Below are 57,671 nucleotides of genomic sequence, written 5' to 3'. Positions count from 1 at the left end.
TCAGAGAGGCAACAGCTTGTGCTCTTGGATATATATAGTCACGCAGGTCCTCATAAAGGTTATGGGCAAATTATGCGCAAACTTAGAATTGACTCTCACATGCTTAATCAAACTATAGAACAACTGATTGAACTAGGCTATTTGGTGATGGCTGGTCGCTTCGGGCAAAATTATCCCGTACTTTCAAAGTATGGCAGAGATGTTATCATCCAGTTTGTAGAAAACCAGCATCAGTCCAATTAACGACAAACAGCAGCTAAAAAATGCAAGTAAACAGGTACTTCATCCTTATCACCTTTTTGCAAAGGTGAGCAAAACACTACCTATCCAAATTGCTATAAACGTTACCACGTATCCGATTACCATCCTTTATCCAATCAAAGGCTCATGAGTTAGAGTCTAAATTATCACTCATTTTTGTTTAGAATAGTTTTAACAAATAAAGCTAAAATCGAAGAGGTAATCACCTCAAAACCAGATCAGGTGTAAACGCGGCTGTGACATTCAGAAACAAGGAGGCCATGCCTGAACCCACTTGGACTGTACTCGCAGCTTGTCACAAAATGTTTACATATTAGGCAATCTGCAAGCTATAGACTAAATTGAAGCTAAGCCGTTCGAAAAATATACCAACACCAAATCAGTGATCCTAAAGTAATACTTTAAAAGTAGTTATTCGACAAGCGAACGAGAGTACCTAATAAAGAGCAAGAAGATATCCCTTCTTGCTCTTTTAGTTCATTAATTTCTAATCTCAGCTCTGTCTTGAACTCGAGACTCGAAGCTCGGAACTTCTCAGCCTTATCCCAACTTTCTTCTCAACACCTTAGTCGCTTGAACTAAGTTCTTAAGGGCTGGCTCTACTTCATCCCATGTTCTCGTCTTCAAGCCACAATCCGGGTTAACCCAAAGCTGGCGTACGGCAATCTTGTCGGCCGCTTTCTCGATAAGCTCAACCATCTCATCGACCGTTGGCGTGTTTGGTGTGTGAATATCATAAACACCTGGACCTATCTCATTCGGGTATGCGAAATCTTCGAAGGCCGTGAGTAACTCCATGCGAGAACGCGAGGTCTCGATAGTGATCACATCGGCGTCCATGGCCGCGATGGCCGCTATAGTTTCATTGAATTCGCTGTAACACATATGAGTGTGGATCTGCGTCTCATCTGTGACACCTGCGGCGCTCAACTTAAATGAATCAACCGCCCACTTAAGGTAGGCTTGCCAATCACTCTTCTTCAAAGGCAAACCTTCCCGGAAAGCTGGCTCATCTATCTGAATGATGCCTATCCCCGCATTTTGCAAGTCGACGACTTCATCACGAATGGCCAAACCAATTTGAGTCGCTATCTCCTCACGGCTGATGTCTTCACGGGCAAATGACCAATGCAGAATAGTAACCGGCCCCGTTAGCATGCCTTTAACTGGCTTGTCAGTCAGAGACTGAGCATACTGCGCCCACTCGACTGTCATAGCCTCAGGGCGTGACACATCACCATAGATAAGTGGCGGCTTAACACAACGTGAGCCATAACTCTGGACCCAACCAAATTTAGTGAAGGCGAAACCTTGAAGCTGCTCGCCGAAATACTCGACCATGTCGTTACGCTCGGCCTCACCGTGAACCAGTACGTCAATACCTAACTTAAGCTGACGCTCAACCGTATCTCTGGTCACCTGGCGTAGTTGGTCGTTATAAAACTCTTGGGTGATCTCACCTTTACGCCAGCGACTACGCAGGCCGCGAATTGCCGGAGTCTGTGGGAACGAGCCTATGGTTGTCGTAGGTAACAGGGGTAAATTAAACTTCTGTTGTTGTATGGCTTGGCGGTTAGCAAACACGGTATCACGCTCATAATCATCCGCATTAAGAGCCGCAACTCTGTCGATAACTTGCTGATCGGCGGCGGCTTCTCGAGCCTCTCTGCGCGCCACACAAGTTGCCACTATGGTGTCTATTTCAACTTTAGCGGCACTGTCCGCAGGAGTGCTGAGTAGCGCTTTCAGTTGAGTCAACTCAGAGAGCTTCTGTTTCGCAAATGAGAGTTGTTGCTTCAGGGCCGGAGCCAGCTCAGTTTCAACATCGAGATCCACCGGGCTATGAAGCAGTGAACAAGAAGGAGAGATCCAGACTCGTCCCTTAAGGTCGTTCACCACAGGAGCGATACGCTCGGCAATCAAGTCAATATCTGCCGCCCATACGTTACGACCATTAATAACACCTAAAGAGAGCACCTGCTCAGGTTGTAAGTTTGCCGCAAATTCTGCAAGCTGTTCGGGAGCCGTGACAAGATCCAAATGCAGACCGGCAACAGGCAAGGCTGAAACCAATGCTTGATGATGAGCAATGGTGCCATAGTAACTCGCCAGTAATACCTTGACCTCAGATGACTTCAGTTCCTCATAGGCAGAAGAAATAGCTGCTTGCCAATCGGCATCAAGCTCAAGGGCTAAAACAGGTTCTTCGAGTTGCACCCAGTCTACACCTTGCTCACTGAAACGAGCCAAGATATCTGCATAGGTCTTAATGAGCTTAGGCAGTAGTGAAAGTTTATCGAAATCGCTGCCAACAGCCTTAGATAAAAACAGATAAGAAACCGGACCTAACAGTACAGGTTTAGCGGCATATCCCAGTACTTTTGCTTCTTCAACTTCTTCAAAAAACTGCTCATACGCTACACTGAATTCTTGATCTACAGTTAACTCAGGCACTATGTAGTGATAGTTAGTATTGAAATACTTAGTCATTTCACCAGCGGGGGCATCTTTACCCGATGGTGCACGGCCTCGTGCGACTCGAAACAAGGTATCGAGATCAACATGAGCATCATCTTGGTTTCTGTGACGCTCAGGGATGGCATTCAATGTCGCACTCAGAGTCAGCACCTGATCATAGAAGGCGAAATCGCCCACGGGCAACAAGGAAACCCCGGCCTGTGCCTGCCACTCCCAATGAGTACGACGTAACTCCTTAGCCACTTTTTTTAGCTCAGCCTGACTAGTCTCGCCACGCCAATATTTCTCTTGAGCAAACTTCAGCTCACGTTGACGACCAATTCTTGGAAACCCTAGGTTAGCTATCTGTATCTCTTTCGAAGTTTGCATATTGTATACCTTTTTGCTTTAATATGAGCAGAATTCAAAGTAAACGCGCCAGAGTCTTATCAGTGACTCCTGGTGATGTAACATCTTTCGATGTAAAAACACATTTGGGCGTCTGGACGTCTAGAAGTTTATTGTGATAGTCTATCTTCTGACAAACGAATTGATTTCAAGCGCAACATGAGTAAAATTCACGTTGAACAAAAGTAGGTATTATATGATTGAGCTTAGACACTTACGAACACTAGTAGCCTTAAAAGAGACGGGAAGTCTCGCTGGTGCAGCCAAGAAACGCTTCGTCACTCAATCTGCGCTTTCTCATCAGATAAAAGAGTTAGAGACCCGGATTAACTCCTCAATCTTTATCAGAAAGAGTAAACCTCTCTCTTTTACGCAAGAAGGCGCTCGGCTACTCAATCTGGCCGAAGAGATCTTACCTAAGGTCGTCGAAACCGAATATGACCTCAAGCAGGGACTCAATGACGAACTTAATCAACTTGCGGTAGGCATCGAATGCCATAGCTGCTTTCGATGGTTGATGCCAGTGATGGAGCAGTTTAGGACGGCATATCCAAATGTGAATTTAAACCTTTCCAGCCGACACCTGTTTGATTCACTCAATGCGCTGGAGATTGGCGAACTCGATGTGGTACTCACATCAGATCCTGTTCCGGGACAATCCATTGCCTATCAGCATCTGTTCGATTTTGAAGTTCAGCTCGTGGTTGCCAACGATCACCCTCTGGCCAAGCTGGAATATGTGACGCCTAAGCAACTCGAGAAACTTGCTATTATCAGCTATCCAGTGCCGCTGCAACGTCTGGATCTTTACCGTCATTTCCTGGAGCCTGCGGGAGTGGAAGCCGGTGAGCAGATCAGCTGCGATCTCACCATGATGCTACTGCAAAGGATCGCCTGCAAAGATGGTGTGGCAGCCCTACCAACCTGGTCAATCAGCGAGTCTTATGGTTTGAACTTAACCGCAATCAAGCTAGGACCTGAGGGATTGAAGCGTCCGCTGTTTGGGGCATATCGCAAAGATAGCTCTAGCGCACGAGTGGCGCAGCAGTGGTTAAAGCTAGTAGCCAAAGAAGGACTAGCAAAACAGCATAAGTTCAATTGAATTAAATGAAAGAACGAGATCCTAGGCTCTAACGGTGAGTTCCTAGGATCTTGCTATAAAGACAGGGCTATCGCGAGCTACAGCCAGATGCTCGAGCCTTCTTTTACAACGGCTTCAGCAGCTGATTTCTCATCGAAAGCACGCGTCTGAGCACTAGACCTGGCGAGTTTGCATTGCGAGTCTGTCTGAGATTATGGGCAATCATAAACTCATCTTTAAGCTCTTCATCTAAACCCAAAGATTCAAATGCTTCTATGGTCAAAGTCTGCTTCTGGTTATCGATAAGCGACTTGATGATGCTCAGGGGAAACGACTCTTCCGACTCGGCATTTAAGAAGGCAAATGCAGTCAAGGCAATAATCTCACCGAATACACTAAACAAGGCTAAGGTCTGCACTTCATCCGGGTTGATATCCACCCCTTCCATTTGATGCAAACTATCGACGGCATCGGTAGCGATACTTTCAGTCAATGACCAATACCCGTGCACTAACTTCTTATATGGCTGGGGCAATTCATCGAGGCGCTCTTTCAAATAGAAGGTAAAGGCATAACGATATATGTTCACCTGACCTAATCGAACCAAGGCATCTTTCAATGAGCGGTTCTTAGTGGTAATACCTGCACCGCTAATCGCCGAATTGCTGCGCCAAAGCATATGAGCTGCTAAAGCAGGATCTGAAGAGACTATATCGATGACATTTCGAATATCACCATCGGCGATAATCGCCTTCTTTAATGGAATCAATATTCCGCGGCGACCAATCACCTGCTCTTCATTACTAATAATTGCGCGTACTTGAGTGAATACCTTATGCTCAAGATCTGTCATGGGAAGTTTTAACCTACATTTATTATTTTGGCACAACACCAATTGTTATCAGGGAATTTACCCATAAAAAGGCCACTTGGGTCAAGTTGATTTCGTCTAAATGAATACTTTAACTCTATTTCTCTGCCAAAGGTCAAATCACCGGACGAAAACCCCGAAATTAAGACTAAATAAGAGCGTTATCAACCATTCCATAAATTAGCGGCATTCAACCTAAAGTCTGAAGATATCGGCACTATATTTCACATTTGGTATCTTCAATACCTTAATAGCACATATTAATAGCACATATTCGATGAATTATATCGCGCCTGCATCTTCGAGTCCTTGATAAATCGTCTCAGCTAGCGCGCGGTAACCTGCATCATTAAGGTGAATCGTATCAGATTTCATTGACCGGGTTTTGAGCAAGTCCGTTAACGCCTCTTCTAGAAGCATAACATTATACGTATCAGCTAGCTCTGAATAGAGCGCCGCCGATGATAAAAAAATACTCTTCTGAGGGACGGCAATCAAGACTACCGGAATCGACTTAGCATGAGCCAGTTCGATCATCTGCGCCAGATTAGTTTTGGTCTTGGCTATATCGTGATTACGCAGAAAATCATTGCCACCTTCGAGTAAAATCAACAAGTCAGGCGTCTCTCGAACAAGTAGTTCAGCTAGCCTGGTCAAGCCTTGTGAGGTTGTCTCACCTGAAACACCAGCATTGATCACCCTGAGGCCAGTCAATTCAGCCAAAACCGCTGGATAGTCACCGCCTTCACTCGCCCCCTTGCCATAAGTAAGACTATCGCCAAAGGCCATGATTTCGGCACTCGCCGAAAGCGGTTCAAGTTTAGGGCCGGAACATGCAGAAATGAACACACATAAAACGAATACAATAAACCGAATTTTCATGCGTTTACCTGTGCCAAAGAGAGTTAAAAATTTATCACGTTAACATGGGCCATAACAAAGCCAGGCACAAGGGGAGCAATACCAATTCCAGAAACGTTTAAAGCAGCTTCAAAATGAGACTGCCAAATGTCTAGGGTTCTGGGGGCTGTCCAGTTCTAGCAAGCCTAACCCAAAAAAACACCTGTTTGCAGATGCAAACCAGGTGTTTTTTATTTCTTCCAGCTTATAGCTCGTAGCATATTAGAACCTATAGCGGAGGCAGCGAGTCTAGGGACCAGCGTGGCATACCTTTGACGCCTAAATCCTCTGTCTGACCGGCCTTCAGTCTCTGCAAACCGGCATAAGCGATCATGGCGCCGTTATCGGTACAGAATTCGCCTCTGGGATAGAAAACTTCTCCGCCTAAATTTTGCATCATCTCGGCTAGCGAGCTGCGCAGGCGCGAATTTGCACTCACTCCTCCGGCAATGACTAAGCGGCTATAACCGGTTTGTTTTAGTGCGCGACGACACTTAATAGAAAGTGTATCGACCACAGCTTCTTCGAACGCTAGTGCGATATTGGCACGGGTCTGCTCATCATCGGGCTCTCTGGCAATCGTATTGGCGGCAAAGGTCTTCAAACCAGAAAAACTGAAATTTAATCCTGGCTTATCCGTCATAGGACGAGGAAAACGGTAATGGCCAGTCTCACCTTTCTCTGCCAGCTTAGCTAACCTTGGCCCACCTGGGTAATCTAGCCCCATGAGTTTCGCGGTTTTATCGAATGCTTCACCTGCGGCATCGTCAACAGACTCGCCAAGCACTTCATATTGTCCAATACCTTCAACGGCCACCATCATAGAGTGTCCGCCGGATACTAACAGCGCGAGAAAAGGAAACTCAGGCACATTATCCTCTAGCATAGGGGCTAAGAGATGACCTTCCATATGGTGCACGCCAACGGCAGGCTTACCCCATGAATAGGCTAATGAGCGCCCCACACAGGCACCGACTAATAAAGCGCCAACCAAACCAGGACCTGTGGTATAAGCGACTCCATCTATGTCATCCATTGTGCTGTTAGCATCGGCAAGCGCCTTCTTAATCAAGGGCACCACTTTTCTCACATGATCGCGAGATGCCAGCTCGGGTACAACCCCACCGTAATCGGCATGTAGCTTTACTTGGCTATATAATGTGTGAGATAACAAGCCTAGCTCGTCGTCATAAACGGCTATTCCTGTTTCATCGCAAGATGTTTCAATACCTAAAACCCGCATCGTATCCCGTCAAAGTGTCATAAAAGGCTGCTAATTCTACCTGCTGTGCTTTAATTATACCAATAGACTTGTTGCTGATTTTGGTCCTCCTAATAATGGTATCAATTACAGTGATTATTAGCGGGTACACGCGAAATATCCCAAACATGACTTAACCGAGATCTAAAATAGGATCGCGACGGTGAAAGGATCTAGGATATGATCGCGAAATATACTTTACAAACACGCTCAATTCGGTATAGAATTCCGCACCATTTTTAAATTAACTTGAGTCAAAAATTGACTCATTACAAACTACACCTAAGGGGTGATGGCGTATGCCAATAATTAAAGTACGCGAAAATGAACCATTTGACGTAGCTCTACGTCGTTTTAAGCGCTCTTGTGAAAAAGCCGGTATCTTAGCTGATGTTCGCGCTCGTGAGTTCTACGAGAAGCCAACGACTTGCCGTAAGCGTGCTAAAGCCGCTGCAGTTAAGCGTCTTGCTAAGAAGCTTTCTCGCGAAAACGCTCGTCGCGTACGTTTATACTAATCTATTATGAGCCTAGTAGATCAGCTAAAAAGCCAAATGAAAGACGCCATGCGTGCCAAAGCTAAGGTACGCTTGGGGACTATCCGTATGGCGCTAGCCGCCGTCAAACAGATTGAAGTGGATACCCGCGAAACTCTGACTGATGACCAAGCTATAGCTGTCTTAACCAAAATGGTTAAACAGCGTCGTGATTCGATTACACAATATAGTGCAGCCGGACGTGACGAACTAGCAGCAATTGAAGCAGAAGAGATCAAGATTCTTGAAGTCTTCCTGCCTCAGCCTCTTACTGAAGAGGAAATTGCCGTGCTAGTTGATGCAAGCATCGAAGAGATGGGCGCATCCTCCATGGCGGATATGGGCAAAGTAATGGGCGCATTAAAACCTAAAGTCTTAGGCAGAGCTGATATGGCGGCAATAGGCGCTATGATCAGAGCTAAACTTAAGTAACTTAAGAATAATGCGTAAATAAGCCGTGCTCTTGCGCGGCTTGTTTGTTTGTACTGTTTCAGTTTTTCATTTCGCGATAATAGCGAAAGGCGGCATTTACCAAACTAATGGCGATACCTCGTGATTTTATCAATGAGCTAGTAGCTCGCATCGATATTGTCGACTTAATCGACGTTAAGGTGCCCCTTAAGAAGGCGGGTAAAAACCACTCTGCCTGTTGTCCGTTTCATAGTGAAAAATCACCTTCTTTTACCGTCAGTAGAGATAAACAGTTCTACCATTGTTTCGGCTGTGGTGCCCATGGCAATGTCATCGACTTCGTCATGGAATATGACCGTCTCGATTTTATCGACGCGATAGAAGAGCTAGCTGGCCAACTGGGTCTAGAAGTGCCCAGAGAGCAAGGTACAGGTAAGAGACGCGATGAAGGATTGAGCCGCGACCTGTATCAATTAATGGAAGAAGCTAGCCGACACTTTCAGAGCCAGCTTAGACAACATAAAGACAAACAAAAAGTTCTCGATTATCTGGATCATCGAGGCCTATCCGAGAAAGTAATAGAACACTTCAATATCGGATTTGCACCAGAGGGCTGGGATGGTTTACTCAGTCGCTACCGCCAGAGTCAGGATTCTCAAGATAAACTACTCACCGCGGGAATGGTGATAGAAAACGATAACGGTAGACGTTACGACCGATTTCGCGACCGGTTAATGTTCCCGATTCGTGACAGACGAGGCCGGGTTATTGGCTTCGGCGGAAGAGTTTTAGGTGATGGTACACCCAAATACTTGAATTCTCCGGAAACGCCCATATTTCATAAGGGCAATGAGCTGTACGGACTCTATGAGCTTAAGCAGCGTCACAGAGATCCACAGCGAGTACTCATAGTCGAAGGCTATATGGACGTGGTCGCACTGGCACAGTTTGATGTCGACTATGCAGTCGCCTCTCTCGGTACGGCAACCACGGCAGAGCAGTTTCAACTCCTGTTGCGTAGTGCCAAGGAGGTCATCTGTTGTTATGACGGTGACAGAGCCGGGGTCGAAGCCGCATGGCGTGCATTAGAAACCGCATTGCCGCTGCTCAAACCCGGTAACCAAGTTAGATTTATGTTCCTGCCTCAAGGTGAAGATCCAGATACTATGGTGCGCCAGGTAGGAAAAGAAGCATTCGAAAGTCAGATTGATGATGCTAAAGCACTCCCTGAGTTTCTTTTTGAAACGTTAGCCCAACGCCATGGCGCCGATAAAGGGACATTAGCTAAGCAAGCCATTGGTTTAATTGAGAAAGTACAAGACACCGTTCTACAGAGTCTACTGCTGGAAAATCTAGCCTATAAACTCGGAATGAACGGTGCCGATGAGTTAAGAAGAAAGTTGGGTTTCAGCTCTAAACATCAGGGCCAAACTCTTCAGAATAAAGCGTTAAAAGGACGAGGAACCCCATTGCGACTAGCCATCGCACTGCTAGTACAACATCCTATGTTAGGTGAAGGACTGCCGGTGCAGCCGGCACTGAAACACATCAAGATGGCCGGCGTAGATTTGCTGATCCACTTGCTAGACATTACTCGTAAACAAGTTAAAAACAGCGCACAACTACTTGAACAGTACAGGGATGCTCCACAATTAGGCACCCTAAAAAAACTGACCCAATGGGACCATCAAGTGGCGGATGAAAACTTGCAGCAAGAGTTTAGAAAAACCCTGATCTGGCTCAATAATCAATATATTGAGCAGCGATATCAGGAATTGAGTCTAAAACAGAACCATACTAAAGAAGAAAGGATTCAGCTAAGCAAGCTGATCGCAGTCATACAAGGGCAAAATTAAGACACTTTATGTCTTAAAACTAAGCACTTGGACTAGCACACGGAAGCGCACAAGGCTATAATTGACGATTTGCGTGGCGATAAATTATTGCCCGTCGTTTTAACCGATACCCAACTTGGATGATATCTATGGAGCACACTCCTCAGTCGCAACTTAAATTGTTGCTAGCTAAAGGTAAAGAGCAAGGCTACTTAACCTATGCAGAAGTGAATGATCACTTGCCTGCTGATATGGTCGATGCAGACCAGATCGAAGATATTGTCCAGATGATTAATGACATGGGTATTCGCGTCTATGAACAGGCGCCGGATGCTGATGAAATCATGATGACAGAAGACAGCACAGATGATGATGCTGCAGAAGAAGCTGCCGCTGCACTTGCAACGGTAGAGGCCGAGCTTGGTCGTACAACAGATCCAGTCCGTATGTATATGCGTGAAATGGGGACTGTTGAACTTCTTACCCGTGAAGGCGAGATCGTTATCGCTAAACGTATCGAAGAAGGAATTTATACCGTTCAAGCATCGGTCGCCGAGTACCCTCCAGCGATTGCCTCGATCCTCGATCAGTTCGATCGCTATGAAGCCGAAGAAGTTCGTCTATCCGATATCATCTCAGGTTTTATCGACCCTAATGCCGCTGATATAGCCCCAACGGCCACTCACATTGGTTCAGATTTGTCACAAAGTGAGCTCGACAAAGATGACTCAAAGGATGACTCGAAGGATGATGATGAAGATGAAGAAGAGGAAGGTCCAAAAGGACCAGATCCTGAAGAATCTAAAGAGCGCTTCACTCAGCTAAGAGAAGTACATGAGAATACGCTGAGGATCATCGCAGACAAAGGTCGTGGCCATCCTGAAGCAACCGTTGCCCTGTTTGAGATTGGTGAATTATTTAAAGAATTCCGTCTCATGCCTAAGCAGTTCGACCGCTTAGTCAAGAACATGCGTGCCACCATGGATAAGGTCCGTGTTCAAGAACGTTTGATCATGAAGCTCTGTGTCGAACAAGCTAAGATGCCTAAGAAAAACTTCGTTAAGGGCTATACCGCCGACGAAAGCAGCATAGCCTGGTTTGACGCCGAACTCGCCTCTAAGAAACCTTATGCTGAAGGTTTAAAGATGATCGAGCCTGACGTTCGTCGTTGTCGCTTCAAGCTCGATATTATCGAGAAAGAAACCGGACTCGCGATTGCGTCTATCAAAGACATCAATCGTCGTATGTCGATCGGTGAAGCTAAGGCTCGCCGCGCTAAGAAAGAGATGGTAGAAGCTAACTTGCGTCTGGTTATCTCTATAGCTAAAAAGTACACCAACCGTGGTCTACAGTTCCTGGATCTTATTCAGGAAGGTAACATTGGCCTGATGAAAGCGGTTGATAAGTTCGAATATCGTCGTGGTTATAAGTTCTCAACCTACGCAACTTGGTGGATCCGTCAGGCGATCACTCGCTCTATTGCCGATCAGGCAAGAACGATCCGTATCCCGGTGCACATGATTGAGACAATCAACAAGCTGAACCGTATTTCTCGTCAGATGCTACAGGAAATGGGCCGCGAGCCGACTCCTGAAGAGCTGGCTGAGCGTATGCTGATGCCTGAAGATAAGATCCGTAAGGTACTTAAGATTGCCAAAGAGCCTATCTCAATGGAAACACCTATCGGTGATGACGAAGATTCGCACTTAGGTGATTTCATCGAGGATACCACTCTCGAGCTACCTTTGGATTCTGCCACAGGCGAAAGCCTGCGAAACGCGACTCACGAAGTATTAGCAGGTCTAACGGCCCGTGAAGCTAAGGTGTTGCGTATGCGTTTCGGTATCGACATGAACACTGACCATACGCTCGAAGAGGTTGGTAAGCAGTTCGACGTGACCCGTGAGCGTATTCGTCAGATTGAAGCTAAGGCGCTGCGTAAGCTACGTCACCCTTCTCGCTCTGAGATCCTCAAGTCTTTCCTTGACGAGTAAGTCTACTCGCTAAGCATTAGCTCGTTGAGACTCGAAAGCCCTGCCATTTTGGCGGGGCTTTTTGTTTCCTTCATCACTTCCTAAATTCCCCCTCCCTCAAAAACGCGCCCCTCCCCTTACTCCCATTAAATTCAATCTTCCAAGATAAACGGGTAAAAAAGCAATCAGCGCAGAATCCCCACGACTACACCACAAACTAACAGCCCATAAAAATAGCAGAAACAGATAAATTTCCCGCGGATTGATTAACAGATAAGCAGTTGAATTTAAAGTTAGCATTTCTCTTCAAAACACGGGTGACAAGCGCATTTAAACCTCGTATACTTCTCGTCGCTTCAGGTAGTGACGACTTCCTTTAGTAGGCCCCTTAGCTCAGTTGGTTAGAGCATACGACTCATAATCGTCAGGTCCCCAGTTCGAGTCTGGGAGGGGCCACCAATTTAAAACAAAAAAGCCTGCACCTAGTGCGGGCTTTTTTGTGTCTGGAATTTAGAAGACAATTCATAATCGTCATCATATGCCCTAACAGTTCGACTCTGGTCGGGGGCTGATAGAAGACCAGATATTATTCAAACAAAAAAGCCTGCATGGCTGCAGGCTCTTTCTCAAAATTAACTCTCTTTTCTCTTTCTCTATGCCAGACTTTTCTATGCCAGACTTTCTATGGCAGGACTAGATGCCTAACTTGTCCCTCATGGTGTAGTACCAGGCACCAATTGCGCTAAACGGTACTTGCATTATATGCCCCCCGGGGAAAGGGTAATGTGGCAAGCTGGCGAACGCATCGAAGCGGGTCGCCTGTCCGTGGATCACATCGGCGAGTATCTTGCCCGCCAGATGAGTGTAGGTCACCCCATGACCGCTACAGCCTTGTGAGTAATAGATGTTATCGCCGATACGGCCGACTTGAGGCAGACGGGACAGAGTCAACAGAAAGTTTCCCGTCCAGGTATATTCAATTTTTACATCTTTGAGCTGCGGGAAGGTCTCCAGCATCTTGGGCCGTATGATGGCCGCGATATCGGCTGGATCTCGTGCACCGTACACCACACCGCCGCCATAGATGAGTCGTTTATCGCCGGATAGCCTGAAGTAATCCAGCAGATAGTTACAGTCTTCGACGCAGTAATCTTGTGGTAACAGGCTAGCGGCGAGCTCGTCACTCAATGGCTCGGTAGTGATGACCTGAGTGCCGCAGGGCATAGACTTGGCCTGTAATTCTGGGATAAGTCCATTGAGATAGGCATTACCCGCAACGATGACAAACTTGGCTTTGACCGAACCTTGTGCCGTATGAATAGTCGGGTTATCGCCCTGCTCAACCTTAATAACGGCCGAGTTTTCATAGATCTTTCCACCTTGACCCTCTACCGCCTGGGCCTCCCCCAAGGCTAGATTGAGCGGATGGATATGACCGCCACTTTTATCTAATAAACCACCAATATAGCGTTCTGAGCCGACCACAGAACCTATGCCTTGCTCATCTAATAGCTCTAGATGTCCAAGGTGGCCATGCTTCTCCCAGAGTGCTTTTTGATGCTCTAAATGTCCCATCTGTTTCTTGTTCATCGCGGCAAATACGCCACCATCTTTAAGGTCACACTGTATCTCGTGCTTGGCGATCAACTGCTTGATGATCCGCCCACCTTCGAAGGCCATTTCACCAAATAACTGACCAGTCTCTTTGCCGACTGTGCGTTCTATGGAGTCTATATCCCGGCTGAAGCTGTTGACTATCTGGCCGCCGTTACGACCCGACGCCCCCCAACCGACTCGAGCCGCTTCCAGTACTGTGACGCTGTAACCTAGCTCTAGCAGATGTAGCGCCGACGATAGGCCGGTATAACCGGCACCTATGATACAGACATCGGTTTCTATATTGTCGTTAAGCTGAGCACGTTCGACCTTGTCATTGGCCGACGCCGCATAATAAGATTCTGTGTGAGGTACGCTGGGCATATCATTCCCCTAATTTAAATTCAGTAAAAGTGGCTTACTCCTCCTAGATCAAAAGTAAGCCAGAGTATGTCAGATAACTACATGGCCGGTGGCAGGTTCTTGCGCTCGCTTCTACGCGCCAGATACCAACAGATAAATGCGATCAAAGAAACCGTCAGAATGATCAGGGTAGCTAAGGCATTGATCTTGGGAGAAACGCCCATACGCACCGACGAGAACACCACCATGGGCAAGGTGGTCGCCCCTGGTCCCGATGTGAAGCTGGCTATCACTAAGTCATCCAAAGACAAGCTGAATGACAGTAGCCAGCCCGCCGCCAATGAAGGCGAGATCATGGGGACTGTGATATGGAAGAAAGTCTTCAATGGCGTCGCCCCAAGATCCTGAGCCGCCTCCTCGATTGAGAGGTCCAATTCACGCAGGCGAGCCGAAACCACCACGGCCACATAGGATGCACAGAAGGTCGAGTGAGCAATCCACACCGTCATCATGCCGCGCTCCTTGGGCCAGCCCAAGAGATCTGCCATATGAATAAACAGCAGCAACAGCGACAGACCCGTGATCACTTCCGGCATCACTAAAGGCGCTGTGATCATGTTCGACAGTGTTATCTTGCCCCATGAACGTTTGAAACGTGTCATCACGAACGCCGCCATTGTGCCTAATACCACAGCCATGGTGGAGGCGAAGAAGGCCACTTTCAAACTGGTCCATACCGCATCTAAGATCTGCTGATCGCGAAACAGTTCACCGTACCACTTAGGCGAGAATCCGCCCCACACCGTCACCAGCTTGGACTCGTTGAACGAGTAGATGACTAAGATAAGCATGGGAGCATAGAGGAAAAACATCCCCGCCCACAGCATGATGGTAGAGAAACTCAACTTGCTTAATCTGCTCATAGGTCACTCTCCATACTCTTGGCCTGATAGCGATGGAACAAGGTGATAGGAATGATTAACAGACCTAACATGATGATTGCCAGCGCCGATGCCACGGGCCAGTCCCGGTTATTGAAGAACTCCTGCCACAACACCTTACCTATCATCAAGGAATCGGGGCCACCCAAGAGTTCAGGAATAACGAACTCACCAACGACGGGAATAAACACCAGCATGGAGCCCGCTATAACCCCGCCCTTAGACAGAGGTAAGGTGACTCTCCAGAAAGTATTCAGGCTACGGGAGCCCAGATCCGACGCCGCCTCTAACAAGCTACCATCGAGCTGAGACAGAGTCGCATACAGGGGGAGTATCATAAACGGCAGATAGGTGTAGATGATGCCGATATAAACAGCAAAGTTAGTGTTGAGCATCTGAATAGGCTCTGAGATCACCCCAAGCCACATTAAGAAATTATTGATCACCCCGTTATTGCTTAACAGTCCCATCCAGGCATAAACCCGAATGAGGAATGAGGTCCAAGATGGCAACATCACCAATAAAATCAATAGCCCTTGATTTTTCTTCGGGGCTCTGGCAATGGCGTAAGCCATGGGGTAACCGATCAACAAGCAGCCTAGAGTGGTGATAAAGGCCATCTTGATTGACCCCAGATAAGCCTGAACATACAGGGAGTCTTCGAAGATCAGCAGGTAATTCCCCAGATTGAGCATGATCTGCAATGACTCATCGGCATAACTGGCCAGAGACTCATAGGGAGGGATCGAGATGGCTGCCGTCGACAGGCTAATTTTCAGTACGATGGCGAACGGGAGGGCGAAAAATAGGAGTAACCAGAAATAAGGCAAGCCTATGGTCCAGTATTTTCCCTTGGGTAATCTAAACTTTAATGATCTTTTCATGATGCCACCTTAAGATCTGAGAACCACTCCACTGGTGGCCTCCCAGCTGATGAATACCTTGTCTTGCCATGTCGGCGGATCCGAGCGACGCTCTCTGTTAGTCATCATGGACTGGATCACTTGCTTATTGCTCAGTCGAATATAGTAGACAGAGATCCCCCCAAGGTAGGCGATATCTTCAACCTCACCTCGGCACCAGTTATATTCACCGTCCGGTTGTTCGCGGCTGATACGCGCCTTCTCTGGCCTTACTGCTAACCAGACGCGTTTATCATCGACATTGGTCGAGACGCCGTGACTGATATAGAATTGTTGCGTTAAATCGGGAGATTGTATGATGGCATGATCCGGCTTATCGACGATGATTTCACCCTCGAACAGGTTCACAGAACCGATAAATTCCGCCACCATACGGCAGGTGGGGCTCTCATAGATATCCATGGGCGAGCCAGTCTGCACTATCTTGCCCTCATGCATGATGGCGATACGCTCCGCCATAGTCATGGCTTCCTCCTGATCGTGAGTCACCATCACACAGGTCACCCCGACCTCTTCGAGAATATCGACCACTTCCAGCTGCATCTCGGTTCTAAGCTTCTTATCCAATGCGCCCATTGGCTCATCGAGTAAGAGTAACTTAGGTCGCTTAGCCAGAGAGCGAGCGAGGGCGACTCGTTGACGTTGACCGCCAGAGAGCTGATTGGGTTTACGTTTGGCATAATCTTCCATATGCACGAGCTTGAGCATCTCCTTGACCCTTTGCGCTATCTCCTCTTTCGGCAGCTTGTCCTGCTGCAGACCGAAGGCGATATTTTTTTCCACCGTCATATGAGGAAACAGGGCATAGGATTGGAACATCATGTTGATGGGCCGCTCATGGGGCGGCATATCAGTAATGTCGACTCCGTCGAGGATAATGCGCCCCTCGGAGGGCTTCTCGAAACCCGCCAACATACGCAGCAAGGTGGACTTGCCTGAGCCTGAGCCACCCAAAAGGGCGAAGATCTCTCCCTTATATATATTCAGTGACACATCATCGACGGCTCGGACCTCATCGAATAATTTGCTGACCCGCTCAACCTTAAGCAGTAGCTCACCTTGCGTCTTTGTTGTTGGTTTAATGACGACGCCTGCGTTGCTAACCATATTACTTCTCCACAACAGGCACTGTGACAGTGCCTACGGTAATATCAAATTGAATAACAAAAGAGATTTAGACAAAAAAGAGCAAACCCACAGGCTTGCCCTTACCTTCTAATAACCTGACTTAACCTTGGTCCAGACGCGAGTCATCACTCGCTGGGCCTTCAACGGACGAACCTCACCCACATAAAGGCGCTTGAGGATCTCTTCATTGGGATAGATGGAGGTATCGTTTAAGATCTCTTTATCTACAAACTCTTGAGCGGCTACGTTAGGATTGGCATAGGCCACATAGTTAGTAATAGGGGCTATCACTTCAGGACGAAGCAGGTAGTTGATGAAGGTATGTGCATTCTGAACATTTTTAGCATCGGCAGGGATCGCCAGCATATCGAACCAAAGATTAGCCCCCTCTTTCGGAATGGCATAACTAATCACTTGACCATTATCGGCCTCTTCGGCACGAGCCGCCGCCTGGAAAATATCTCCCGAATAACCGAATGCGACACAGATATCGCCATTAGCAAGATCGGTAATATAACGAGAAGAGTGGAAGTAAGTGATATAGGGACGAACTTTAGCCAAGACTTCACCGGCTTTCTTAAAATCCTCAGACTTAGTGCTGTTGGGATCTAAACCAAGATAGAGCATAGCCATTGGAACCATCTCATCGGCTGAGTCCAACAATGCTAAGCCACATGAGGTTAATTTTTCTGCATACTTAGGATTAAAAATCAGCTCAAGAGAGTCCAGCGGCGCATCGTCACCTAATACAGCTTTGACCTTAGCTTCGTTATAGCCTATACCATTGGTTCCCCATAGATATGGCACCGAATACTGATTACCTGGATCAGCCGTTTCCAGCTGTTTCATCAGCTCAGGATTTAAGTTCTTATGGTTTGGCAGTTGATTAGAATCTAGTTTTTGAAATGCTCCGGCCTTGATCTGTTTAGCCAGGAAGCTATTCGATGGCACCACAATATCGTAACCCGAACTGCCAGAGAGCAATTTAGCTTCGACCACTTCATTACTGTCGAACACATCATAGATGACACGGATCCCAGTCTCTTTCTCGAAATTAGCTAAAGTGTCTTCGGCAATATAATCAGACCAGTTATAGACGCGAACAACCTCTTCGGCCATGGCTCCTGTACTGGCAAATACACCCGCTCCCAAAAGCGCAAGTGTGGTCATCTTCTTTAATAGCTTCATGGTATCTCCTTGATTTAGCGTAGCAGCAGGCCTAAGCCTGCTGTCTGTCATTGTTTCCGGTCATGCCGGTTTTAGTTTTTATTTTTGACCAATGCTACAGCTTAAAACTGCATCGGCAGTGCCCTGCTAATCGTTTCAAATCCTTTAAAAAATGTGTTAACTAATGAATAAGTTCCTCTTTTCTCTGTTAATAACCTGACTTGGCTTTAGTCCAGGCTCGGGTCATCTTGCGCTGTATCTTCAAAGGTCTAACTTCGCGGATATACAAGTTGTTGATCACTTCCTGACTGGGATAGATCCCCGGATTACTCAAGATAGCTTCATCTACCATGGGCTGTGCCTTATCGTTGGGATTGGCATAGGCCACATAATTAGAGATCTCAGCAATCACTTCAGGGCGCAGCAGATAGTTAATAAACTGGTGGGCATTATCGACATTCTCAGCATCCGATGGGATGGCCAGCATATCGAACCAAAGATTCGCACCCTCTTTTGCTATCGAGTAACTAATCTTCTGACCATTACCCGCCTCATCGGCTCTCGCCGCCGCCTGAAATACGTCGCCAGAGAAGCCAAAGGCCACACAGATATCGCCATTAGCCAGATCGGTAATATAACGAGATGAATGGAAGTAAGTCACATAGGGACGAACCTTAGCTATCGCTTCACCAGCCAGCTTATAATCATCAGGATTAGTGCTGTTAGGATCGAGTTTGAGGTAAGTGAGCGCTTGAGAAATCATCTCATCGGCAGAATCCATCATGGAGAAACCACAGCTGGATATCTTCTCGGCATACTTGGGGTTAAAGAGAAGCTCCAGAGAATCAAATGGTGGCTCTTGCCCTAACACAGCCTTGACCTTTTCCAGGTTGTAACCTATCCCAGTGGTTCCCCACAAATAAGGCACAGCAAACTTATTTTGCGGATCGGCTTTCTCAAGCTGCTGCATAAGATCTGAGTTTAAATTGCCTAAGTTAGTCAGCTTACTCTTATCTAAAGGCAGAAAAGCGCCCATCTTAATCTGCTTAGCTAAGAAGTCATTGGACGGCACCACTATGTCATAGCCAGAATGGCCTGAAAGCAGTTTAGCCTCCACCACCTCCATGCTATCGAACACATCATATATGACCCGAATCCCGGTCTCTTTCTGAAAGTTTGCTAAGGTGTCCTTAGCAATATAATCGTTCCAGTTGTAAACCTTCAGCACCTCTTCGGCATGAACTCCAGCAGCGGCTAAAGTACAGAAGAGGACCAAAAATGATGTTTTCAGCATTTTAAAAAGATCCATTTATCTCTCCATTCTAGCGTGTTACAGATAGCCATAAACTAACTGTTAGTCATTGTGTTACCGATAAAAATCGATTTTATTATTTTCCAATGCTACACCTAAAAACCGCACCGACCGCTTGCCATGTAAACCTGCTAACATGGCATTACTGCACATCAAGCCCAATTGACTGCTTGACGCTTATTTCATTTTCTCTAATGGGTTAACTCACTTTAAAATTCAAACTTAAGGGAGCCCCAACGGCTCCCTATTCGATTAAACAGTTAACAGTAGGAACTCACGTTCCCAGGAGCTGATCACTCGTTTATAACTGGCAAGGTCCGCCTGTTTCACCGCGATATAACCTGTGGTAAACGCCTCTCCAAGGTATTCACGACACGCGGCACTTTCAGCCATAACCCCTAGGGCTTCCTCTAGTGTCAGAGGCAAGCTGATACTTTGACGGCTCTCATTGGCGCGCCCTTGAACTGGCGTAGATGGCTTAACATCCTCAATCATGCCTATATAGCCGGCTAACAAGCTGGCGGCGATAGACAGATAACTGTTGGCATCGGCTCCAGCGATGCGATTCTCAACTCTCAGGTTTTGCGGAGAAGACTCGGGAATACGCAGACCGCAGGTTCTGTTCTCTTCCCCCCATTCGAGGTTGATAGGCGCAGAAGTACCGGGAAGGAAGCGTCTGAATGAGTTCACATTAGGGGCGAGTAAGGGCAATAACTCGGGTATAAATTTCTGCAGACCACCGATATAGCTATAGAACAGCGGGCCCTTGGTACCATCATTCAGTGAGAAGATATTCTTACCGGTTTTGGCATCCACTATGCTCTGGTGGAGATGCATGGCACTGCCAGGCTCATCGGCTACAGGCTTGGCCATAAAAGTGGCGCAGACATTGTGTTTAAGTGCCGCCTCACGCAAGGTGCGTTTAAATACAAACACCTGATCGGCAAGAGACAGGGCATCACCATGACTGAAGTTAATCTCCATCTGGGCCGTGCCCTCTTCATGGATCAGGGTATCGATATCTAAACCTTGGATCTCACACCAGTCATACATATCTTCAAATAGGGGATCGTACTCATTAGCCGCATCGATAGAGAAAGATTGTCTACCTGACTCCTGACGACCACTGCGTCCCACGGGGGGGATCAACGGCTGATCGGGATCTTCATTACGACGAGTCAGATAAAACTCCATCTCTGGTGCAACCACCGGCTTCCAGCCTTTATCTTCATAGAGCTTGAGCACCTTCTTCAACACGTTTCGCGGAGACAACTCTATAGGATTGCCCATCTTGTCATAGGTATCATGAATAACCTGGGCCGTAGCCTCTATGGTCCAAGGTAACTTGAACACGGCATTCTCGTCGGGCACACAGATAAAATCGATATCGGCCTTATCTAACAGGGCATCATAGGGCTCATCTTCGACATAATCCCCGGTCACCGTCTGCAGCAGTACACTCTCGGGCATACGCATGCCCTTCTCATCGATAAACTTATCCACCGGCGCAATCTTGCCTCTGGCGATTCCTGTCATATCACAGATGACACATTCAACTTCTGTTATTTTTTGTTCTTTTAAATAAGCTGTTAATTTTTTCATTTTTTATCTCGTTCGGCTGTTTGCACGACGTTCACAGGCAACACTGAAAGCGTTAAAAATTGAGGTATAAAACGGATTGTCTAACACCTTCCATTCAGGATGCCACTGCACGCCCAGTGCAAAATTCTTTGCATCTTTAATAGAGAATGCCTCTACTAAACCATCTGGGGCATATGCTTCTGGCCGTAACCCAATACCCAGACGATCGACGCCTTGGGTATGCACAGAGTTCACCTCTGCGGAGCTACGGCCCCATGCCTCATGGAGCAATCCTCCAGGTTCAATGTGCACCTCGTGAGAGATGCCATACTGCACTTCGACTGGCTCTTGCTTATCTTCTCTGTGTTCGATAAAGCCACCCACTTGATGTAATTTCTGGTGCAAACTGCCACCGAAGACCACATTCATCTCCTGAAAACCACGACAAATCGCCAACACAGGAATACCGGCATCGATTGCCGCCTTGAGTAAGGGCATAGTTGTAGCGTCGCGTTTAGGATCGTGGTGAGTACCCGCCTCGCTTGGCTGGCCCTGAAAGTGATGGGGCTCGATATTTGAAGGAGAACCGGTAAAGAGAATGCCGTCCAGACGAGGTAAGATTAGCTCCGCCGGACAATGACCTAATGCAGGAATGACTAATGGCCAAGCCTTAGTCGCGTCCGCGATACTAAGCAGGTACTTTTCACCGACTATATTGAATGGATGTAAGCCTAAATCCTGATTGCACGCCGTCACCCCAATGACAGCAAGCCCTGCATCCGACATAAATCACCTTTATTGTTATATTTTTTATTTTATCTTTCACACTTGCTCAAGTATGTGAACACACATTAAGCAACTGTTCAGTTTTTCAAACACTACACTGAAAATAGCAAACAGGCAAGAGGCTAATTGAATACAATTTGAAATGATAACAACAAATACAACAAACAACTTAATAACAACCACTTAGTCAAAATGAGATATTGAATGAGTACTAGATACAAGCAATTTATCAGTTTTAAATGGAAATCTACTGAGTTAACTTTAGCGATATAGATCACGGTAACCGCTTGACATTGACCAATATTATTTACATCGAATATTCAATTAATTGATTATTTACTAAGCTGTAAATCACTATTTATACTGAATGTTTTATAAATAACAGCATAAAAGTCTAGATGCTAACGGCAGTAAACTTTGAATCTGCTAGAAAGTAGCCATAAGACAGAATGGATCACGCCAAGGCGAAAGGGATAAAACAGGGAGGAAATAAGCAGGAAGCAAGGAATAAGGCTAAAATAGGTGAAAAGTGCGGAAAACCGCACCCAGATACCATCGAGTTTATTGTATCTAAAAGCAAATCACTCAACTGAACAAATTAGTATTAGAAATTGGCAGGAGTCGTGGCACTCACCAGCCTACACTCTTCATCGAATGGATTTCTGAATCTATGGGGAGACTCACTGTTAAAGTAATAACTATCACCGGCTTCGAGAATAAAAACCTCATCCCCTACCGTGAGCTCGAGTTTGCCTTCGAGCACCATGGCCGCTTCTTCACCCTCATGCTTGAGCATCTCTGCACCTGTGTCGGAACCGGGAGGATAAGTCTCACTCATTACCGACATGGCGCGATTAGGGTAATCTCGTCCGATTAACTTATAGTCTAAGTTGCCGTCACCTATGTCCAATAGCTCGTCACTTCGGTACACCACCTTGGCCTCGCTTTCACCGTTCCCCTCCATAGAGAAGAAATCAACCAGAGACAGAGGCAGACCGGACAGCACCTTCTTCAATGAGCTCACCGAAGGACTGACACTATTTTTCTCAATCATAGAGATGGTGCTATTGGTCACTCCAGCTCTCTTAGCAAGTTCTCGTTGCGACAGACCTTTCTGTTTACGGATAACTTTCAGGCTAGCTCCAATATCCAAATGCATATCTCCTGTAAGAATGCTTAATTATTCTTTATTACTATTAATCTAGGATAAAAAATGTGCAGATTATTCTTCATACTAATTTGTATCAAACAAAAAAGCATGTTAAATATAAACAACACCCGTGAATTATATATGACTCTAGCTTAATTGCAAAAACATACTGTGCTAAGTCAGGTTAATTCTCAATGGCTAATAGATAATAAGTAATAACAAATCAGTGCTGATCAAACAGTAATAAAGCCGTACTAAACAAGAATAGCCAAGCCCAATAGTCATCAACGAATAACAAGATCTAATAACAAAAAATCTGGAGATATGATGCTAGTTAAGCGCCCGGTTCACAGCGACCAATACCCCTCGTCATACTATTTCGATACTGCCAAGGAGCTATATGAGCACCCGCAACTGCAAGAATCTATCAAGGTAGATGTCTGTGTCGTCGGTGGTGGTTTCAGTGGCATCAACACAGCCATAGAATTAGCCCAGAAAGGATTTTCGGTGGCCCTGTTAGAGGCGAAACGCATAGGCTGGGGAGCATCGGGACGCAATGGCGGAGAGCTGATACGTGGCATTGGCCATAATATTGAACAGTTCCGAGACATCATAGGCGAAGAAGGCGTTCAAGCCATCAACCAGATGGGCTTCGAAGCCGTCGACATCGTCAGGCAGAGAGTCAAAGAACACAAGATAGACTGCAATCTGCAGATGGGATATTGCGACTTAGCCACCAAACCCAGGCACATGAAAGAGCTTTATGAAGACTATGAAGACCTAGTATCCCAAGGCAGAGGAGAGGGGTTTAAAATCCTCGAGAAGCAAGACATCAGTCAGGTCATAGGCTCAGATTGTTATGAGGGGGCTCTGGTCGATATGAACAGCGGTCACCTTCATCCACTCAATCTGGCACTGGGCGAAGCTAGGGTCGCTCGTATGCTTGGGGTGAAGATGTATGAATACAGCGCCGCAGAAAAAATTATCAAGGGCGATAAGCCCAAGGTGCTCACTGCCAAAGGTGAAGTGAACTGTCAGTACTTAGTCCTGGCGGGGAACGCCTATATTGGCCACAAGCTCGACAGCTATGTCGGTGGCAAGGTGCTACCGGCCGGGAGCTACCTGCTCGCCACAGAGCCATTAACCGACGAACAGTGCAAAACAATCATCCCGCAGAATATGGCCTTCGCCGATATGCGTATCGATCTGGATTACTTCCATCTATCAGAAGATAACCGCCTGCTTTTCGGTGGTCTGTGCACTTACTCAGGCAAAGATCCTAAAGATATCGAAGCGGCTCTCAGGCCGAACTTAGAAAAGGTCTTCCCGCAACTCAAAGGAATTAGAATCGATTTCGAGTGGGGCGGCATGATAGGCATAGGCGCGAACCGCCTGCCCCAGATTGGCCGACTACCTGATTGCCCTAATATCCTCTACGCCCAGGCCTATGCGGGTCACGGCGTTAACGCCACCCATATGGCAGCGAGACTCATCAGTGAAGCCCTGACAGCCCAAGCCGGACGCTTCGATATCTTCGACAAGGTGCAACATATGACCTTCCCCGGCGGGCCAACATTCAGATCGCCCATGCTGGCGGCAGGCATGCTCTACCATAGAATGTTGGATATTTTTTAGAAAAATATCTTTAAATTTGTCACCAAGGTAGGGACTTGTCGGATAACAAGTTTCAAGTCTCTTTTTAGTTTGGTTTCATTGGGCTGGTATGGTACTTGGCAGTATTCTGCATACCAATATTGCATTGTTATCTACCGCCTGTCCGGCGAGGAATGTGCCAACACTTCTGTGACACGCTGTGAATATGTCCCTATACGCTCTGCGGTTTCATCCCTGAAACCGAAGGTCACAGCCGCGTTCACACCTGAGTATTTACCTCTTCGATTTTAGTTTTATTGGCTGAGCGTCTAATTTAAAACATATTGATTAAAAAATAACTTACTCAGCAGAGCTAAAAATCACGCAGCATTTTTTAGTCCCATGACAGTACTTTGTTAAATGACATTTTTACGCAATACCTTAATTTCCTGATTGTACCCACTTTGATCATAATTTTCAGAGTGCTGATTCATGAAACCATGAAGAAAAGGGACTTGTCTGATTGATACATTATCGGTACCAGTGAGGTTTGCGATAAGTTCATTTACTGAAAAGTGAGATTCAGATGCTAGAAAAATCAGATCTATCGGAAATCTTGGTTCCACATACCTGTTACTGCGAATTTGTGAACCATACGTTTTTCCAAAAATATCAGAAACTATGAGTGTTTTCATCATACCCCTCGTGTAATTTAACGCATTCGCTGCTGCCATGTTAATTAATAGGCCTGTTACTAATATATCGACCATTTTCTAGCTCTGAAAAATACTGTTTAAGCATTGGATGGCTAATAGGTTCCAAAATATCATCAGGCGCTAAGTTTTGTTCGGCCACATAAGTTGAATGTGAACTCTCATGAACTAAGACACTATACCAAGGCTTATTTTTTGGAGGTCGAGACTTAGCAACTTGTTCATACCAACTATCAGTTAGTTGAAAGTTCAAATCAACATCGACAATAACTCCACGATAGCCAAAAAGCCGGTGGTGAATTAAGTCGCCAACGGAAAACTTTGCATTGGTTATATTTGTTACCGTTCCCATACAATCTTCTCCATTTTCAAGCTGATTAGACTAATAATAGCTGTACAGTGCGCGTGCACAATTAATAAAGCTATTATTTCGCATGCGCGCATAGTATCTAGCTGAATTTATAGCTATTAACAGTTATTTTCAAAGATTGAAAATTAAAAGTATGCAGAGAATAAGATCAGATGTACTCGTATGAAATCAAGGGTTCGCGGCGCATCGCAGATGCCTTCTCAAAGTGAAAGTGCACATCTCCCGTAGGGAAGTAATAGATAACCTTAAAGGTAAACGTTAACACTCACTAGCCAACATCCACTCAGCTAGAAGTTAAACCAGAAAATGTCCTCAAGCTTCATTCGAAGCAAACTCACTGTATGAGGAAAAACAACCTAGATTTTCGGACAAATAAGCAGCGGTAGATGCAGATATCAAAAAAAGCCTTGCTGAAACTCAACCTATATTAACAATAAGCGAATTTTACCTATCCTTTTTCAACGATAATACAATGAAAGGTGCTTTTATTTATATAAGGATGAGTTAATCCCCTAGTTAAGTGCTGTTTCACAGTGTCAGATACACTGGTGTGATAGCTTTACGTCCCTTAAAAAAAGCTTTACAGATCAGTTTAACAACGGGGTTAGCGTGGCAATTCGAGATAAAAAATTAATCAATAACATAGGTATTCAGGTGGTTATCGCCATGATAATTGGTGCCTTAGTGGGCCTCTACATGGGAGAGGATGCCGTCATATTTGGGCCTCTGGGTACCATTTTCATCCACCTGATTAAGATGCTGGTCATTCCCTTAGTCGTAGTATCCATTATCGCCGGCGCCGCCAGCTTAGGTGATAGCCCTTCTGCGGGTAAGATAGGTATCGGCACTTTTGCCTTCTTCATTATCACCTCAGGCGTTGCCGTCACGCTGGCACTGGTCATGGGAAATATTTTTAAACCCGGAGCTGGCATAGACTTTAGCGCACACGGTCAATCACTAGCTCAAGTCACTGCCGAGCAAGGCACGCTTCCTAGTGCCATAGATACTCTGATAGGCATGATCCCGACCAATGTGTTTGAGTCTATGACCTCGGGAAATATTCTGCAGATCTTGGTCTTCTGTATCTTTTTCGGTATCGCATTAAGTAAAGTGAAAGGCGATGGTGCTAAGCCGATTATCAAGGGCCTCAATACTGTAGTAGAAGCCTTCGTATGGATGATCAATTGCGTGATGATCATTGCGCCTCTGGGCGTATTTGGTTTGATGGCTGAATCAGTGGGTTCATTCGGGTTTCAGGCTCTAGAAGTCGTATTGAAGCTATTCCTTGTATTCGTGGTGGCGATTCTCATCTATGCCTTCATCTTCTTTCCGTTAGTAGTGAAGCTTTTCTCTAACGTCCCTGTGATGAAGTTTGTCTCGGCGATGAAGAAGCCTCAGGCGATGGCACTATCTACCGCGTCATCTATGGCGACATTGCCAGTCACCATGGAAACCTGTGAAGAGGAGCTCAATGTCTCCAAGGCAACCACAGCCTTCGTATTACCACTGGGCGCGACCATCAACATGACGGGGAACGCTATCTACTATGGCTTGGTCGCCATGTTCTTCGCTCAGATGTATCACGTCGATCTGACCATGACAGCCTATGCTGCCATTATCTTCACTTCGACACTGGGCGCCATAGGTCAAGCCGGCGTGCCAGGGCCCTCCTTCCTCGTTGTCGCCGTACTACTTGCTGCCGGGATCCCGATTGACGGCCTACCACTCTTGTTCGCTCTGGATCGTATATTTGACATGATCCGTACCTCTCTGAACATTACAGGCGACGCAGTTTGCGCAGTAGTAATGGATAGATTCAGTCCAGAAAATAAATAGTCTGGATCACGAATATTAGTCATAAATATTGGCGATAAAAAAGCCCCTTTACCAAAACGTAGAGGGGCTTTTTTGGGAAGTTAAGGTTCTAGATCCTAGCTCCTCGAACCTTAAGCCTTCAATCCAACATAATCCAAGTCGCTTTTATTTCAGTGTACTTATCGAAAGCATGCAGTGACTTGTCGCGGCCGTTGCCAGACTGTTTATAGCCACCAAACGGTGCCGTCATGTCGCCGCCATCATAATGGTTAATCCACACCATACCGCTACGCAGCGCCTTGGCGGTCTTATGAGCCTTGCTGATATCCGAAGTCCAGACACCTGCGGCCAGGCCGTAAATACTGTCGTTACCGATTGATATGGCTTGCTCCATGCCATCGAAGGTGATCACAGATAGCACGGGACCGAAGATCTCCTCTTTAGCGATAGTCATCTGGTTATTCACGTCACTGAATATGGTCGGCTGTACATAGACGCCGCCACATTCTGCCATCACCTGCTCGCCACCTTGTATGAGTTTTGCGCCTTCATCGAGCCCAGATTTTATATAGCCTAAGACATTATCCAACTGTTGTTTATCCACCACGGCGCCACAAGTGGTGGCAGGATCCAGCGGATGTCCCGGCTGCCAGGCTTGCATCTCCTCGGCTATCAATGTCAGCAACTCGTCTTTAACGCCAGCTTCCACCAACAGCCGAGAACCCGCGGTACAGACCTCGCCCTGATTAAAGGCTATGGCGGCTGCGGCGGCTTCGGCGGCCTTCTTAAGATTTGGCGCATCGTTGAAAACGATATTCGGGCTCTTGCCACCCGCCTCGAGCCAGACACGCTTCATGTTTGATTCACCGGCATAGATCATCAGCTGCTTGGCTATCTTAGTCGAACCAGTGAAGACCAAGGTATCGACATCCATATGCAGCGCTAAGGCCTTACCTACCGTATGACCGAAACCGGGTAGGACATTGAGCACACCTTTTGGAATGCCCGCCTCTATGGCTATTTGCGCCATGCGAATCGCGGTAAGTGGAGACTTTTCAGAAGGTTTCAGTACCACAGAGTTCCCAGTTGCCAAGGCAGGGCCTAGTTTCCAGCACGCCATCAAGATGGGGAAGTTCCAGGGCACTATGGCCGCGACGACACCGACCGGCTCGCGGGTGATCATGCCTATCTCATTGTGAGCCGTAGGCGCGAGTTCATCATAAATCTTATCGATAGCTTCACCGGACCAACGAATAGCTCGAGCGGCGCCGTCAACATCGACCGCACCCGAGTAGCGAATTGGCTTACCCATGTCTAAGGTCTCTAGCAAGGCGAGCTCGTCTCGGCTTTGCTCCAGCAAGTCGGCAAAACGTATCATGACCTGTTTACGCTTTACCGGAGCGAGTTCAGACCACACTCCTGAGTCGAAAGTGTCTCTGGCATTGGCCACGGCTATGTTGGCATCTTCTAAGTCGCAACTGGCAACCTGACACAGCACTCGGCCATCGACGGGGCTGACACAATCGAATCGCTCACCGGACACTGACGCTAAATACTCCCCCCCGATAAAGGCATCGGCCTTGATCTCTCCTTGGCTGATAAGTCTATCGGCTAGGTTTTGCCATTGTTCGCGACTGCTTGGTGTACTCATGATGACCTCTTGACGGGTGATTAATAGATCCTCAGATTACGCTTTTATCTGGCTAGGTTTCAATAAAAATTCAATATTTTTTACAAAATCGTCATTTTTGCTATAAATAAATGCACAAAAAGCTTTCATGTTCGTTATTTCTGACATAGCATGCAAAATATCAATCGCTCACAAAAACAACTAATACTGAATCAGGGTAGATGATATGACAGATATTCAGAATCACAACGAAAGCGAAGCTCAGTCTCTGGAACATTACTGGATGCCTTTCACGGCAAACAGACAGTTTAAAGCTAATCCCCGAATGCTCGCCGAAGCCGATGGTATGTATTACAAAGATACCTCGGGTCGAGCCATTCTCGATGGTACCGCTGGTTTATGGTGCTGCAATGCAGGCCATGGCCGCAAGGAGATCTCCGAAGCGGTAAGTCATCAGATTAAACAGATGGATTACGCCCCTTCATTTCAGATGGGTCATCCGCTGGCATTCGAGCTCGCCGAGCGCCTGGCTCAGATGAGTCCCCAGGGCCTGAACAAGGTATTCTTCACCAACTCTGGCTCAGAGTCCGTCGACAGTGCCCTCAAGATAGCCATCAACTATCACAGAGCCAATGGGGAGCCTACTCGTACTCGCTTTATTGGCCGTGAACTTGGCTATCATGGCGTAGGTTTCGGCGGTATTTCGGTGGGCGGCATAGGCGGCAATCGCAAGGCGTTTAGCCAGCAGCTACTGCCCGGTGTCGACCATCTCCCCCATACTTTAGATATTCAGGGCAATGCCTTTACCCGTGGCATGCCCACAACGGGCGCAGAAAAAGCCGATGTGCTCGAGCAGTTAGTCGCGCTTCATGGGGCAGAAAATATTGCTGCCGTGATTGTCGAGCCTATGTCAGGCTCGGCCGGCGTCATCTTGCCACCGCAAGGTTACCTTAAGCGTCTGCGCGAAATCACTCAGAAACATGGCATCTTGCTGATCTTCGATGAGGTGATCACAGCCTTTGGCCGTGTGGGCGATGCCTTTGCCAGCCAACGTTGGGGGGTGACTCCGGATCTTATCACCACAGCCAAGGCACTCAATAATGGCGCGATCCCTATGGGAGCCGTGCTTATTGATGACAAAATTTATGATGCCTGCATGCAGGGTCCCGATGGGATTGAGCTCTTCCATGGATACACTTATTCGGGTCACCCGGTTGCGGCCGCTGCTGCACTGGCGACCCTGAATATCTATGAAAATGACAAGCTGTTTGAACGCAGCAGAGAGCTCGAAGGCTATTTCGAAGATGCCATGCATAGCTTAAAGGATCTGCCAAACGTCATAGATATCCGCAATATAGGTCTGGTCGGTGCGATTCAGTTCTCCCCCAGTAATCAGGGCGTAGGCAAACGAGGCTTCGATGTTTTCGAGCGCTGTTTTGCCAACGGCACTCTGGTGAGAGCCACCGCGGATATTATCGCCATCTCCCCTCCATTGATTATCGATAAGCAAGAGATAGATCAGATAGTCAACACCTTAGCCGATGCCATTCGGGCGACCGATTAACAGGCTTATTGAGCTAAACACTTAACCCAGCAAGTAACAGATGACATATGCCTCCGGCCGCGCCGGGGGCTCTATTAATAGGATCGAATCTATGCAAGAGATCAATCATTACATCAACGGCAGACACACAGCACCGAGTCAGCGCACCAGTTCAGTATTTGAACCCGCTACGGGGGAGCACAGGGCCACAGTATCCTTAGCCAGTGCCGCCGAAGTCGACGGCGCTATCGAGCTAGCCAAAAAAGCCCATAAGACCTGGTCTCAAGTGTCTCCACTCAACCGCGCCCGTGTACTGTTTAAATTCAAGGCGCTAGTAGAAGCCAATATGAACGAGATGGCCGAGCTTATTACCCGTGAGCATGGCAAGGTCATCGATGATGCTAAGGGTGAGATCATCCGCGGTCTGGAAGTCGTCGAGTTCGCCTGTGGTATTCCGCACCTGCTAAAAGGTGAGCATACCGAGCAGGTTGGTGGTGGTGTCGATGCCTGGACAGTCAATCAGTCCCTAGGTGTGGTCGCCGGGATTGCGCCATTTAATTTTCCCATCATGGTCCCTATGTGGATGTTCCCTATCGCGATTGCAGCGGGTAACACCTTTATCATGAAGCCATCGGAGAAAGATCCAAGCTCGGTGATGCGTATCGCCGAGCTACTCACCGAAGCGGGACTGCCTGACGGTGTCTTCAATGTCGTCAACGGCGACAAGGAAGCTGTCGATACCCTGTTGAGCCACAAAGATATTCAGGCCGTGAGTTTTGTCGGCTCGACCCCAATCGCCGAATATATCTATGAGACAGCATCGAAACATGGCAAGCGAGTGCAGGCCTTGGGCGGCGCGAAGAACCACATGCTCTTGATGCCAGATGCAGATATGGACCAGGCCGTCAGCTCCTTGATGGGGGCGGCATTTGGCTCGGCTGGAGAACGCTGCATGGCGATATCTGTCGTTCTGGCCGTGGGTGATTCGGGTGATGCCTTAGTCGAGAAGCTGCTACCTCAGATAAAGGCGCTCAGGATAGGTAATGGAGTCACGCCGGAAATGGATATGGGGCCGCTCATCTCGGCTCAACATCTTGCGAAGGTGAAAGGTTACGTGGATGCGGGGGTTGCCGAAGGCGCCACCTTACTTGCCGATGGCCGCGACTTAAGTGTGACCGACCATGAACAAGGATTCTTCCTCGGAGGCTGTCTGTTCGACAATGTCACCCCTGATATGACCATCTACAAGGAAGAGATCTTCGGTCCTGTATTAGCCATCGTCAGAGTAAAAGATTATGCCGAAGCACTCGCGCTTATCAATGAACATGAATTCGGCAATGGCACGGCCATCTTCACCCAGAGCGGTGAAGCGGCCAGACACTTCTGTCATCACGTCCAGGTGGGCATGGTCGGCGTTAACGTGCCAATTCCTGTGCCTATGGCATTCCATAGCTTCGGTGGCTGGAAGCGTTCCTTGTTTGGACCGCTACACATGCATGGTCCCGATGGCGTTCGTTTCTACACTAAGCGTAAGGCTATTACCGCCCGTTGGCCCAAGGCGAAAGATGCTAAAGCCGAGTTTGTCATGCCGACAATGAAATAGCACAAATCCAACAAGCGCAGCCTGTCTGCGCTTTACTATTTTTCAGCATTCTTACCAGTATTTTTACCAGATTAGTTAAGCCAATCCTGGAGCTCAGAACGTGAATATCGATGACATTATCAACTTTAATACCAGTACGCCGGACATTGAACGCTATAGCTTAGCCGATGAGAAAGTCTTATCTGGCAAGCCATCCCAGGAACTAAGCAATCACTACTCCAGCCCCTGCGGTCAATTTCATACCGGTGTCTGGCAGGGAGATAAAGGCCGGTGGAAGGTTGAGTACACAGAGCACGAATATTGCGAGATCCTATCAGGAACCAGTGTGATCAGATGTGATGATGGCAAGGAGATGCGAGTAACTGAGGGCGATAGGTTCGTCATTCCTGCGGGCTTTAGTGGCACTTGGGAGGTCATAGATACCTGCAAGAAGGTCTACGTCATCTTCGAAGCAAACGAGGGCTAGCACTCGTTCCATTAGTCAGGTTAAAAGGCTCGAATAAAAATTAAATAAAATTGAAGCTTAGGTTTCAAAACATAAGCCATGAGGTCTCAGCATTGATGCTGATGTTTGGCAAATAATAGATGCTCTTGTTAAAGACATTTATGTCAATAAAGTAAAATGGAGAAACTACCGTGTATAAAAAATTGAATAATAAACGGATTGCCCAACTTACCGGCCTCACCTTAGCTGCCGCGCTAATCACTCCCCTTGCCCAAGCCGAAGTCACTGGCGAAGTCAGTGTCACTAACGACTATCGCTTTCGCGGTGTATCCCAAACAGCAGGAGACTTCGCCCTTCAAGGGAGTATCGATTACAGTGCCGATAATGGCTTCTTCGCCGGAGTCTGGGGAAGTAACGTTGACGATGAGAGCTATGACTCAGATGTAGAAGTCGACCTTTATGTGGGCTATTGGGGAGCACTCGGAGAAGATGAAGAGTTCGAGTACGATGTCACACTCACTTACTATACCTATCCAGGACAGGATGAGAGCACCAAATATTTAGAGGCCAATGTCGGATTCTATTATGCAGGGTTCCACTTCGCACAATGGTACACCAACGATTACGCCAATGCTGACGTGTCATTGCACTACTCTGAGCTGAACTATTCCTATGAAATTAGTGATAACTGGAGCATAGATGCTCATCTAGGTTACAGCTATGGTGATGGCGCCGATCTCGACTGGGGTGAAGACTATCTTGATTACTCAATCGGAGTCTCGACAGAATTGGCTGGTTTCGGACTATCCCTGGCCTGGCTGGAAACCAACCTAAGTGATGACAACATCATAAAGGATGGTCCATGGCAAAATGATGGCACGGTACTATTCACAGCCAGCTATGGCTTCTAACTATTTATTGATTTATTAGTAAGGAAAAACCGCCATCTTGGCGGTTTTCTATTTAACTTATTCAGTAGAGCGATCCCATAGCGGTTTATCGCATTTACTTATTCAATACATCTAATGTTTCCAGAGATTGGCCCCTACTCACCTGATCACCCAAACGACGCCAGCTGATCCCTAAATCGCTGTGATGCTCTTTGCGTTCGGGAAAGGCATCGGAAAGATTCTCTATGATCTCGGCTTGACGCTCACAAATTTGAGCCCAGCGTTGTGCATTAGATAAAAACATATGACCATCCTTGATTAACTGCTGTCCTGAGAATTAATAGTAGTCCAATAAGGTCATATAACAAGTAAACTTACTTTTATACAAATATAAACTCTCTATACAAAGTGTGCACTACAACACTTTATAAATCTCAGCCACAGGAGTATTGTTATTTATATTAAGTAACGAGATAAATAAGGACAGGATGACGACATGACACCAACAGTATTGAAAGTGCTATTTATTGCAATAGGGATTTTTCTCGCTTATAAGCTCATCTTTAGCGGCAAGAAGGGACTGACACTCTTCGAGATGCACTTTAAAGATGGAAGACTTAAATCTCACAAGGGCAAGATCCCGGAGAAGTTTCAGAAAGACTGCCGAGCCTTGGCCAAATCCGAGAAGCTCACCTGCACCGTCAGATGTGAAAAGCTATCGGGTGCGATAAGACTGCATATTTCGGCCAATGTGAACGACGCCATCACACAGAGAATTAGAAACCTGTTTCCCTTCGAATACTATGATAAGAAAAGGGTCGACAATAGTCGCCAGGCGGGTTAATAAACCCTAGGACAGATCCTATTAGGATCTGTCTACCAGCTTCACCCTTCTCGGCTAATCGCGCTCCATCCTGCCGTCTCTTCTGGCATCCTCAATCATACGTTCATTATTTTCGATCATAGGATCTTGCATCGCTTCCACAGCATCTTGCTTCGCACCGTCTTCGCTGTCGAGATCGAAATCAATATTGGTTGCGCAGGCTGAAATACCCAACATGGCCGTGATAATAAGTACTCGTTTCATTAGATTAACTCTCTTTATTAAGCTTTGGCTTATCTGTGTCTGAACCGGCATTACACTCGGCTATCTTCTCCATGCCCCATACGAGTAGTATGCCTGCAATCAAGGCAGCTACGGCCCAGGAAATGTGCGCTGCTTGCCCGGTGACTTGTTCGAAATGCATAGGTGAAAGGTTCTGCTCCAACAGAGGAACCTGTTCACCGGCAGAGTTTTCACGCCAGGAGATCACCTCTTTCCAAGGCCAGATCTTCCCCAGAGTTCCCAACATCAAGCCCGTTAAGAAGATGAGAGTCGCATCGTGAAACTTGCGAAGCAGTGCCGACAGAAGATGGCTGAATGTCAGCAGTCCGAAAATACATCCAGTGGCAAAGACGGCAAGCACGGCGATGTCGAAATTTTTTGCCGCGGCGAGTACGGGTGGATACAAGCCTAATAACAACAAGATGAAGCTGCCCGAAATCCCTGGAAGTAACATGGCGCAGATGGCGATACTGCCACCTATGAATATATTAAGGTAGGTCATCTCCAATGAGATGGGATTGAGCATAGTGATCCCCCAGGCAAACAGCACGCCCAAAGCAAATAACATAATTCGGATCACAGAGAAGCTTTTTACCTGCTTGAGCATATGCACTACCGAGATCAAGATAAGGCCAAAGAAAAAGGACCACACAGGTATCGGATGATTGATCAAAAGATAAGAGATCAACTTAGAGAGACTAAAAATACTGGTTAATATGCCACCGAAGACACACACCAAGAACGGCCCGTTGATATGATTGAATGCGCCTTTGACACCTTGCTCCCTCACAACCTTGATTAAACTTGGGTTGATACGGCGAATGCTGTCTAACAAGGTATCAAGAATACCTGTGATAAAAGCAATGGTTCCACCGGAAACGCCGGGGACCACATCGGCAGCGCCCATCGCCATGCCTTTTAGGTAGGTAAGCAGGTATTTCAATTTTCAGCCTTATTTTAGTTAAATGGTACAAAATTTTTCTGCAGGGGGATTATACGGTTCATGATCCGCTAAAGGGAAATGAACTTTGTTTCATTTAGGCTAAATTGGCTCGCTGAGGCTAAATTAGTCTCCGAAAAGACCACTATCCTTGGACCAAACCGGTATTGACCAAAAATCAGCTTGTTAGTTTTTTGTTATCCATATAATCTAAACTCATCCGACCAGGGGCCAAAGCTCCAGTACCCTATAACAATAAGGCCAGATAAAGATGACACAGCAAAGACCCACTAAGGTGATGGCACTCTACAACAAGGTCACCCGATTCCCCTTCGGCAACAAGATATTCTCAGTCATGGTGTCTAGAATGGCCCCCTACTTCGGTACCATCAAGCCTCTGATCACTAACCTCAGGCCCCATTACTGTGAATGCTTCATCAAGAAACGTAATGCCGTGCATAATCATATTAAGACCGTCCATGTCATCGCCATCTGTAATGGGCTAGAGATGGCGATGGGCGTGATGGCTGAAGCATCGATTCCTCATCACTTAAGGTGGATACCTAAAGGCATGAGCCTAGACTACACGGCTAAGGCAGGTAGTGACATCCGCTGTGTCGCGGAGGTAAAGCCCGAGCAGTGGGTCGAGGGAGACCTGCTGGTTCCGGTTACCGCCTATGATGAAAACGACATCATAGTCGTCCAGGGCCACATTAAACTTTGGATCTCGGCTAAACCACCAAAATAGTTCTAATCCCCTTATGACTCTTCAAAATGAGTAACGAGTTTAGTGATCACTCTTAAAGTGATTGCTAGCTCCTGCTCGGTAATATCTTGCAGTGCCGCTTCACTCCACTGAGGGAGAAGCCCGCCGAGTTGCTCAAACATATGTGTCCCTTTCGATGTGCATGCGATCAATTTTGCCGTCTTATGATGCGGGTTGTCATCGAAGCTGACTATGCCTAGCTTGTCTAGTTCATTAGCGATACGTTGCACACTCTGGCGCGTCTGCCCCATGATCCGCGCAATTTGAGAAGCTGTCTGCGGACCATGCTCTATCGCCCCCAGCACTTTCCAACGAGCACTGGTTAGCCCCACAGGGTGACTCAGCATGTCCCCTTCGTTGATCAATAAACCATTGAGTCTAAATATACTCAGTACCAATTGAGTAAAACCTTCATCTTCTGCCATCGGCTCCCCCTGATTTTTAGTAAACACATCGGCTCATCTGAACACTTAAGTTCACTCGATTTGAGCCATCTCATCACTATAGCAAAACACGGCAACAACGACAACACACTGTCAAACTTGACAGCGTGTTGTCGCATGCGGTAGGATTCAAATATTGACAACGCACTGTCAAATAACAACACCCACACAGGACAACACCATGAAACTTAAAATCCATCTTATCGCTGCTATTTTAGCTAGTCTGTGTATCGCAACTTTCTTTAGTGCCAGCCTGTTGAGTGAACTCTTTGCCAGCCAAGCTTTTATCGCTCAGATAAAAGCGAGTATTCTTTTTCCTGGGCTATTTATATTGATCCCGGCTATGGCATTCACAGGAATAACCGGCAGCCTACTGGCTAAAGGGAATAAAAATAAGCTGGTAAGACAGAAACAGCTAAGGATGAAAATCGCCGCAGCCAACGGACTCGTCATATTACTTCCCGCCGCCATAATACTGAACAGTTGGGCCCAGGCGGGACAATTTGATACTCAGTTCTATATTGTACAAGCCATTGAGCTTATTGCCGGCGCATGTAATCTGGTTCTGCTGGGCAAAAATGCCATTGCGGGTCGAAAATTGTCGCGAAAAACAGGCAGATCATTGAATGCTAAACAAAACGTTTAAAGCTTGATTCACACCACAGAATCATAATGATTAAACAAGTATTCTTTATGCATATTAACGACTTTATCTAGTGGGAAAGTATCTCCATGGAAAAACATGATTATTTCGTTATCGCCCGCGCTATCCATGTCTTAGGAGTTGTATTATGGATAGGTGGCGTGGCATTTGTCACCACTGTCCTTATCCCGGCCGTGAAACAACTCGCCTCCCCCGAAGAGCGACTCCAGCTATTTGAACAGTTGGAGAGTAAGTTTTCATTTCAGGCCAAGTTTGTCACCTTAGCCACAGGCATCTCCGGTTATGTGATGCTGGATATCATCAATGGCTGGGATCGTTATCTGCACCCACAATTTTGGTGGATGCACCTGATGACTCTCGTCTGGGCACTCTTCACCTTAGTGCTATTTGTGCTGGAACCCCTCTTCCTCCACAGATGGTTCCATGAGAGGGCGGCGCAAGATAGCGAGAAGACTTTTGCGTTAGTCCATAAGATGCACATCTTCCTCTTGTCCTTAAGTTTAATCGCTGTGGCGGGTGCGGTGGCGGGGTCTCACGGATATACTTTTTAACTTTAATCGATATGAATTCAATGATGAAGAACCTGAGTTCTACGAGCTAGAAATAGCGTATTTCTGCTACACTCACTCTCTTTTCATATAGCTCTCAATGACAGAAAGTCCATGACCCGAAAAAAACAAACAGGCGGTACTAAGATTATCGCCCTATCCTTCCTAGTGCTTGTTGCTGCTAGTGTCTTTTTTGAAAGGCTTCCACTGGCCGTATTCGTCATCTACCTTGTCTGCAGTGTCATTACCTTCGCTGCCTATGCCAGAGACAAGTCTGCCGCCCGAGATGGACGGTGGCGAATCAAGGAGAGCACCTTGCAACTACTGGCCCTCTGCGGCGGTTGGCCCGGGGCTATCATAGCTCAGCAAAGCTTGAGGCATAAGTCTCAGAAATTAAGCTTTAGAATAAGGCTGTGGTGCATGATAGCGCTAAACAGTGCAGGCTTTATTTGGCTTATGTCCCCACAAGGACAAGCATTGATCCCAATATTTTAGATGGTAAAGTTTTAAAAAAATGCATTTTAGAAACTATCTTTTATAAAAAAGAAAGGCGCCCGAGGCGCCTTTACGTAATCACTCTCAATATTACTGAAAGTAATTAATTCACCGTGACATTGGCCGTACCGGACACACCATCGAAAGTTGCCGTAAGCACAGCAGAGCCAACTTGGTGGCCGCTGATTATATCTTCTCGCCCCGTAGCTACATCGGAATCGCTACTAGTCCAGTCCACATAATCAGCATAATTCATTGAAGTTCCATCGGCAAAGGTCACCCATACTTCAACTGTCTTATAACTTCCAGCAGATAAACTCATATCAGCAGGTTTAACCTCAACTGAGACGGTATAGTTATCCTCTACTGATAATAAACGAGAGTCACTCTTATCTTGATATGTCGCACTTATCGTCGCCGACGCACCTACAGTCAAGCCTACCCCTTCCCCAGGAATTGAGTTAAACATCTCGACATTCTGTGGATTATCACTCTTCCAACTCGCATCTAAAGTTACATCGACACTAGTATTATCAGAAAAATAGCCAGTAGCAGTGAACTGAACAGGTGCTTGAGCGTAAACGACATCTATTTTAGGTGTGATTTCGATCCACTCGAGTACTGCGGGGGTTACAGTTGTCGTAACCGTACTACTCGACTTTTCGTACTCAGCCGTGATTTGACTACTGCCTATCTCATTAGCAGTACCTGTGCCACCATCAAAGCCGGTTGTGACCATATGGATCACATCAGGCTCACTCGAAGACCAAGTCGCCTTGTCGGTCACATCGATTTCTGACAAGTTAAACATAGTCGCCGTAGCCGTATAGCGTCCCTTAGTGCCTAGTGGAACCTCTAAATTATTGGGTGTGACCTTTATACTGGTAACTTCACTGTCGAGGACAATTAGCCGCCCCTCACCGCGAAATTCCTGATAATCAGCATAAACAGCAGAGTTGCCTACCTTAATCCCAGTGACTAGTCCTGTGCCATTGATAGATATTATTGAGTGATTAGCCACAGACCAAACGCTCTGATTTGTGACATCTTTCCGAATAATACTCCCACCACTGTCCATGTAAGCCGCTAGTGCTTGCATCTGAAGAGTATCATTAACAATCACATGATCGTTGGCAGGTTCAACATCAACCCCCAGATACTCGAGATAGGTTACCACGACTTCGGCGTTACCAGTCTCACCTATCCACTCCGCGGTCACACCAGTGCTTCCATGGACATCACCAGTCACCAAACCTGCAGTTGAACCTGTAGGATTAACATGAGCTACATCCCCATTGACAACTGTCCAGGTTGAATCTTTAGTCACATCACTAATGTAGCCATCACTAAAGATGGCAGACGCTTTATATTGCTGAACCTCATTGATATTCACCTTAGCCGTAGCAGGTGTGACCTGAATCTCTACCAGTACTGACTCACCGACATAGAGGTTAGTTTCAGCAGCTAAGCCTTTATATGTGGCCTTAATGACAGTTTTACCGCCTGTAGTGGTTTGCGCCAATCCATCCATGTCTATGGTCGCCGCATCCAGATTCGAGCTCTGCCAGCTAGACTCTAAGGTCACCTCTTTACTGGTGCCATCGGAAAAACGAGCAAACGATTGATAGGCTTGACTCAAGCCTAAGGGCACCGTCTTATTCTCAGGAGAGATAGTCAGCTCAATGGCTTCTGCGGCGGTCACTTCGACATTGGCCGTTGCACTCATGCCGTTAAATTGCGCCTTAACTTGGGTGCTTCCCACCTCAAGTGCACTGGCAAAACCGCCGTTCAGTCTACCAGTGCCGATATGAACGATATCATTATCTGTGCTTGTCCAACTGGCGACTTTAGTGATGTCTTCCGAGTGATTATCGGTATAAAAAGCCCAAGCTTCAAATTGTCCCTCAGTCCCGGCTGGTACTTTGACATTGGCCGGTGTCACTTGAATAAAGCTTAACTCGGCATCGATTACCGTTAACTTTGCAGTAGCGGTAAAGCCAATATACCTCGCCGTCACTGTCACTTCGCCAGGGCTATAACTGGTTGCAACTCCCTTCCTATCAAGCGTGGCAATACTAGCCTCAGAGCTCTGCCAATAAGAAGTTTTCGTTAAATCCTTACTAGTACCATCGGAGAAGATACCAGTAGCCTCAAAGTCTTGTTCTAAGCCTGCAGCGACGGTCGCTATCACAGGACTCATAACAAACTTCTCTAATATCACGTCGGTAACTGATACATCGACCGAATCAGCTTGCGTCTCAAATCTGGCTTGAACTTGAGTTCCCCCGACCCCAATCGCCTCGGCAAAACCTCCCTTACTGCCGGTAGCAGTGATATTCACTATCGAACCATTGACGGCGATCCAGCTCGCCAACTGAGTGACGTCACTGCTATGACCATCTGAGTAGAATGCCGTGGCAACATACTGGCCACTGGTGCCTAATGGTACAGATTCATTCGCCGGAGTCACTTGTAACCTAGTCAGGCTTGCATCTGTCACATCGAGCGCCGCAGTTGCGCTAAACCCTATGTAGCTGGCCTGAATCTGAGTTGAGCCGCTAATATATGACTGCGCCAAACCATGGCGATCCACACTGGCCACTGAGCCTTCGCTCGATTGCCAGCTGGACACATTAGTCAGGTTCTGGTTGCTACCATCAGAAAATAGTCCAATAAATTGATATTGCTGGGTGTTACCCGCAGCAATAGATGCTGTGATAGGAGAAAGCGACACTGAATCCAAAATAGCATCTGTGACCACGAAAGCAGAGCTCGATTGCATAGCATCGAAATTCGCAGTGATAGTGGCATTACCTACGCTCAGAGCGTGAGCAGAGCCTGCATCTGTACCTAGAGATACCACCTCAACGATACTCGAGTCACCAGATGACCAAGTCGCTAATTGAGTGACATCACTTGAGTGGCCATCTGAGTAGAAAGCGGTTGCGGTAAGTTGCTGCTTCTGGCCCTTAGGAAGTTGATTCTGCACCGGAGTCACTTGCAGACTTTCAATGACTGCGTCAGTCACTATCAGTTCTGCCTTAACCGACATTCCACGATAGTATGCAATGATCTCGGTCTTCCCAGAGGCAATACTTATCGCTTCTCCCTGTTCTACATGAGCTACATGAGGATCGAATGCCTGCCAATGGGCAGCTTGAGTCAAGTCCTTACTGCTTGAATCAGAGAAGATACCTGTCAGCACATACTCTTGGCTATTGCCCACGGCTACTGTGGCCGTGATCGGAGAGATGACCAGTTGTTTTAAAACAGCATCGGTAACTGTGGCATTGGTGGTGTCCTTCACGCTTTGACCTTGCTCTGAAATGGGGCTGGTTGCCGAGGGTGTTGCCCCCGCTTTGGAGAATAAGCCTCTATAGCTAGCACTGATACTCGTTTCGCCAATTGCATTGGCATGTGCAAAACCGGCTCTTGGCCCAGAAGTGTTAATTCTGACAAGATTTCGGTCATCAGACAGCCAAGTGGCTTCTTGGGTTACATCTTGGCTATGACCATCGGTGTAATAAGCTGTTGCTTTGTACTGACCTTCAGTTCCAATAGGGTCCTGCAAGTCTTTAGGTGTGACTTGTAAGGAGGTTATGCTGGCATCCGTAACGGTCAAGGTAGTCGACTGAGTCATGCCCATGTAATCGATTGAGATCTCTGTTTCACCAGCGATTAGCGTACTCGCTTTACCGGCCAAGCCGCCGGTTAACCCTATGGTCGCGATATTGGTGTCACCGCTCTGCCAATAACCGAGCAAGGTAATATCATGCACGCTCATATCAGAAAATCGGGCCCGGGCAGAATACCCTACATTGGTGCCAGCTGGAGTTGTGATATCCAGAGGTGAGATCTCTATACTCTCGATAACCGCATCTGTCACCTCGGCGCTTGCTGCGCCAGATACCTCTTGAAATCTAGCCGTAACCACCACATTGCCAGATTCGAGGGCCGTAGCATGGCCTCCCATCTCACCAGACTCGACAATAACGGCAACGGCCTTATCATCTACAGACCAAATCGCATCATGGGTTACATCTAAGGTAGTACCATCCGAATAATAGGCTGTCGCACTATAATTACCTTGAGTGCCTACAGGTTTAACTAGCCTATCCGGACTAACCACAACTTGGGTCACCACACCTTGAGTTATTGTCGCTGCAGTAGTGTCTGAGACATTAACATCGGCAAAATTTAAACTGGCTGACACTTGGGTTTCACCGGCTATCAGGCCATTCAGACGCCCACCTGGATCGATAGTTGCTACGGAAATCGTGTTACTTTGCCAGCTTGACTGTGAAGTCACATCCATGCTCAAGCCATTTTCAAACACTAGATCCGCTCGATATTGCTGACTGCTACCAACTGGGAACGAAATATCTATAGGACTAATAATGAGCTTATCGACAGCCGAGTTGAGCACGATAAGTGAAGCATCTGCATCCATTCCTCCATACTTGGCCATCACTTTAGTCTCACCTGCAACAAGGCCTATCGCAATACCTCTGCTCTGTTCATCACTGGTAATTGAGGCAACGCTTGGCTCTGATACACTCCAATCGGTATAACTCGTCACATCTTGTTTATGAGAATCGGCAAACAGGGCAACGGCTTTAAATACTTGGGTTAATCCCACCAAGGTCTCAGCTTGTCCAGGTTCGATTATCAGTAATGTCAGCGCCGCATCAGTCACATTCAGAATAGCACTGTCGCTAACTTCTGGACCCGCCTGACTCGCGGCTAATATCGCCATGATATTTGTAGTACCAGACGTCTGTGCAACAGCAATCCCTCCCGCTGCTATTTCAGCTATTTCCGGGACACTGCTCGACCAGATAACATCAGAGGTGACATCCTTTCGCGTGCCATCACTATAGAGTGCCAATGCAGAATATTGCTCATCGGTTCCCACCGCTAAGGTACTCAGCTGGGGGGACACGGTTAATTCAACCGCAAAAGCCGGACAAGGATCACCTTCACCCCCACATCCGCCAGTAGGGAAACCGTCGTTGTCACCGCCACAGGCCGATAATAGAAAAAGTAGGGAAAATAGAAAAAAGTAGTGCAGAGATTTGACGCTTGTCATCATTATCAATTCCAATCTAAGCTGGTTAGTACATAACGTACGTCCAGAAAACACAAGTGGAGTTATCAATCACTCACATCCTTGTCATGTTAAGTGCAGGTCTCAATTTTCGAGTTAACACCCTTAATAACCAACACCACACCAACTAATCCAATTAAAACTATTGCAACTGCCGAGATGTTGCAACTGATTTACATCAAACTGCCACTCACCCATCAAATATAGAAATCAAAGTGAAACACAAGAAAAACAAGGTGCTAGAATTTTTATCTTATTTTCTTAATTATTAACAGCTTAGAGTAAAGTGTATCATAACCTCAATTTAGCTGCACAATAAGCGCTAAATCTGAGTATATCTAAACTCAAAGTTTCTTTACCCAATACCCGCCAATCAGTACCATTGGGTTAATTCAATCAAGAGATCCATTTCATGAAAATGCTTTTAGCCATTGTCGTCATTGCCGGCGTCATTTTTTATTTCTTTACCTCAATGAACAATCAGAAAGTGTCTAAGGAAAATATCGAACTAGGCAAGGCTTTCTTAGCAGAAAATGAGGCCAAAGAAGGTGTGGTCGAGACCTTGTCAGGTCTTCAATATAAAGTATTGAATAAGGGAGATGGCGAAATCCACCCTAAAGCCAGCGATACCGTTACCGTCCATTATCACGGTACATTGCTCGATGGAACGGTATTCGACAGCTCAGTGGAACGCGGTGAACCTATTGCCTTTCCCCTTAATCGTGTGATCAAAGGGTGGACAGAAGGCGTGCAACTTATGGTAACCGGAGAGAAGGTTCGCTTCTTTGTTCCAAGTACCTTGGCCTATGGCAATCGCTCAACGGGTAAGATTTCTGGAGGCTCGGTACTCATTTTCGATGTGGAGCTTATCAGCATAGATTGATCACCTACGCGACCTCTACAAAATGAAAAACGCGCCTCAAAGGCGCGTTTTTCATTTCATTATTCAACATCTAATTAAAGTCAGCTATCTGCTATCTGGCTAGCCAGGCATCTTGCCAGGCTGCACCGACTCCCGGCTCGTATGCCCATGCTGCACCCGCGCACCAAGCTGTATAAGGGAAAGGCTTACACTCATATAGACCACTAGCATTACTGACAATGTCTCCCGCAGCATAAGCATGCCCAGCCTGATAGGGACTTGCTCCATCGGGTGGAATCTCGCCAGCCACCTTAACTAAGACGCTATGAGCCTTAACCGAAGTCGCCCCCGCCTCATCGGTAACCGTGAGCATCACAGAGACACTCTCACTACTACTTGGTATAGGTAGGCTCAACTCAAGGTTCACTAGATTAAGTGCAGGCGCAGTACCGCCCACAGGTAATTGCCATAGATAACTCAAAGCGCCTCCCTCGGGATCATTGGACTGAGCAGCTGAGAGTGAGATAGCAGCACCGGCCTCCCCCTCTGATGGACCTTGGATCTGAGCCTCCGGCGGCTGATTGATCGGATCTGTAGGCGCTGTCGGAGTGCCTGAGTCATCAATCATAACCTCAGGGAAGAAATGCTGCAGACAACGCACATAATCCCCCTCCTTGAAAGCACTATAGCGAGTCTGGTAACCCACCAGCTTACAGGCGTAACTCTTACCCCCATTTGGATTACCCGGAATATAGGACCAGTCTTGCTCCCAGTATATTTGCATGGCACCGGCACCTTGAGTATCGAAGGGCTTCATATCTTTACAACCCAGTTCCTCATTAGGCTCTATGGGCACCCCCATATACTGCGCCAACGCCTGATAGTATTCGATACGATTCTGGGACTGGGGCTTTTCGCTGCCACTGCCACACTCGATGCCGCCATTGATGATATGAGTGGTGATACCAAACCCGGCTTTCAAACCATTTTGTGCATCTCTGGCATTGGGCTGCCAGGTACCATCGATAACATGCAGCATAGAGGCTTTAGGTGGCTGAGGATAAGTGAAGAAGAACACTGCACTGGCCAAGTTTAACCAGGTATCGGCAACTTGCTGAGGGTTATTGAGCAAGGTACGAACGTCACCAAACATGGCATCCGAAAACGGCCCATAGTTATAGTTATAGGAAAGCTGCTTAGCACCGCGGCCAAAATAACTCTTATAGCTGCCATCAGCAAATGTGCCACAGGGCCACTCCTGTCCTTGCCATGTATCAGGGTTACATTCCATGTTATAGCCACCGCGCTTAGTCTCATCCCAACCGACCTCGCGCACCCAATACAGACCTTGTCGCCATTGAGGCTCAGTCATCCACTTATCATGGGCGCCTGTCTCCTGGGCGAAATGAGCAAACATGGTCGCCAAGGATTTTCGACAGATGGCAAGACTGTCTCGGCCATCAGAGTATTCACCACATAAGGCTGGAAACTTAGCCGCGGATTGCAACAAGCCAAGATAAGTGTATTCAGGGGCCCGAACGGGAAACAAAAACTCAAATTGCGCTCCACTCAATACAGACTCGAGACGTCTCACATTATCCGGATTATTCGGGTTAGCGACAGAGACAGCTTCAACAGCAGAGTTATCTCGTGTCGCAATGGATGATTTTACCGCTCGCATCAGAGGGAAACCGGTTAATTGTGCCTCCGTGGCATCAATCTCGGTTTGAGTAAAATGTACCGGTTCGACGGCTAGTAGGGGAAATGCCATAACTGAAGTCAGCATAGAGATGGCTAATTGATGATGTTTCATTAGAAGCTCTCTTAGCACCTAAATATAGACACAAGAGCAAGCTAACCAGCACTAGGCTGAATAAGGCTCTTTTAATACTATTATTTGATGCTTAGGTAGATTGAATAGGAAAAGTAGGGGGATCTCTCCCCCTCATGATGACGAATACTGCTGATTAGTTGGCTGTAACACCAAGATCATTCCAGACATCGGCAACGCCAGGTTCTTCACCTTTAGTCCACCATTTTGCCTGCCAGGTATGTCCATTGTGTGTGGTCTGCTCGCTACCGTTATAGGCCACTCCTGCATTCCATCCCATCTCAACATTACTCTGCAGCGCCCATTGATCTGCCGTCACCGTTGGCTCATTACCTTGAGTCCAGTACTTAGCTTTCCAAACTAAGCAGTTATGGCTTACGGTCTCGCCGCCATTATAGATAGTGCCAGTTTTCCATGCAGGATGATTACCTGCATCGGGATCGCTTGAATCACAGCCGCCAGTTGTAGGCGCCTTCACCGTCAATACAGTCTGAGCCGAGGCGTCCAGTGCACCATCGGATACCAAGACGCTCAAGGTATAAACTGTGTCTTCAGTCACTGCCAGCGCAGTCACAACTAAGGTATCGCTTGATTGCCCGGTCGCAGCTAAGCCCGCAGGGACAGTCCAGCTGTAGGTTAAGCTGTCGCCGTCGGCATCGCTGGCACTTGCTGCAACACTCACCTGCTTATTTGAGTCGACTGATACTGCCCCATCCAGTGATACCTCTGGTGCTCGGTTAGCTTGAGGGGCCATATTAGTGACTGAAGTCGTCGCCGTTGCCGATAAACCTTCAGGGTCTGTGACCGTGAGTGAGAAAGCATAGATAAGGTCGGCATCGGTTGCGTTCAAGCTGAAACTCGCTTGGGCCATATCGGCATTGACTAAGGTTAAAGCCGGGCCTGATGTTTGTGTCCAGGCATAGGTAATAGCTTGTCCTTCTGGGTCTCGTGACAAACCAGCATCGAGCACGATATCGCTCGGGCCAGTGACGCTTTGTGCACTGCCCGCATTCGCGATAGGCGCCTTGTTAACAGGGGGTGTCGTACCTTCGCCATGACCGAGTCCTTCATGCATAGCATTGAGAATGTCACCATTATCTGAGTCAATTTCCCATGCAAACAGACCACCTAGCTGATTCGCCATAACATACTGGCCTTTAGCTGTTACGGAGCGAGCATCATCGAAAGTGATCAAGTCACCGGTAGAAGGCTTGAATACATAAGCAGCCTCGGCAACCTCATCATATTCGTACTGCCATTCGCCAGACATGTATTCATTCACAATTTGACGATAATCGACCACGCCATCTTCCCAGGTTCCCTTAACCTTGCCAGTTGCCGTTCCAGTAAATGGATTACCACCTTGGTATCCAGTTACACCAGTCCAGCCTCGACCATACATGGCGGCACCAACGACAATCTTCTCGGGAGTGACCCCTTGAGCGAGCAGCGCATTCACGCCAATTTGAGTAGTGTTCTTGGTATCTGGCTTCCAGCTCGCGGCATAAAGCGCGGCTTGATGGTTAAGATCTGTGTTTGACCATGCGCCGTAAAAGTCATAGCTCATCAGGAAGATGTTATCCATATACTGCTGAGCTTCTTGATAATCCACCAGGGCAATCTTCTCGGCGCCAGCACTGATAGCAGACGTGAGTTCATAGCTTCTGCCGGTTTGAGCACTCAGTTCATCGAGCATGGCCCTAAGCTCTTTCATCAAGAGCACATAGGTTTGACCATCGGTAGCGGGATCGCCAAGATTTGGATTTGCGCCATTACCACCAGGAAATTCCCAATCGATATCCACACCGTCGAAAAACTTCCAGGTCTGTAAAAACTCTTTCACCGACGCGACGAAACGGTCACGCTTGACCTTGTCGCCCAGAAAGTAGAAAGGATCTGACAGGGTCCAGCCACCGACAGAAGGCAGTATTTTAAGATCTGGCTGAGCTTGTTTCAGCGCCATCAATTGACCGAAATTACCCTTGTATGGGTCAGAGAACTCACTGACTCCGGCTTGCGGCATCTGCACAGCCGCCCAAGGATCGTGTATCGCCACCTTGAAATCTTCACGGCCACTACAGGCGCGTTGCAGAGCCTGGAAACTGCCCTCGATCTCTTTCAAGCTGTCATTGATACCGTCACCACCACAGATGGGGGTAAAGCCATAAAGAATATGAGTGAGATTTTGTGCCGGCATCTTATCGACGGGAAACTTACGACCGTAAACGCCCCACTCGACAAAATAACTGCCCACCACCTTGCCAGACTTGTTGACGTAGGGCTTATTATTTTCCCCAAGCTGAGTCTCTAACGGCAACAGGTGGCTACCATCGGTATCGGCGATTATGATCTCTTTAACATCACTGAGAGTACAAGCTTCAGCGTTACAAAGCTGAACCTGCATCTGGTAGCGACCACCTTGATTGATACTGAATGTCGCAGATCCTGACGCCGTGGAAGTGCCCGACCAGACCTCTACCCCGTCAAATAACACCTTAGCCGTCTCACCCAACTCACCTGACCACAAGTTCCAGCTAACAGAGACTTCTGCGGCATCTTTAACGGTAACGAGTTGATTGTAAGCGGTGGCAGATTGGTTAACTTCAATAATTGAAAAATTGGTTTCGCCCCAACCTATCGTTGGCTTACCAGGAACAGCTGCATAAGCCGATGAGGCGAGTACGCTAGCCACGACGAGCGCAGCGGATGAGAGTTTAGTGTTAAACATAGGGTGTCCTTATTGTTTTTTATTTTTTATAAAATAATCAATAAGGCAAACAAAGCTGAACAGGATAACAACCTATTCTTAATACCATGGATATAATGGTAGCGACCTTTGCGGTTCTTTGTACCATCACATCACACGAAGAAATTCCTGAAACATCCCCGCGATCATAGGTACCGCGATAGTACTGAGAGAACGACCTTCTCAACACTATCCCCTTAGACCGGAGGCTTTGCGTCCCAACCTTTCGATTGGTTTGCCTTTCATTCAAAATTCGCACATTAAATGACAACGCTGTCATCACTTGTTTAGCATAATCTTAAATTGAACATAAATGCAACACCTAGTTTTACATTATCACAAGCCAATGATTGTTAATGGTTTAAATAATCATAAAAGCAATGTTTAGCAAAGTATTCTGAAGATAAATACACTTAGAGAGGAAGATTACACTAAACGGGGTTTGAGGAAGTACTGATTAAATCTGCAAAATACCTTGTAAAAAAGGACTAGAAAGCAGAGCTAATAAAAGCAAGATTTGAGTTAACAAGTCTAATGCAAGGAGATTAAAAATGAAAAAGAGCAGGACTACTCATACCTGCTCTCTACTTTTCTCTTTTAGCAATTCGAAACTTAAAGTACAAGTTTAAAGTTGCAGCTTAAAATCAAGCTTCATATCCAAAAGGATCATCGATGGAATGCATTGGCTTGGTGAACCACACAGCGCCTTCCTTTGTCATATAGAAGTGATCTTCATGACGCACACCAAACTCGCCAGGGACACATAACATGGGCTCATTACTAAAACACATACCCGCAGCCAGAGGCGTCTGGTCATTAAGCACCAGATAAGGCCACTCATGAATGTCTAAGCCGATACCGTGACCGGTTCTATGAGGCAAGCCAGGCACCGCATAGCCTGGACCAAAGCCAGCGGCTTCAAGCACATCACGGGCTGCCCTATCGACACTGGCACAGGGGACACCAATCTTAGCCGCCTCAAATGCCGCAATCTGAGCATCTTGCTCATGCTGCCAAATCTCACGTTGGCGATCACTCGGTTTACCGAACACAAAGGTGCGGGTGATATCTGAGTTATAACCTTGCAGCTGACAACCTGTGTCGATAAGAACCGTGTCGTTTTGCTCAAGCGCTTTAGGCGACTTAACCCCATGAGGATAAGCACTGTCTTCACCAAATAACACGATACAGAAGTAAGAACCGGCAGGAGCACCCACGGCCTTGTGAGCATCATTGATAAAGGCTTCAATTTCACCGACTGTGATGCCTTCTCTCAAGATACGAGCCACCGCTTTATGTACCTCAAGAGTCATGTCCTTAGCACGTTGCAACAAGCTAAGCTCGGTATCAGATTTGATCATGCGACAACTCGCAGTCACAGGCTTAGCATTAACATAATCGAACTGACCATGAGCCAGGCGGACACCATCGAAGATGAAGAAGGCTGCAGACTCATCGATACCAACTTTGCCGCTATTGATGTCCATCTGCTTGAGCACTTCACCGAACAGGGCGTACGGGCTCTCATCCTCATGCCAGGTATTCACCTTACCTTCGATAACCATATAGCCTAAAAGTGTATCGACTTCGAATGCCGGAGCGATATATTCCAACTCACCAGCGGCAGGAATGATGGCGCCAACCATACGCTCACTGGCATACCAACGAGTACCCGTATAGTAATACAGGTTAGTCCCGGCGTTGATGTAGATAGCTTCGATTCCCTGAGCTTTCATCAGCTCCTGGGCCTTCTCGATACGTGCAGTATATTCACTCTTAGAGACAGGCTTAGTGCCCTTGGTCATATCACTCAGTTTTGCCAACTCTTGCATTGCGGTCGAACCGCCCACACCTAAGGTCATAGGGTTACCCTTTTATATATTTTTCTAAAATTCAAAGCCTGATGCCTTGCCAGATATTATGTCTTATTCGGCTCAATACTTGCCTCTAAGCGAGGCAATAAGCCGATACAGAAAGTAGAGGTACTTTCTAGCATAAAATATACAAAGGGTCAGTAGAAATATTTTCAGAATAAGAAAAAAACTATGCCTTCTGGTCGAGTAACACCTTTAATCCGCGGCAGACTAAGGTTTCCATATCATCGACACGGGCTATTTTCACCTCTGCAAAATGAATGGAGCCGTTAACTAAGTTTCAACGAGCGAAGAAACACTTTTAATGAAAAAACTATGCCTTCTGATCGAGTAACACCTTTAATCCGCGGCAGACTAAGGTTTCCATATCATCGACACGGGCTATTTTCACCTCTGAGAGCGGAGCCGTTAACGCCATATCTTTGAGTGAACTGACACATCCAAGATAGTAATCTGAACTGTTCATCATGCCACCAGCGAGCCAGATGCGATTAGGATTAAACAGGTTTATCGCCCAGGCGATCCCCATGCCCAGGTATCTGCCGGCGCGATTAAGCTCTTGCGCCTTCTTGAGTCCCCGAACGCGAATCGAGTCACCGCTGGCGAGTTGCTCTACGCTAAACTCTCCGGATTCGGTCATCACCCGACAATGGCCCAGCTCACCGGCAAAGCCACTCGCACCGGAGAAGATTTTCCCATTGATAGATATCGCCATCCCGATCCCAGTGCCACACATGATCAATAACTCACAATCATGCTTAGGATTTAAAACAGCCTGCATACCTGCATCTATATCGTTGCTCAACAAGATAGTCTTAGCCTGGGTATGTAAATCTTCTCGTGATAAGCCATTCAAGCGAGGCAGTGACTTACTCGATATCAGCTGATTGTTTTTTACTAAGCCGGGCACTGCGATGGCAAGTCGATAATCCACCAGTCCATAATCGGACTCCAACTCATACAATTGCTTATTCAAGCTCTCGATACCAAAGCCTTCGCCAGTCGGGATCTTATACTGCTCGGTTCTGTCTCCCAGATGCATCTCAAATAATGCCTTAGTGCCACCTATATCGACCGTAATCGTTTGCATCTTTTACTCCACTGAAACTCGTATAACTTGAATTTTTTATGAGTAAAACATTAACACATTTTAACCCGATATGAGACTAGGTTATTCACTCACCTTAGTGCCTAAGAGTTTGCTTTGGTTGAATTTCCACCAAGATATCAAGATCAACTGAATCCCGATAAACGGAATACAGATAATGAGTAACGCTTGCCAGCCAAGTTGATGTATGACCCAACCGGCACTGAGAGAAGCTATAGCCTGGGAGCCAAATACTAAGGTGTCATTAAACGCCTGAACCTTAAAACGCTCATTGGGGCGATAACAACGGGGCAGCAATACCGTTCCGCCCACGAATAGCAGGTTCCAGCCTAAACCTAGCAATACCAGCGCGGCCCAATAGTTGAGCACATCATTGCCCATCAAGGCCGTCACTATGGTCACAAAATAAGCCAGCAAGCCTGTGAGCATCATCTTAGACACCCCCAACTTAGCCACCAGATAACCGGTAAACAGAGACGGTAGATACATGGCGATGATATGGCTCTGAATCACCCATTTAGTGTCGGCTAAGGAGTGATGCTCTATATGATGCATATGCAGAGGCGTTGCCGTCATCACAAAGCTCATCATGGCAAAACCTATCATGGCCCCGGCAATGGCGACCCAAATCTGCTCCTGATTCAATATAGTCTTTAACGGTCTAATGTCTCCCTGGTCCTCAGGACTCACTTGATATGATGCAGAGCTATCCTCTCGATAAAAACAGAGTGTCAATCCTGCGAGCAGACTCACCATGGTCAGAAAAAGGAAAGCCCCGACATAAGGAGTCTCTATTAAATCCCCACCCAACACCGCAAGCTCAGGGCCCAGAAATGCCGCGACCAAGCCGCCTAATAAGACTCTCGATGTGGCCTTAGCGCCCAATTCTGGTGCCACAGACTCCATCGCCGCGAAGCGGTACTGTTGGATAATCGCGCCTGCTGAACCGAGTAGAATACCGCTGAAACAAAAGAGCTCAAAACTGTGCTCTTGAGCCGCATAGGCCGCAACCAATCCAGCTATTCCGGCCAGACCTGACCCACCAACAAACACTTTTTTCCGACCAAATCTGCGCATCAATTGAGTCACGGGCAAGATAGAGATGGCGACACCGACCACCATAGATGCTATAGGCAGAGTCGCTAATATGGGGCTAGGAGCAAGCTCGACGCCTATGATGCCGCCCAGTAACATCATCATAGGTGCGGCGCTCATGGCAAAAGCCTGCGCCAAGGTCAGCACCCATACATTAAAGGGCATTTTCGTTTCCTCTATCGAGTTAATTCCATTAAAGGCTTGTGATAAACCTAAATTTATAAGCTCTAATCTAATTGATTTTTCAACAGATGTAACAAGTATTATGTTTCAAAGTTTACATCTCTTTCCTCTTTGAAGCAGGTAATCCATACACCCACACTTCCCACGGACCACTGCAACTGAGATAATCGGACTTATACCATTCCGAGTAAATATCTGATCATTCAGCGGGAGTTCAAAGCACTGTAGGCAAGGCGGATGTTTGAAGCTAATAGTTATTCTATATCGAGAACATTCAACGTAGCATAAAGGGCTTTGAAACCCGCACTGCGTGAGGCTCTCAGTGTTTCCACTTCTGTGTTGCATTAAATTAAAAGGGAATAACCATTTCCTCATCAATGCGCCTTGAATTGAAAAAACTGAGAGTCTCTGAACTGACCAGATACTTATATGGAATGGTATTACATCGCAAGTTTTCATTTTAATAAGAGTAATGCTGACTCACAGTATCTAATGATGCCTAAGCATGAGTGAGTAAACACCGGAGTATTTATGTCTCAATCTATTACCGCACGACTCGATGCGGTTCGCAGTGAAATGGCCAAAGCCAACCTGGATGCCTTTATTATCCCCCGCGCCGATGAATACTTGGGCGAATATGTTCCCGAGCGTAACGAGCGTATGCAGTGGATCAGTCACTTCACAGGCTCTGCCGGCATGATCATCATCCTCAAAGAAAGCGCGGCTATCTTTGTCGATGGTCGATACACAGTTCAGGTCAAACTGCAGGTTGATGGTGAGCTATTTCAATACATGAGCCTGACCGATACGCCTCAAATCCAGTGGTTAGCAGCAACATTAGGTGCCGATGCCCGCATCGGCTACGATCCTCGTCTGCATCCATTAAGCTGGAAAAGGTCAGCAGATAGCCAGCTAAACAAGGCACAAATGACCTTAGTTGCCGTCGACGAAAATCCTATCGATCTTCATTGGCAAGACCGCCCCTTAGCCTCGAGCGCTCCGGCTATCCTCTTCGATGAGAAGCGGGCGGGTAAAAGCAGTCAACAAAAACGTCAACAGATAGGTGCTGTGGTGGCTAAGTCCGGCGCAGACATGGCCATTATCACTTCACTGGATTCATTCTGCTGGTTACTCAATATCCGCGGTAATGACGTGCCTCGTCTGCCAGTTATTTTGGGCGCCGCCCTATTGACGGCTAATGGCGACATGACCCTGTTCACCGATGTTGAAAAACTCCCGGCAGGGACATCTGAGCATGTTGGCTCAGGCGTCAGTTTCAGAGCCGAAAGTGAGCTTAAGGATGCGCTTAAGGAACTTGCAGGCGTTAAGCTACTCGCCGATCCTAATTCGAGTAATGCCTGGTCTCAGCTAATCGCAGAACAGGCCGGTGCGATACTCATCCCAGGCTTCGATCCTGTATCTCTGGCCAAGGCACAGAAAAATACTACTGAGCTGGCAGGCATGCGTGCCTGTCATATTCGTGACGGCGTGGCAGTCAGTCGCTTCTTAGCCTGGTTAGATAAGCAAGTAGAGGCCGGGCACTTTCATGATGAAGGCGTACTGGCCGACAAGCTGGAGAGCTTTCGCTTAGAAGATGAACTTTATAAAGAGCCTAGCTTCGATACCATCTCTGCCGTGGGTGCAAACGCTGCCATGTGTCATTACAATCACAACAATGGCATACCGGCAACCATGACCAAAAACAGCATCTATCTGGTTGATTCAGGCGCTCAGTACCTGGATGGCACCACAGATGTCACTCGAACCATAGCCATTGGACAAGTCACTAGCGAACACAAGAAGATGGTCACCTTAGTGCTTAAGGGCCATATCGCACTCGATCAGGCTAAGTTTCCTCGCGGCACCACAGGCCAGCAATTAGACGGCTTCGCGCGCCAATACTTGTGGCAACATGGATTCGATTATGATCACGGTACAGGCCATGGCGTAGGTCACTTCCTCAATGTCCACGAAGGTCCCCAGCGCATAGGTAAAAACAGTAATGATGTCGCCTTGCTACCTGGCATGGTGGTCTCTAATGAGCCGGGCTATTATCGCGCCGACGAGTTTGGCATTCGCCTCGAGAACCTTATTACCGTCCGTCCATGTGAGGCCTTGGCAAACGCCGAAAGAGAGATGTTTGAATTCGACGTATTGACACTGATCCCCATGGACTCACGCCTCATAGATAAGAGCCTGTTAACCGACATCGAACTAAACTGGTTCAATGATTATCATCAACAGGTATTCGATACACTCTCACCTCTGATGCAGGGCGAAGAGTTAGCCTGGTTAGCGCGTGTAACCCAAGCAATCTAATACCTATCTAAGCAAGCAGGTGATACCGATTGACCTGCTTGCTTCTGTTATCCCCTATTCGCGAGTCTTCATCTCTTTTTATAACAGATGATATTATGGATCATGGCAGGCTTATCTGACAGATTCCGGTAGCCATGCTGACTATCGGCACCAAATTTAACCACTTGGCCCTGACCCAAAATGTGCCACTGCTTATTCAAGAAATACTCCATAGTGCCACTCACCACTATGATGTGTTCTATCACTCCCTCATTGTGTGGTGCCGACAGGTATTCTCTCCCCGGCGCTAAGGTGATCTGAAAAGTTTCCAGGCCAGTCTCTTCATCGAAAGGAAACAGAGTCACAACCTCAATATCGGACTCGGCATGGCTCATAAGACCCGGCGTCTTCGCCACCTCTAAATCAGTCAAAAAATAGGAGAGTGGTAACTCGAAGCCATTGGCAATACTCCATAACCTGATTATGGTAGGGCTGGATTCTCCCCGCTCAATCTGGCCTAACATAGCCTTGGAAACCCCCGTCTCGATGCCGGCTCTGTCCAGGCTCCAGCCTTTGTTACCTCGCGCCAGTTTTAATCGCTTGCCTAACGAGCCATTAATGTTTTTCTTCATATCACCCTTGTGCGTTATAACGTACAGTGTTAGTTTCGAATTGTGCGTTATAACGCACGAGATGAGATTAGCATATAAAGCACAGAGAGCACTAAGATATGACCCAGATAAGCTTAATTCTAAACCGCATCAACACAGGCTTTATCGCCGTATTGGTCGGGTTCACCAGCACTGTGGCCCTTATCTATCAAGCGGCTATCAATCTGGGCGGGGATCTGCAGATGGTATCGAGCTGGATCTTCGCGCTGGGCCTTGGCATGGGGGCTACCTCCATCGGCCTCTCTCTGTACTATCGGGTGCCAATCCTTATCGCCTGGTCTACACCTGGGGCCGCACTGCTCATCTCTGGCACTCAGGGCTTCACTATTAATCAAGCAGTGGGGGCTTTTCTCTTCTCGGCGGCCTTGATCACTCTAACGGGTATGACAGGCTGGTTTGAGAAGGTGATGAATAAAATCCCACAACAGATAGCCAGCGCCATGCTGGCGGGTATCTTGATTAATTTCGGCATAAACACCTTCAACCTGATGAATCAGCAAGCCCCCTTAGTCTTGGCTATGCTTATCACGTATCTGATTTGCAAGCACACGCTCCCTCGCTACACCATGTTAGCAGTACTCATCGCAGGCTTCGGCGTAGCTTGGACCATGCAGTTAATTGAGCTACCCCAACTGCAATGGCAGATGAGTGAGCTAGATTACATTCAGCCCGAGTTCAATCTGTCGGCCTTTATCAGCATAGGTTTACCCCTGTTTATTGTCACCATGGCATCCCAGAATATGCCCGGCATAGCGGTACTCAAGGCTCATAATTACCACCCACCGGTGTCACGCACCATAACGGTGAGCGGAATCGTTAACATGATGATCGCCCCCTTTGGCGGCTTCGGTATAAATTTGGCTGCTATTACGGCGGCAATCTGTATGACTGAGAACGCAGATCCCAGGCCAGACAAGCGTTATTGGAGCTCAGTCGCCGCAGGAGTATTCTACATTTTAATGGGAATAAGCGCTGTCAGTTTGATGACCCTATTCGAAAGTTTGCCATCTGCACTCATATTGGCTCTCGCGGGAATCGCCTTATTATCGACCATAGGCACTAGCTTACAACAAGCCCTAAGCTCACCACGTTATAGTGAAGCCGCATTGTTAACCTTGCTAGTCACCGCATCGGATCTCGTGTTATGGCACATAGGCTCGGCTCTTTGGGGAGCACTAGCAGGCTTGGTGACCTTGATGATCCAGAATCTACTAAACAGACACTCAGCTTAGTGCATTAGATAGTGTAATTTGAAACTCGGGTCCCACAGAGCTCTACAGAAACCGGCCGGCTTGGCTTAGCCCCAGCACTAACCAGCACTTCACTTGTAACAATAGGCTTATCTCTAGCCCTGGGCTTTAATCCCCCCACTTTCTTATGTGCTTTAAGCCAACA

Annotated in this window: 48 protein-coding genes, 1 tRNA gene and 1 riboswitch (2 of these 50 running past the window's edge); of the genes, 21 read left to right on the top strand and 28 right to left on the bottom strand. The window is 47.1% G+C overall.

Translation table 11 applies throughout. From position 1 onward, the window contains the following. A protein-coding gene (locus FS373_RS11615) for a hypothetical protein (RefSeq protein WP_152829474.1) crosses the window boundary here: on the top strand, positions 1 to 243 show its 3' end. 306 nt of this gene lie to the left of the window's left edge; only the last 243 of its 549 coding nucleotides appear in the window; its start codon lies off the left edge, out of view; it ends in the stop codon at positions 241 to 243. 558 nt (positions 244 to 801) lie between these two features. Here FS373_RS11615 and metE read toward each other — a convergent pair. Beyond that, the gene (gene metE / locus FS373_RS11610; RefSeq protein WP_185977056.1) at positions 802 to 3,090 is read right to left on the bottom strand and encodes a 5-methyltetrahydropteroyltriglutamate--homocysteine S-methyltransferase; all 2,289 of its coding nucleotides are present in this window, start codon (positions 3,088 to 3,090) and stop codon (positions 802 to 804) included. A gap of 232 nt (positions 3,091 to 3,322) precedes the next feature. On the opposite strand from metE, the gene FS373_RS11605 reads away from it, so the two are divergent. Further along, complete coding sequence (locus tag FS373_RS11605; protein ID WP_152829473.1) at positions 3,323 to 4,228, top strand: LysR family transcriptional regulator; 906 nt, start codon at positions 3,323 to 3,325, stop codon at positions 4,226 to 4,228. Positions 4,229 to 4,331: 103 nt separating this feature from the next. Here FS373_RS11605 and FS373_RS11600 read toward each other — a convergent pair whose 3' ends face one another. The 3 genes from FS373_RS11600 to tsaD all read right to left on the bottom strand — a co-directional run bounded on the left by FS373_RS11600 (position 4,332) and on the right by tsaD (position 7,221). Beyond that, on the bottom strand, positions 4,332 to 5,060 hold the full coding sequence (locus FS373_RS11600) for an HDOD domain-containing protein (RefSeq protein WP_152829472.1): 729 nt from the start codon (positions 5,058 to 5,060) through the stop codon (positions 4,332 to 4,334). A gap of 300 nt (positions 5,061 to 5,360) precedes the next feature. Next, positions 5,361 to 5,960, bottom strand: coding sequence for a GDSL-type esterase/lipase family protein (locus FS373_RS11595; protein WP_152829471.1), 600 nt, complete (start codon positions 5,958 to 5,960; stop codon positions 5,361 to 5,363). Between the two features lie 247 nt (positions 5,961 to 6,207). Continuing rightward, positions 6,208 to 7,221 carry a tRNA (adenosine(37)-N6)-threonylcarbamoyltransferase complex transferase subunit TsaD gene (gene tsaD, locus FS373_RS11590; protein ID WP_144045220.1) on the bottom strand — a complete coding sequence of 338 codons (1,014 nt, stop codon included), beginning with the start codon at positions 7,219 to 7,221 and terminating at the stop codon, positions 6,208 to 6,210. 317 nt (positions 7,222 to 7,538) lie between these two features. Here tsaD and rpsU point away from each other — a divergent pair, with 317 nt between their 5' ends. From rpsU to FS373_RS11565, 5 genes are all read left to right on the top strand, one after another. Next, positions 7,539 to 7,754, top strand: a complete 216-nt coding sequence (gene rpsU, locus FS373_RS11585) for a 30S ribosomal protein S21 (RefSeq protein ID WP_142872304.1) — start codon at positions 7,539 to 7,541, stop codon at positions 7,752 to 7,754. Between the two features lie 6 nt (positions 7,755 to 7,760). After that, positions 7,761 to 8,204 carry a GatB/YqeY domain-containing protein gene (locus FS373_RS11580; RefSeq protein WP_144045219.1) on the top strand — a complete coding sequence of 148 codons (444 nt, stop codon included), beginning with the start codon at positions 7,761 to 7,763 and terminating at the stop codon, positions 8,202 to 8,204. 107 nt (positions 8,205 to 8,311) lie between these two features. Next, entirely contained in the window at positions 8,312 to 10,039 is a 1,728-nt protein-coding gene (gene dnaG / locus FS373_RS11575) for a DNA primase (RefSeq protein WP_144045218.1), read from the top strand. A gap of 128 nt (positions 10,040 to 10,167) precedes the next feature. Next, positions 10,168 to 12,012, top strand: coding sequence for an RNA polymerase sigma factor RpoD (gene rpoD / locus FS373_RS11570; RefSeq protein WP_221937475.1), 1,845 nt, complete (start codon positions 10,168 to 10,170; stop codon positions 12,010 to 12,012). Positions 12,013 to 12,373: 361 nt separating this feature from the next. Next, a tRNA-Ile gene (locus tag FS373_RS11565) sits at positions 12,374 to 12,450 on the top strand. A 234-nt stretch (positions 12,451 to 12,684) separates the two neighbouring features. On the opposite strand, the gene FS373_RS11560 is transcribed toward FS373_RS11565, so the two are convergent. The 9 genes from FS373_RS11560 to FS373_RS11520 all read right to left on the bottom strand — a co-directional run bounded on the left by FS373_RS11560 (position 12,685) and on the right by FS373_RS11520 (position 22,941). Next, on the bottom strand, positions 12,685 to 13,971 hold the full coding sequence (locus tag FS373_RS11560) for an NAD(P)/FAD-dependent oxidoreductase (protein ID WP_152829470.1): 1,287 nt from the start codon (positions 13,969 to 13,971) through the stop codon (positions 12,685 to 12,687). 77 nt (positions 13,972 to 14,048) lie between these two features. Then, a complete protein-coding gene (locus FS373_RS11555; RefSeq protein ID WP_144045216.1) occupies positions 14,049 to 14,873 on the bottom strand; it encodes an ABC transporter permease subunit in 825 nt (274 codons plus the stop codon). Then, positions 14,870 to 15,775 carry an ABC transporter permease subunit gene (locus FS373_RS11550; RefSeq protein ID WP_144045215.1) on the bottom strand — a complete coding sequence of 302 codons (906 nt, stop codon included), beginning with the start codon at positions 15,773 to 15,775 and terminating at the stop codon, positions 14,870 to 14,872. The genes FS373_RS11555 and FS373_RS11550 overlap by 4 nt, the downstream gene beginning before the upstream one ends. 9 nt (positions 15,776 to 15,784) lie before the next feature. Beyond that, the gene (gene potA / locus FS373_RS11545) at positions 15,785 to 16,921 is read right to left on the bottom strand and encodes a polyamine ABC transporter ATP-binding protein (protein ID WP_152829469.1); all 1,137 of its coding nucleotides are present in this window, start codon (positions 16,919 to 16,921) and stop codon (positions 15,785 to 15,787) included. Positions 16,922 to 17,029: 108 nt separating this feature from the next. Beyond that, on the bottom strand, positions 17,030 to 18,130 hold the full coding sequence (locus FS373_RS11540) for a polyamine ABC transporter substrate-binding protein (RefSeq protein WP_144045214.1): 1,101 nt from the start codon (positions 18,128 to 18,130) through the stop codon (positions 17,030 to 17,032). Between the two features lie 187 nt (positions 18,131 to 18,317). Then, entirely contained in the window at positions 18,318 to 19,418 is a 1,101-nt protein-coding gene (locus tag FS373_RS11535) for a polyamine ABC transporter substrate-binding protein (protein WP_152829468.1), read from the bottom strand. 255 nt (positions 19,419 to 19,673) lie between these two features. Next, positions 19,674 to 21,023: a glutamine synthetase family protein gene (locus FS373_RS11530; protein ID WP_152829467.1), complete on the bottom strand. Its 1,350-nt coding sequence runs from the start codon at positions 21,021 to 21,023 to the stop codon at positions 19,674 to 19,676. A gap of 3 nt (positions 21,024 to 21,026) precedes the next feature. Continuing rightward, complete coding sequence (locus tag FS373_RS11525) at positions 21,027 to 21,788, bottom strand: gamma-glutamyl-gamma-aminobutyrate hydrolase family protein (protein ID WP_144045212.1); 762 nt, start codon at positions 21,786 to 21,788, stop codon at positions 21,027 to 21,029. 604 nt (positions 21,789 to 22,392) lie between these two features. Next, positions 22,393 to 22,941 (bottom strand): cupin domain-containing protein, encoded by a 549-nt coding sequence (locus FS373_RS11520; protein ID WP_144048848.1) that lies wholly within the window; start codon positions 22,939 to 22,941, stop codon positions 22,393 to 22,395. 324 nt (positions 22,942 to 23,265) lie between these two features. Between FS373_RS11520 and FS373_RS11515 the strand changes: the two genes are divergently transcribed. Then, positions 23,266 to 24,573, top strand: a complete 1,308-nt coding sequence (locus tag FS373_RS11515) for an NAD(P)/FAD-dependent oxidoreductase (RefSeq protein ID WP_144048847.1) — start codon at positions 23,266 to 23,268, stop codon at positions 24,571 to 24,573. Positions 24,574 to 24,947: 374 nt separating this feature from the next. Here the strand turns inward: FS373_RS11515 and FS373_RS31480 are convergent, their stop codons facing one another. Together FS373_RS31480 and hspQ are read right to left on the bottom strand one after the other, a co-directional pair. Continuing rightward, complete coding sequence (locus FS373_RS31480; RefSeq protein WP_144045211.1) at positions 24,948 to 25,265, bottom strand: hypothetical protein; 318 nt, start codon at positions 25,263 to 25,265, stop codon at positions 24,948 to 24,950. A 1-nt stretch (position 25,266) separates the two neighbouring features. Further along, positions 25,267 to 25,596, bottom strand: a complete 330-nt coding sequence (gene hspQ, locus FS373_RS11510) for a heat shock protein HspQ (RefSeq protein WP_144045210.1) — start codon at positions 25,594 to 25,596, stop codon at positions 25,267 to 25,269. A gap of 627 nt (positions 25,597 to 26,223) precedes the next feature. Here hspQ and FS373_RS11505 point away from each other — a divergent pair. Then, entirely contained in the window at positions 26,224 to 27,450 is a 1,227-nt protein-coding gene (locus FS373_RS11505) for a dicarboxylate/amino acid:cation symporter (protein ID WP_407695632.1), read from the top strand. A gap of 118 nt (positions 27,451 to 27,568) precedes the next feature. Here FS373_RS11505 and FS373_RS11500 read toward each other — a convergent pair whose 3' ends face one another. After that, positions 27,569 to 29,080 (bottom strand): aldehyde dehydrogenase, encoded by a 1,512-nt coding sequence (locus FS373_RS11500; RefSeq protein WP_152829466.1) that lies wholly within the window; start codon positions 29,078 to 29,080, stop codon positions 27,569 to 27,571. A 205-nt stretch (positions 29,081 to 29,285) separates the two neighbouring features. Here FS373_RS11500 and FS373_RS11495 point away from each other — a divergent pair, with 205 nt between their 5' ends. From FS373_RS11495 to FS373_RS11480, 4 genes are all read left to right on the top strand, one after another. Next, entirely contained in the window at positions 29,286 to 30,623 is a 1,338-nt protein-coding gene (locus FS373_RS11495; protein WP_144045209.1) for an aspartate aminotransferase family protein, read from the top strand. Positions 30,624 to 30,714: 91 nt separating this feature from the next. Next, positions 30,715 to 32,205: a CoA-acylating methylmalonate-semialdehyde dehydrogenase gene (locus tag FS373_RS11490; protein ID WP_144048845.1), complete on the top strand. Its 1,491-nt coding sequence runs from the start codon at positions 30,715 to 30,717 to the stop codon at positions 32,203 to 32,205. A gap of 100 nt (positions 32,206 to 32,305) precedes the next feature. Further along, positions 32,306 to 32,671 carry a cupin domain-containing protein gene (locus tag FS373_RS11485; RefSeq protein WP_322619489.1) on the top strand — a complete coding sequence of 122 codons (366 nt, stop codon included), beginning with the start codon at positions 32,306 to 32,308 and terminating at the stop codon, positions 32,669 to 32,671. 170 nt (positions 32,672 to 32,841) lie between these two features. Continuing rightward, positions 32,842 to 33,561 (top strand): TorF family putative porin, encoded by a 720-nt coding sequence (locus tag FS373_RS11480; protein ID WP_144045207.1) that lies wholly within the window; start codon positions 32,842 to 32,844, stop codon positions 33,559 to 33,561. Positions 33,562 to 33,655: 94 nt separating this feature from the next. Here the strand turns inward: FS373_RS11480 and FS373_RS11475 are convergent, their stop codons facing one another. After that, positions 33,656 to 33,844, bottom strand: a complete 189-nt coding sequence (locus tag FS373_RS11475) for a hypothetical protein (RefSeq protein ID WP_144045206.1) — start codon at positions 33,842 to 33,844, stop codon at positions 33,656 to 33,658. Between the two features lie 192 nt (positions 33,845 to 34,036). On the opposite strand from FS373_RS11475, the gene FS373_RS11470 reads away from it, so the two are divergent. After that, positions 34,037 to 34,384, top strand: coding sequence for a DUF3634 family protein (locus FS373_RS11470; protein ID WP_144045205.1), 348 nt, complete (start codon positions 34,037 to 34,039; stop codon positions 34,382 to 34,384). A gap of 54 nt (positions 34,385 to 34,438) precedes the next feature. On the opposite strand, the gene FS373_RS11465 is transcribed toward FS373_RS11470, so the two are convergent. Both FS373_RS11465 and FS373_RS11460 read right to left on the bottom strand, forming a co-directional pair. Further along, positions 34,439 to 34,627 carry a hypothetical protein gene (locus tag FS373_RS11465; RefSeq protein WP_144045204.1) on the bottom strand — a complete coding sequence of 63 codons (189 nt, stop codon included), beginning with the start codon at positions 34,625 to 34,627 and terminating at the stop codon, positions 34,439 to 34,441. Between the two features lie 4 nt (positions 34,628 to 34,631). Beyond that, positions 34,632 to 35,588, bottom strand: coding sequence for a DUF368 domain-containing protein (locus FS373_RS11460; RefSeq protein WP_152829465.1), 957 nt, complete (start codon positions 35,586 to 35,588; stop codon positions 34,632 to 34,634). A 268-nt stretch (positions 35,589 to 35,856) separates the two neighbouring features. Between FS373_RS11460 and FS373_RS11455 the strand changes: the two genes are divergently transcribed. Continuing rightward, complete coding sequence (locus tag FS373_RS11455) at positions 35,857 to 36,333, top strand: hotdog fold domain-containing protein (protein WP_144045202.1); 477 nt, start codon at positions 35,857 to 35,859, stop codon at positions 36,331 to 36,333. Between the two features lie 11 nt (positions 36,334 to 36,344). On the opposite strand, the gene FS373_RS11450 is transcribed toward FS373_RS11455, so the two are convergent. Beyond that, positions 36,345 to 36,803, bottom strand: coding sequence for a MarR family winged helix-turn-helix transcriptional regulator (locus tag FS373_RS11450; protein ID WP_229381099.1), 459 nt, complete (start codon positions 36,801 to 36,803; stop codon positions 36,345 to 36,347). Between the two features lie 172 nt (positions 36,804 to 36,975). Between FS373_RS11450 and FS373_RS11445 the strand changes: the two genes are divergently transcribed. The 3 genes from FS373_RS11445 to FS373_RS11435 all read left to right on the top strand — a co-directional run bounded on the left by FS373_RS11445 (position 36,976) and on the right by FS373_RS11435 (position 38,501). Next, on the top strand, positions 36,976 to 37,440 hold the full coding sequence (locus tag FS373_RS11445; RefSeq protein WP_152829464.1) for a hypothetical protein: 465 nt from the start codon (positions 36,976 to 36,978) through the stop codon (positions 37,438 to 37,440). An 86-nt stretch (positions 37,441 to 37,526) separates the two neighbouring features. After that, positions 37,527 to 38,009 carry a hypothetical protein gene (locus FS373_RS11440; protein WP_144045200.1) on the top strand — a complete coding sequence of 161 codons (483 nt, stop codon included), beginning with the start codon at positions 37,527 to 37,529 and terminating at the stop codon, positions 38,007 to 38,009. 111 nt (positions 38,010 to 38,120) lie between these two features. Then, positions 38,121 to 38,501, top strand: a complete 381-nt coding sequence (locus tag FS373_RS11435) for a DUF1294 domain-containing protein (RefSeq protein WP_144045199.1) — start codon at positions 38,121 to 38,123, stop codon at positions 38,499 to 38,501. A 103-nt stretch (positions 38,502 to 38,604) separates the two neighbouring features. Here the strand turns inward: FS373_RS11435 and FS373_RS11430 are convergent, their stop codons facing one another. Continuing rightward, a complete protein-coding gene (locus tag FS373_RS11430; protein WP_227992687.1) occupies positions 38,605 to 43,593 on the bottom strand; it encodes an Ig-like domain-containing protein in 4,989 nt (1,662 codons plus the stop codon). A gap of 427 nt (positions 43,594 to 44,020) precedes the next feature. On the opposite strand from FS373_RS11430, the gene FS373_RS11425 reads away from it, so the two are divergent. Then, on the top strand, positions 44,021 to 44,491 hold the full coding sequence (locus FS373_RS11425) for an FKBP-type peptidyl-prolyl cis-trans isomerase (protein ID WP_144045198.1): 471 nt from the start codon (positions 44,021 to 44,023) through the stop codon (positions 44,489 to 44,491). 91 nt (positions 44,492 to 44,582) lie between these two features. Here FS373_RS11425 and FS373_RS11420 read toward each other — a convergent pair whose 3' ends face one another. From FS373_RS11420 to FS373_RS11395, 5 genes are all read right to left on the bottom strand, one after another. Next, positions 44,583 to 46,283, bottom strand: coding sequence for a glycoside hydrolase family 19 protein (locus FS373_RS11420; RefSeq protein ID WP_152829463.1), 1,701 nt, complete (start codon positions 46,281 to 46,283; stop codon positions 44,583 to 44,585). A 154-nt stretch (positions 46,284 to 46,437) separates the two neighbouring features. Then, positions 46,438 to 49,029 carry a glycosyl hydrolase family 18 protein gene (locus FS373_RS11415; RefSeq protein WP_152829462.1) on the bottom strand — a complete coding sequence of 864 codons (2,592 nt, stop codon included), beginning with the start codon at positions 49,027 to 49,029 and terminating at the stop codon, positions 46,438 to 46,440. Positions 49,030 to 49,177: 148 nt separating this feature from the next. Next, positions 49,178 to 49,297: riboswitch (cyclic di-GMP riboswitch) on the bottom strand. Between the two features lie 394 nt (positions 49,298 to 49,691). After that, the gene (locus FS373_RS11410) at positions 49,692 to 50,909 is read right to left on the bottom strand and encodes a M24 family metallopeptidase (protein WP_152829461.1); all 1,218 of its coding nucleotides are present in this window, start codon (positions 50,907 to 50,909) and stop codon (positions 49,692 to 49,694) included. 325 nt (positions 50,910 to 51,234) lie between these two features. After that, the gene (locus FS373_RS11400) at positions 51,235 to 52,011 is read right to left on the bottom strand and encodes an ROK family protein (protein ID WP_144045194.1); all 777 of its coding nucleotides are present in this window, start codon (positions 52,009 to 52,011) and stop codon (positions 51,235 to 51,237) included. Positions 52,012 to 52,092: 81 nt separating this feature from the next. Next, complete coding sequence (locus tag FS373_RS11395; RefSeq protein ID WP_152829460.1) at positions 52,093 to 53,289, bottom strand: MFS transporter; 1,197 nt, start codon at positions 53,287 to 53,289, stop codon at positions 52,093 to 52,095. 549 nt (positions 53,290 to 53,838) lie between these two features. On the opposite strand from FS373_RS11395, the gene FS373_RS11385 reads away from it, so the two are divergent. Beyond that, complete coding sequence (locus FS373_RS11385) at positions 53,839 to 55,626, top strand: aminopeptidase P family protein (RefSeq protein ID WP_152829458.1); 1,788 nt, start codon at positions 53,839 to 53,841, stop codon at positions 55,624 to 55,626. Between the two features lie 68 nt (positions 55,627 to 55,694). On the opposite strand, the gene FS373_RS11380 is transcribed toward FS373_RS11385, so the two are convergent. Further along, entirely contained in the window at positions 55,695 to 56,237 is a 543-nt protein-coding gene (locus FS373_RS11380; protein WP_144045190.1) for a helix-turn-helix domain-containing protein, read from the bottom strand. 98 nt (positions 56,238 to 56,335) lie between these two features. Here FS373_RS11380 and FS373_RS11375 point away from each other — a divergent pair, with 98 nt between their 5' ends. After that, complete coding sequence (locus FS373_RS11375; protein ID WP_144045189.1) at positions 56,336 to 57,508, top strand: benzoate/H(+) symporter BenE family transporter; 1,173 nt, start codon at positions 56,336 to 56,338, stop codon at positions 57,506 to 57,508. 4 nt (positions 57,509 to 57,512) lie between these two features. Here the strand turns inward: FS373_RS11375 and FS373_RS11370 are convergent, their stop codons facing one another. Beyond that, positions 57,513 to 57,671, bottom strand: partial view of an EAL domain-containing protein gene (locus FS373_RS11370; RefSeq protein ID WP_227992685.1) — the 3' portion only. It continues 1,155 nt past the right edge of the window; the window shows 159 of its 1,314 coding nt (coding positions 1,156–1,314); its start codon lies off the right edge, out of view; its stop codon occupies positions 57,513 to 57,515.

This window comes from Shewanella sp. YLB-07, from assembly GCF_009377275.1.
The sequence above is the reverse complement of the archived record's forward strand: the minus strand, read 5'-3'. Positions and strand labels throughout refer to the sequence as shown.

Coding starts and splice junctions, on each gene's coding strand:
- FS373_RS11605 (WP_152829473.1), top strand. CDS start 3,323: ATGATTGAGCTTAGACACTTACGAACACTAGTAGCCTTAAAAGAGACG.
- FS373_RS11600 (WP_152829472.1), bottom strand. CDS start 5,060: ATGACAGATCTTGAGCATAAGGTATTCACTCAAGTACGCGCAATTATT.
- FS373_RS11595 (WP_152829471.1), bottom strand. CDS start 5,960: ATGAAAATTCGGTTTATTGTATTCGTTTTATGTGTGTTCATTTCTGCA.
- tsaD (WP_144045220.1), bottom strand. CDS start 7,221: ATGCGGGTTTTAGGTATTGAAACATCTTGCGATGAAACAGGAATAGCC.
- rpsU (WP_142872304.1), top strand. CDS start 7,539: ATGCCAATAATTAAAGTACGCGAAAATGAACCATTTGACGTAGCTCTA.
- FS373_RS11580 (WP_144045219.1), top strand. CDS start 7,761: ATGAGCCTAGTAGATCAGCTAAAAAGCCAAATGAAAGACGCCATGCGT.
- dnaG (WP_144045218.1), top strand. CDS start 8,312: ATGGCGATACCTCGTGATTTTATCAATGAGCTAGTAGCTCGCATCGAT.
- rpoD (WP_221937475.1), top strand. CDS start 10,168: ATGGAGCACACTCCTCAGTCGCAACTTAAATTGTTGCTAGCTAAAGGT.
- FS373_RS11560 (WP_152829470.1), bottom strand. CDS start 13,971: ATGCCCAGCGTACCTCACACAGAATCTTATTATGCGGCGTCGGCCAAT.
- FS373_RS11555 (WP_144045216.1), bottom strand. CDS start 14,873: ATGAGCAGATTAAGCAAGTTGAGTTTCTCTACCATCATGCTGTGGGCG.
- FS373_RS11550 (WP_144045215.1), bottom strand. CDS start 15,775: ATGAAAAGATCATTAAAGTTTAGATTACCCAAGGGAAAATACTGGACC.
- potA (WP_152829469.1), bottom strand. CDS start 16,921: ATGGTTAGCAACGCAGGCGTCGTCATTAAACCAACAACAAAGACGCAA.
- FS373_RS11540 (WP_144045214.1), bottom strand. CDS start 18,130: ATGAAGCTATTAAAGAAGATGACCACACTTGCGCTTTTGGGAGCGGGT.
- FS373_RS11535 (WP_152829468.1), bottom strand. CDS start 19,418: ATGGATCTTTTTAAAATGCTGAAAACATCATTTTTGGTCCTCTTCTGT.
- FS373_RS11530 (WP_152829467.1), bottom strand. CDS start 21,023: ATGAAAAAATTAACAGCTTATTTAAAAGAACAAAAAATAACAGAAGTT.
- FS373_RS11525 (WP_144045212.1), bottom strand. CDS start 21,788: ATGTCGGATGCAGGGCTTGCTGTCATTGGGGTGACGGCGTGCAATCAG.
- FS373_RS11515 (WP_144048847.1), top strand. CDS start 23,266: ATGCTAGTTAAGCGCCCGGTTCACAGCGACCAATACCCCTCGTCATAC.
- FS373_RS31480 (WP_144045211.1), bottom strand. CDS start 25,265: ATGGCAGCAGCGAATGCGTTAAATTACACGAGGGGTATGATGAAAACA.
- hspQ (WP_144045210.1), bottom strand. CDS start 25,596: ATGGGAACGGTAACAAATATAACCAATGCAAAGTTTTCCGTTGGCGAC.
- FS373_RS11500 (WP_152829466.1), bottom strand. CDS start 29,080: ATGAGTACACCAAGCAGTCGCGAACAATGGCAAAACCTAGCCGATAGA.
- FS373_RS11495 (WP_144045209.1), top strand. CDS start 29,286: ATGACAGATATTCAGAATCACAACGAAAGCGAAGCTCAGTCTCTGGAA.
- FS373_RS11490 (WP_144048845.1), top strand. CDS start 30,715: ATGCAAGAGATCAATCATTACATCAACGGCAGACACACAGCACCGAGT.
- FS373_RS11475 (WP_144045206.1), bottom strand. CDS start 33,844: ATGTTTTTATCTAATGCACAACGCTGGGCTCAAATTTGTGAGCGTCAA.
- FS373_RS11470 (WP_144045205.1), top strand. CDS start 34,037: ATGACACCAACAGTATTGAAAGTGCTATTTATTGCAATAGGGATTTTT.
- FS373_RS11465 (WP_144045204.1), bottom strand. CDS start 34,627: ATGAAACGAGTACTTATTATCACGGCCATGTTGGGTATTTCAGCCTGC.
- FS373_RS11455 (WP_144045202.1), top strand. CDS start 35,857: ATGACACAGCAAAGACCCACTAAGGTGATGGCACTCTACAACAAGGTC.
- FS373_RS11445 (WP_152829464.1), top strand. CDS start 36,976: ATGAAACTTAAAATCCATCTTATCGCTGCTATTTTAGCTAGTCTGTGT.
- FS373_RS11440 (WP_144045200.1), top strand. CDS start 37,527: ATGGAAAAACATGATTATTTCGTTATCGCCCGCGCTATCCATGTCTTA.
- FS373_RS11435 (WP_144045199.1), top strand. CDS start 38,121: ATGACCCGAAAAAAACAAACAGGCGGTACTAAGATTATCGCCCTATCC.
- FS373_RS11430 (WP_227992687.1), bottom strand. CDS start 43,593: ATGATGACAAGCGTCAAATCTCTGCACTACTTTTTTCTATTTTCCCTA.
- FS373_RS11425 (WP_144045198.1), top strand. CDS start 44,021: ATGAAAATGCTTTTAGCCATTGTCGTCATTGCCGGCGTCATTTTTTAT.
- FS373_RS11420 (WP_152829463.1), bottom strand. CDS start 46,283: ATGAAACATCATCAATTAGCCATCTCTATGCTGACTTCAGTTATGGCA.
- FS373_RS11415 (WP_152829462.1), bottom strand. CDS start 49,029: ATGTTTAACACTAAACTCTCATCCGCTGCGCTCGTCGTGGCTAGCGTA.
- FS373_RS11410 (WP_152829461.1), bottom strand. CDS start 50,909: ATGACCTTAGGTGTGGGCGGTTCGACCGCAATGCAAGAGTTGGCAAAA.
- FS373_RS11400 (WP_144045194.1), bottom strand. CDS start 52,011: ATGCAAACGATTACGGTCGATATAGGTGGCACTAAGGCATTATTTGAG.
- FS373_RS11395 (WP_152829460.1), bottom strand. CDS start 53,289: ATGCCCTTTAATGTATGGGTGCTGACCTTGGCGCAGGCTTTTGCCATG.
- FS373_RS11385 (WP_152829458.1), top strand. CDS start 53,839: ATGTCTCAATCTATTACCGCACGACTCGATGCGGTTCGCAGTGAAATG.
- FS373_RS11380 (WP_144045190.1), bottom strand. CDS start 56,237: ATGAAGAAAAACATTAATGGCTCGTTAGGCAAGCGATTAAAACTGGCG.
- FS373_RS11375 (WP_144045189.1), top strand. CDS start 56,336: ATGACCCAGATAAGCTTAATTCTAAACCGCATCAACACAGGCTTTATC.